Source organism: Streptomyces sp. NPDC003691, from assembly GCF_053981115.1.
On sequence record NZ_JBSFNQ010000035.1, the window covers coordinates 1 to 56,323 of the forward strand.

At 73.7% G+C, this 56,323-nt stretch carries 51 protein-coding genes, 1 pseudogene and 1 riboswitch (1 of these 53 cut by a window edge); of the genes and pseudogenes, 26 read left to right on the plus strand and 26 right to left on the minus strand.

Annotation, left to right across the window (positions count from 1 at the left end; genetic code table 11):
- Positions 1–128: 128 nt before the first annotated feature.
- Complete coding sequence (locus tag ACWDR0_RS18085) at positions 129–401, minus strand: GlsB/YeaQ/YmgE family stress response membrane protein (RefSeq protein WP_456352674.1); 273 nt, start codon at positions 399–401, stop codon at positions 129–131.
- 182 nt (positions 402–583) lie between these two features.
- Here ACWDR0_RS18085 and ACWDR0_RS18090 point away from each other — a divergent pair, with 182 nt between their 5' ends.
- Together ACWDR0_RS18090 and ACWDR0_RS18095 are read left to right on the plus strand one after the other, a co-directional pair.
- Complete coding sequence (locus ACWDR0_RS18090) at positions 584–976, plus strand: DUF3099 domain-containing protein (RefSeq protein WP_456352675.1); 393 nt, start codon at positions 584–586, stop codon at positions 974–976.
- Between the two features lie 138 nt (positions 977–1,114).
- Complete coding sequence (locus tag ACWDR0_RS18095; protein ID WP_456352676.1) at positions 1,115–1,354, plus strand: hypothetical protein; 240 nt, start codon at positions 1,115–1,117, stop codon at positions 1,352–1,354.
- 78 nt (positions 1,355–1,432) lie between these two features.
- Here ACWDR0_RS18095 and moaA read toward each other — a convergent pair whose 3' ends face one another.
- The 3 genes from moaA to ACWDR0_RS18110 form a co-directional block, all read right to left on the minus strand.
- Positions 1,433–2,422, minus strand: coding sequence for a GTP 3',8-cyclase MoaA (gene moaA / locus ACWDR0_RS18100; RefSeq protein WP_456352677.1), 990 nt, complete (start codon positions 2,420–2,422; stop codon positions 1,433–1,435).
- 242 nt (positions 2,423–2,664) lie between these two features.
- The gene (locus ACWDR0_RS18105) at positions 2,665–4,299 is read right to left on the minus strand and encodes a solute symporter family protein (RefSeq protein WP_456352678.1); all 1,635 of its coding nucleotides are present in this window, start codon (positions 4,297–4,299) and stop codon (positions 2,665–2,667) included.
- The gene (locus ACWDR0_RS18110) at positions 4,296–4,664 is read right to left on the minus strand and encodes a DUF485 domain-containing protein (protein WP_456352679.1); all 369 of its coding nucleotides are present in this window, start codon (positions 4,662–4,664) and stop codon (positions 4,296–4,298) included. The genes ACWDR0_RS18105 and ACWDR0_RS18110 overlap by 4 nt, the downstream gene beginning before the upstream one ends.
- Before the next feature lie 299 nt (positions 4,665–4,963).
- Here ACWDR0_RS18110 and ACWDR0_RS18115 point away from each other — a divergent pair, with 299 nt between their 5' ends.
- A complete protein-coding gene (locus ACWDR0_RS18115; RefSeq protein ID WP_456352680.1) occupies positions 4,964–6,502 on the plus strand; it encodes a S8 family peptidase in 1,539 nt (512 codons plus the stop codon).
- A gap of 131 nt (positions 6,503–6,633) precedes the next feature.
- On the opposite strand, the gene ACWDR0_RS18120 is transcribed toward ACWDR0_RS18115, so the two are convergent.
- Together ACWDR0_RS18120 and ACWDR0_RS18125 are read right to left on the minus strand one after the other, a co-directional pair.
- The gene (locus tag ACWDR0_RS18120; RefSeq protein WP_456352681.1) at positions 6,634–7,443 is read right to left on the minus strand and encodes a lysoplasmalogenase; all 810 of its coding nucleotides are present in this window, start codon (positions 7,441–7,443) and stop codon (positions 6,634–6,636) included.
- Positions 7,440–8,477 carry a sterol desaturase family protein gene (locus tag ACWDR0_RS18125; protein ID WP_456352682.1) on the minus strand — a complete coding sequence of 346 codons (1,038 nt, stop codon included), beginning with the start codon at positions 8,475–8,477 and terminating at the stop codon, positions 7,440–7,442. Before ACWDR0_RS18125 ends, ACWDR0_RS18120 begins: the two co-directional genes overlap by 4 nt.
- Before the next feature lie 284 nt (positions 8,478–8,761).
- Between ACWDR0_RS18125 and ACWDR0_RS18130 the strand changes: the two genes are divergently transcribed.
- The 5 genes from ACWDR0_RS18130 to ACWDR0_RS18150 all read left to right on the plus strand — a co-directional run bounded on the left by ACWDR0_RS18130 (position 8,762) and on the right by ACWDR0_RS18150 (position 13,871).
- Positions 8,762–9,814, plus strand: a complete 1,053-nt coding sequence (locus ACWDR0_RS18130) for a DEDDh family exonuclease (protein WP_456352683.1) — start codon at positions 8,762–8,764, stop codon at positions 9,812–9,814.
- Between the two features lie 54 nt (positions 9,815–9,868).
- Entirely contained in the window at positions 9,869–10,102 is a 234-nt protein-coding gene (locus ACWDR0_RS18135; RefSeq protein ID WP_146479429.1) for a hypothetical protein, read from the plus strand.
- A 160-nt stretch (positions 10,103–10,262) separates the two neighbouring features.
- Positions 10,263–11,195, plus strand: a complete 933-nt coding sequence (locus ACWDR0_RS18140) for an SURF1 family cytochrome oxidase biogenesis protein (RefSeq protein ID WP_456352684.1) — start codon at positions 10,263–10,265, stop codon at positions 11,193–11,195.
- Positions 11,196–11,323: 128 nt separating this feature from the next.
- Positions 11,324–13,111, plus strand: coding sequence for a glycoside hydrolase family 15 protein (locus ACWDR0_RS18145; protein ID WP_456352685.1), 1,788 nt, complete (start codon positions 11,324–11,326; stop codon positions 13,109–13,111).
- 4 nt (positions 13,112–13,115) lie between these two features.
- Positions 13,116–13,871 carry an SDR family oxidoreductase gene (locus tag ACWDR0_RS18150; RefSeq protein WP_456352686.1) on the plus strand — a complete coding sequence of 252 codons (756 nt, stop codon included), beginning with the start codon at positions 13,116–13,118 and terminating at the stop codon, positions 13,869–13,871.
- A 248-nt stretch (positions 13,872–14,119) separates the two neighbouring features.
- Here the strand turns inward: ACWDR0_RS18150 and ACWDR0_RS18155 are convergent, their stop codons facing one another.
- The 5 genes from ACWDR0_RS18155 to ACWDR0_RS18175 all read right to left on the minus strand — a co-directional run bounded on the left by ACWDR0_RS18155 (position 14,120) and on the right by ACWDR0_RS18175 (position 16,557).
- The gene (locus ACWDR0_RS18155) at positions 14,120–14,707 is read right to left on the minus strand and encodes an alkaline shock response membrane anchor protein AmaP (RefSeq protein WP_456352687.1); all 588 of its coding nucleotides are present in this window, start codon (positions 14,705–14,707) and stop codon (positions 14,120–14,122) included.
- Between the two features lie 7 nt (positions 14,708–14,714).
- Positions 14,715–15,356: a DUF6286 domain-containing protein gene (locus tag ACWDR0_RS18160; protein WP_456352688.1), complete on the minus strand. Its 642-nt coding sequence runs from the start codon at positions 15,354–15,356 to the stop codon at positions 14,715–14,717.
- Positions 15,353–15,706, minus strand: a complete 354-nt coding sequence (locus ACWDR0_RS18165; protein ID WP_456352736.1) for an Asp23/Gls24 family envelope stress response protein — start codon at positions 15,704–15,706, stop codon at positions 15,353–15,355. The genes ACWDR0_RS18160 and ACWDR0_RS18165 overlap by 4 nt, the downstream gene beginning before the upstream one ends.
- A gap of 131 nt (positions 15,707–15,837) precedes the next feature.
- Positions 15,838–16,029, minus strand: a complete 192-nt coding sequence (locus ACWDR0_RS18170; RefSeq protein ID WP_456352737.1) for a hypothetical protein — start codon at positions 16,027–16,029, stop codon at positions 15,838–15,840.
- A gap of 57 nt (positions 16,030–16,086) precedes the next feature.
- A complete protein-coding gene (locus ACWDR0_RS18175) occupies positions 16,087–16,557 on the minus strand; it encodes an Asp23/Gls24 family envelope stress response protein (protein ID WP_456352689.1) in 471 nt (156 codons plus the stop codon).
- Between the two features lie 165 nt (positions 16,558–16,722).
- Here ACWDR0_RS18175 and ACWDR0_RS18180 point away from each other — a divergent pair, with 165 nt between their 5' ends.
- Positions 16,723–17,454 carry a hypothetical protein gene (locus tag ACWDR0_RS18180; RefSeq protein ID WP_456352690.1) on the plus strand — a complete coding sequence of 244 codons (732 nt, stop codon included), beginning with the start codon at positions 16,723–16,725 and terminating at the stop codon, positions 17,452–17,454.
- Between the two features lie 216 nt (positions 17,455–17,670).
- Here ACWDR0_RS18180 and ACWDR0_RS18185 read toward each other — a convergent pair whose 3' ends face one another.
- The 6 genes from ACWDR0_RS18185 to ACWDR0_RS18210 all read right to left on the minus strand — a co-directional run bounded on the left by ACWDR0_RS18185 (position 17,671) and on the right by ACWDR0_RS18210 (position 24,977).
- Positions 17,671–18,486: an enoyl-CoA hydratase/isomerase family protein gene (locus ACWDR0_RS18185; protein WP_456352691.1), complete on the minus strand. Its 816-nt coding sequence runs from the start codon at positions 18,484–18,486 to the stop codon at positions 17,671–17,673.
- A gap of 242 nt (positions 18,487–18,728) precedes the next feature.
- Positions 18,729–18,950, minus strand: coding sequence for a helix-turn-helix domain-containing protein (locus tag ACWDR0_RS18190; protein WP_006123601.1), 222 nt, complete (start codon positions 18,948–18,950; stop codon positions 18,729–18,731).
- A gap of 390 nt (positions 18,951–19,340) precedes the next feature.
- Positions 19,341–20,939 carry an ABC-F family ATP-binding cassette domain-containing protein gene (locus tag ACWDR0_RS18195; RefSeq protein WP_456352692.1) on the minus strand — a complete coding sequence of 533 codons (1,599 nt, stop codon included), beginning with the start codon at positions 20,937–20,939 and terminating at the stop codon, positions 19,341–19,343.
- Between the two features lie 263 nt (positions 20,940–21,202).
- Positions 21,203–22,810 (minus strand): hypothetical protein, encoded by a 1,608-nt coding sequence (locus ACWDR0_RS18200; RefSeq protein WP_456352693.1) that lies wholly within the window; start codon positions 22,808–22,810, stop codon positions 21,203–21,205.
- Positions 22,811–22,958: 148 nt separating this feature from the next.
- Complete coding sequence (locus tag ACWDR0_RS18205; RefSeq protein WP_456352694.1) at positions 22,959–24,083, minus strand: alpha/beta hydrolase; 1,125 nt, start codon at positions 24,081–24,083, stop codon at positions 22,959–22,961.
- A gap of 222 nt (positions 24,084–24,305) precedes the next feature.
- Positions 24,306–24,977 carry a class II aldolase/adducin family protein gene (locus tag ACWDR0_RS18210; RefSeq protein WP_456352695.1) on the minus strand — a complete coding sequence of 224 codons (672 nt, stop codon included), beginning with the start codon at positions 24,975–24,977 and terminating at the stop codon, positions 24,306–24,308.
- Between the two features lie 258 nt (positions 24,978–25,235).
- On the opposite strand from ACWDR0_RS18210, the gene ACWDR0_RS18215 reads away from it, so the two are divergent.
- From ACWDR0_RS18215 to ACWDR0_RS18245, 7 genes are all read left to right on the plus strand, one after another.
- Positions 25,236–26,507: an inorganic phosphate transporter gene (locus ACWDR0_RS18215; RefSeq protein ID WP_456352696.1), complete on the plus strand. Its 1,272-nt coding sequence runs from the start codon at positions 25,236–25,238 to the stop codon at positions 26,505–26,507.
- 12 nt (positions 26,508–26,519) lie between these two features.
- Complete coding sequence (locus tag ACWDR0_RS18220) at positions 26,520–26,741, plus strand: hypothetical protein (RefSeq protein ID WP_456352697.1); 222 nt, start codon at positions 26,520–26,522, stop codon at positions 26,739–26,741.
- Between the two features lie 304 nt (positions 26,742–27,045).
- Positions 27,046–27,164, plus strand: a riboswitch (cobalamin riboswitch).
- Positions 27,165–27,197: 33 nt separating this feature from the next.
- Entirely contained in the window at positions 27,198–28,232 is a 1,035-nt protein-coding gene (locus ACWDR0_RS18225) for a cobalamin biosynthesis protein (RefSeq protein ID WP_456352698.1), read from the plus strand.
- A 235-nt stretch (positions 28,233–28,467) separates the two neighbouring features.
- Entirely contained in the window at positions 28,468–30,189 is a 1,722-nt protein-coding gene (locus tag ACWDR0_RS18230; protein WP_456352738.1) for a cobyric acid synthase, read from the plus strand.
- Positions 30,186–32,294, plus strand: coding sequence for a putative cobaltochelatase (locus ACWDR0_RS18235; RefSeq protein WP_456352699.1), 2,109 nt, complete (start codon positions 30,186–30,188; stop codon positions 32,292–32,294). Before ACWDR0_RS18230 ends, ACWDR0_RS18235 begins: the two co-directional genes overlap by 4 nt.
- A 4-nt stretch (positions 32,295–32,298) precedes the next feature.
- Positions 32,299–32,898, plus strand: coding sequence for a cob(I)yrinic acid a,c-diamide adenosyltransferase (cobO, locus tag ACWDR0_RS18240; protein ID WP_456352739.1), 600 nt, complete (start codon positions 32,299–32,301; stop codon positions 32,896–32,898).
- Positions 32,892–34,442, plus strand: coding sequence for a cobyrinate a,c-diamide synthase (locus tag ACWDR0_RS18245; RefSeq protein WP_456352700.1), 1,551 nt, complete (start codon positions 32,892–32,894; stop codon positions 34,440–34,442). Before cobO ends, ACWDR0_RS18245 begins: the two co-directional genes overlap by 7 nt.
- Positions 34,443–34,702: 260 nt before the next feature.
- Here the strand turns inward: ACWDR0_RS18245 and ACWDR0_RS18250 are convergent, their stop codons facing one another.
- On the minus strand, positions 34,703–35,467 hold the full coding sequence (locus ACWDR0_RS18250; protein WP_456352701.1) for a ZIP family metal transporter: 765 nt from the start codon (positions 35,465–35,467) through the stop codon (positions 34,703–34,705).
- A 264-nt stretch (positions 35,468–35,731) separates the two neighbouring features.
- Between ACWDR0_RS18250 and ACWDR0_RS18255 the strand changes: the two are divergent.
- The 4 genes and pseudogenes from ACWDR0_RS18255 to ACWDR0_RS18270 all read left to right on the plus strand — a co-directional run.
- Positions 35,732–36,211: pseudogene (locus tag ACWDR0_RS18255) on the plus strand (cobalamin biosynthesis protein); the annotation flags it as partial.
- A gap of 1,610 nt (positions 36,212–37,821) precedes the next feature.
- The gene (cobC, locus tag ACWDR0_RS18260; RefSeq protein WP_456352702.1) at positions 37,822–38,892 is read left to right on the plus strand and encodes an Rv2231c family pyridoxal phosphate-dependent protein CobC; all 1,071 of its coding nucleotides are present in this window, start codon (positions 37,822–37,824) and stop codon (positions 38,890–38,892) included.
- Between the two features lie 162 nt (positions 38,893–39,054).
- On the plus strand, positions 39,055–39,342 hold the full coding sequence (locus tag ACWDR0_RS18265; RefSeq protein ID WP_456352703.1) for a hypothetical protein: 288 nt from the start codon (positions 39,055–39,057) through the stop codon (positions 39,340–39,342).
- A 426-nt stretch (positions 39,343–39,768) separates the two neighbouring features.
- Positions 39,769–40,683: an aminoglycoside phosphotransferase family protein gene (locus ACWDR0_RS18270; RefSeq protein ID WP_456352704.1), complete on the plus strand. Its 915-nt coding sequence runs from the start codon at positions 39,769–39,771 to the stop codon at positions 40,681–40,683.
- Positions 40,684–40,748: 65 nt separating this feature from the next.
- Here the strand turns inward: ACWDR0_RS18270 and ACWDR0_RS18275 are convergent, their stop codons facing one another.
- The gene (locus ACWDR0_RS18275; protein WP_456352705.1) at positions 40,749–41,837 is read right to left on the minus strand and encodes a TolB family protein; all 1,089 of its coding nucleotides are present in this window, start codon (positions 41,835–41,837) and stop codon (positions 40,749–40,751) included.
- 434 nt (positions 41,838–42,271) lie between these two features.
- Between ACWDR0_RS18275 and ACWDR0_RS18280 the strand changes: the two genes are divergently transcribed.
- Positions 42,272–43,408: a hypothetical protein gene (locus tag ACWDR0_RS18280; RefSeq protein ID WP_456352706.1), complete on the plus strand. Its 1,137-nt coding sequence runs from the start codon at positions 42,272–42,274 to the stop codon at positions 43,406–43,408.
- Here ACWDR0_RS18280 and ACWDR0_RS18285 read toward each other — a convergent pair.
- Together ACWDR0_RS18285 and ACWDR0_RS18290 are read right to left on the minus strand one after the other, a co-directional pair.
- Positions 43,359–44,153, minus strand: a complete 795-nt coding sequence (locus tag ACWDR0_RS18285) for a GNAT family N-acetyltransferase (protein ID WP_456352707.1) — start codon at positions 44,151–44,153, stop codon at positions 43,359–43,361. The genes ACWDR0_RS18280 and ACWDR0_RS18285 overlap by 50 nt on opposite strands.
- Positions 44,150–45,022 (minus strand): class I SAM-dependent methyltransferase, encoded by an 873-nt coding sequence (locus tag ACWDR0_RS18290; RefSeq protein ID WP_456352708.1) that lies wholly within the window; start codon positions 45,020–45,022, stop codon positions 44,150–44,152. The genes ACWDR0_RS18285 and ACWDR0_RS18290 overlap by 4 nt, the downstream gene beginning before the upstream one ends.
- A gap of 281 nt (positions 45,023–45,303) precedes the next feature.
- On the opposite strand from ACWDR0_RS18290, the gene ACWDR0_RS18295 reads away from it, so the two are divergent.
- Positions 45,304–46,794 (plus strand): N,N-dimethylformamidase beta subunit family domain-containing protein, encoded by a 1,491-nt coding sequence (locus tag ACWDR0_RS18295; RefSeq protein ID WP_456352709.1) that lies wholly within the window; start codon positions 45,304–45,306, stop codon positions 46,792–46,794.
- Between the two features lie 45 nt (positions 46,795–46,839).
- Here ACWDR0_RS18295 and ACWDR0_RS18300 read toward each other — a convergent pair whose 3' ends face one another.
- Complete coding sequence (locus ACWDR0_RS18300; protein ID WP_456352710.1) at positions 46,840–47,547, minus strand: HAD family hydrolase; 708 nt, start codon at positions 47,545–47,547, stop codon at positions 46,840–46,842.
- A gap of 193 nt (positions 47,548–47,740) precedes the next feature.
- Positions 47,741–48,904: a serine/threonine protein kinase gene (locus ACWDR0_RS18305; RefSeq protein ID WP_456352711.1), complete on the minus strand. Its 1,164-nt coding sequence runs from the start codon at positions 48,902–48,904 to the stop codon at positions 47,741–47,743.
- Between the two features lie 379 nt (positions 48,905–49,283).
- Between ACWDR0_RS18305 and ACWDR0_RS18310 the strand changes: the two genes are divergently transcribed.
- The 4 genes from ACWDR0_RS18310 to ACWDR0_RS18325 all read left to right on the plus strand — a co-directional run bounded on the left by ACWDR0_RS18310 (position 49,284) and on the right by ACWDR0_RS18325 (position 54,207).
- Positions 49,284–50,585 carry an extracellular solute-binding protein gene (locus tag ACWDR0_RS18310; RefSeq protein ID WP_456352712.1) on the plus strand — a complete coding sequence of 434 codons (1,302 nt, stop codon included), beginning with the start codon at positions 49,284–49,286 and terminating at the stop codon, positions 50,583–50,585.
- 301 nt (positions 50,586–50,886) lie between these two features.
- On the plus strand, positions 50,887–51,882 hold the full coding sequence (locus tag ACWDR0_RS18315) for a carbohydrate ABC transporter permease (RefSeq protein ID WP_456352713.1): 996 nt from the start codon (positions 50,887–50,889) through the stop codon (positions 51,880–51,882).
- Complete coding sequence (locus tag ACWDR0_RS18320) at positions 51,879–52,811, plus strand: carbohydrate ABC transporter permease (RefSeq protein WP_456352714.1); 933 nt, start codon at positions 51,879–51,881, stop codon at positions 52,809–52,811. The genes ACWDR0_RS18315 and ACWDR0_RS18320 overlap by 4 nt, the downstream gene beginning before the upstream one ends.
- Before the next feature lie 298 nt (positions 52,812–53,109).
- Positions 53,110–54,207 carry a radical SAM protein gene (locus tag ACWDR0_RS18325; RefSeq protein ID WP_456352715.1) on the plus strand — a complete coding sequence of 366 codons (1,098 nt, stop codon included), beginning with the start codon at positions 53,110–53,112 and terminating at the stop codon, positions 54,205–54,207.
- Here the strand turns inward: ACWDR0_RS18325 and ACWDR0_RS18330 are convergent.
- The 3 genes in view from ACWDR0_RS18330 to ACWDR0_RS18340 are tightly spaced (at most 41 nt apart) and all read right to left on the minus strand, a layout consistent with a single transcriptional unit that may run on beyond the window.
- Entirely contained in the window at positions 54,189–55,202 is a 1,014-nt protein-coding gene (locus tag ACWDR0_RS18330) for a GHMP family kinase ATP-binding protein (protein ID WP_456352716.1), read from the minus strand. The genes ACWDR0_RS18325 and ACWDR0_RS18330 overlap by 19 nt on opposite strands.
- Positions 55,199–55,693, minus strand: a complete 495-nt coding sequence (locus ACWDR0_RS18335; RefSeq protein ID WP_456352717.1) for an NUDIX domain-containing protein — start codon at positions 55,691–55,693, stop codon at positions 55,199–55,201. Before ACWDR0_RS18335 ends, ACWDR0_RS18330 begins: the two co-directional genes overlap by 4 nt.
- A 41-nt stretch (positions 55,694–55,734) precedes the next feature.
- Positions 55,735–56,323, minus strand: the 3' end of a protein-coding gene (locus ACWDR0_RS18340) for an NAD-dependent epimerase/dehydratase family protein (protein WP_456352718.1). 602 nt of this gene lie beyond the right edge of the window; the window shows 589 of its 1,191 coding nt (coding positions 603–1,191); the start codon falls outside the window, past its right edge — the gene reads right to left on this strand; the stop codon is at positions 55,735–55,737.

Below are 56,323 nucleotides of genomic sequence, written 5' to 3' on the forward strand. Positions count from 1 at the left end.
TCCGGATGGCGGCGGCACTGGCGGCGGCCGGGGTGCCGCCGGGCGTGGTCAACGTGGTCACCGGCTCGTCCCCCGGGGTGGGGGAACCCGGTTCCGGCGCGGGCTCCCGGTTCCGGTGGAGCCCTGTGTCAGGCGTGTTGTCTGCCCTTCATCGCCACCCAGGCCCGGTCGCCCAGGAAGACCAGGATGACGGCGGCCACCAGCTGGAACGCATGGCGGCTCCAGTCGATGCCGGCGGTCTCCGCGACTCCGAGTCCGGCCGCGATCCAGTTGCCGATCACGGCGCCACCGATGCCGCAGATGGTGGCGAGCCACAAGGGGAGATGCTGCTTGCCGGGCAGGACCAGCTTCGCCAGCAGGCCCAGCACGAATCCCACGATGATCGCCCACAACCAGCCCATGGCTGCCTCCTCGTCAGGCTCTGCGTGAGCAGGTACGCCGCCATTCTCGGCCTTTGCACCAAATGGCGCATGTCGGGCTATCTCCCGGCTTCCCCCGGTGGTACGTGCCCCGGGGGCCGGGCGTACCGTGGTGGACGGCGGGACCGGGGAGCGTTCCGCGGACGATCGGGCGGTGGCATGTGATGCGGCAGCGGGTGGGTGCGGAGGTCTTCCGGATCACCGGGGCCCGGCAGGGGCTGGCCGAGGACGTCCGGGGGCGGCAGCGCCGCTATGTGATCTCCATGTCGGTCCGGACGGTGTCGTTCGTGGCCGCGGCCGTCCTGTGGAACGTCGAGCGGCCGGTGGCGGTCGTCGCCATCGTGCTCGGGATGCTACTCCCGTACGTGGCCGTGGTGATCGCGAACGCGGGCCGGGAGAGGCCCCCCTCCCTGCCCTCCACCTTTGTGGTGGCAACCGCCCGGCCGATGCTCGGGGCCGGGCCCGTGCAAAACCCGGGGCACCCTGAGAGCGCAGAGAACACCGGGGAGCCGGCGGGCCAAGGCGCGGCAACGGCCGGGAAAACGTCGGATCAATAGTTCAAGTTCCGGTGCCCCGGGGGCCGTTGCCCGTGGCATACTGCCTAGGCGCTCCGCATCCCCCGTCGGGGCGACGGACCGACGCCGGGCAGCTCCCCCCGTGGCTGCTCGGCGTCGCTGTGAGTGGACAATAAACCGGTGCTTATCGACCCGGTGAACGACGAGAACCCCATCTGCTCGGCCAAGGGCTGCCGTACGGCGGCGGTCTGGGTGCTGGCCTGGAACAACCCGAAGCTGCATACGCCCGAGCGCCGCAAGACCTGGCTGGCCTGCGAGGAGCACCGGGAGCATCTGTCGCAGTTCCTGGCGGTCCGCGGCTTCCTGAAGGAGGTCGTGACGCTGGCGGAGTGGCACGCCCGGCCGGGCGCGGAGGACTGACCCCGCGCGGCCCGGGTACGCCGGGGTGGCGTCGGCTCCGTACGCTCCCCGGCCCGGTCGGCCGCCCGGTGCAGCCGGTCAGCCGCCGATGGCCGACATCGGGCGCTCCGGCTGGCGGAACTCCGGATCGTCGAGCCCCGAACCCGCCTTCTTGCCCAGCATCGCCCGCTGCCAGAGCCGGGCCGTCTCCTCGTCGGAGGCGCCCGAGCGCAGCGCGCCGCGCAGATCGGTCTCCTCGCGGGCGAACAGACAGGTGCGCACCTGGCCGTCGGCGGTGAGCCGGGTGCGGTCGCAGGCGGCGCAGAAGGGGCGGGTGACCGAGGCGATCACTCCCACGCGGTGCGGGCCGCCGTCGACGGTCCACCGTTCGGCGGGCGCGGAGCCGCGGTCGCCCCGGTCCTCGGGGGTGAGGTCGAAGCGGGTCCGGAGGGAGGCGAGGATGTCCCCGGCGGTGATCATGCCGTCGCGCTGCCAGCCGTGCTGGGCGTCGAGCGGCATCTGCTCGATGAACCGGAGTTCGTAGCCGTGGTCCATCGCCCAGGCCAGCAGGGCGGGCGCCTCGTCGTCGTTGAGCCCGGGCATCAGGACGGCGTTGACCTTGACCGGGGTGAGCCCGGCGGCCCGGGCGGCTGCCAGCCCGGCCAGGACGTCGTGGTGGCGGTCCCGGCGGGTGAGGGTCCGGAAGACCTCGGGGCGCAGGGTGTCCAGGGAGACGTTGACCCGGTCGAGACCGGCGGCGTGGAGGGCCGCGGCGGTCCGGGCGAGGCCGATGCCGTTCGTCGTGAGGGAGATCCGGGGGCGGGGGGTGAGTTCGGCGCACCGCTCGACGATGCCGGTGAGGCCCGGTCTGAGCAGGGGCTCGCCGCCGGTGAAGCGGACCTCGGTGATTCCGAGCCGGGTGACGGCGATCCGGACCAGCGCGACGATCTCGTCGTCGGTGAGCAGCTCGGGTTTGGGCAGCCACCGCAGCCCCTCCTCGGGCATGCAGTAGGTGCAGCGCAGGTTGCACCGGTCGGTCAGCGAGACCCTGAGGTCCGTGGCCACCCGGCCGTAGGTGTCGGCGAGCACGGTCGGTCTCCTCCCCCGACGAGACGGACATGGGACGTATGCCGGGGCCGCGGGGCCGCCGGTCATGCGTCCGAGCCTACGCCAGGGGTCCGGCGGGACCGGCGGGACCGGTGCTGCGGAGGGGCCGGAGGAGGTGCGGCCGCGCCCCGAGGGCTGCGGCGCGGCCGCGTACGGTCGCCGTCCGGTCACGGTCCGTCTCCGGTGGGGGCTCGCCGGGGCGGTGCGACCGGGGCGCCGGGCGCTCAGTGGGCGCCGACTCCGGTGAGGGACTTGACCTCCAGTTCGGCGTACTTGCCGCGGTCGGGCTTCTCCTTCGTCAGGACCGAGCCCAGCCAGCCGAGGAGGAAGCCGAGCGGGATGGACACCAGGCCCGGGTTCTCCAGCGGGAACCAGTAGAAGTCGGCGTTCTTGAACATCGAGGTGGGCTTGCCGGAGACGACCGGCGAGAAGATCACCAGGACGACGGAGGAGATCAGACCGCCGTAGATGGACCAGAGCGCGCCCTGGGTGGTGAACCGCTTCCAGAACAGGCTGTAGAGGATCGTCGGCAGGTTCGCCGAGGCCGCGACGGCGAAGGCGAGCGCGACGAGTCCGGCGACGTTCAGATCGCGGGCGAGGGCGCCGAGCGCGATGGAGGCGACGCCGATGGCGACGGTGGCCCAGCGGGCCGCCCGTACCTCCTCCTTCTCCGTGGCCTGTCCCTTGCGGATGACATTGGCGTAGATGTCGTGGGCGAAGGAGGACGAGGAGGCGAGGGTCAGGCCGGCGACGACGGCGAGGATGGTCGCGAAGGCGACTGCGGAGATGACGGCGAGCAGGATCGCCCCGCCCGTCGAGTCGGTGCCGCCGAGATGGAGGGCGAGCAGCGGGGCGGCCGTATTGCCCGCCTTGTTGGACTCGGTGATCTCGGTCTGGCCGACGATGGCGGCGGCGCCGAAGCCGAGGGCGATGGTCATCAGATAGAAGCCGCCGATGATGCCGATCGCCCAGAGGACGGACTTGCGGGCGGCCTGTGCGGTGGGAACGGTGTAGAAGCGGATGAGGATGTGCGGCAGTCCTGCGGTGCCGAGGACCAGGGCGATGCCGAGCGAGATGAAGTCGAGTTTGGAGGTGCCGGTGGCGCCGTACTTCAGCCCCGGCTCCAGGAACGCGGCGCCGTGTCCGCTCTTCTCGGCGGCGGTGCCGAGCAGGTCGGAGATGTTGAAGTTGAACTTGAGCAGCACCAGGAAGGTGATCAGCAGGGTTCCGGCGATCAGCAGGACCGCCTTGACCATCTGGACCCAGGTGGTGCCCTTCATACCGCCGATGGTGACGTAGAGGATCATGATGATGCCGACGAGGGCGACGATCAGCACCTTGCCGGTGTCGGTGGTGATGCCCAGCAGCAGCGAGACCAGGACGCCCGCCCCGGCCATCTGGGCGAGCAGATAGAAGATGGACACCACGATGGTGGAGGTGCCCGCGGCGGTGCGGACCGGGCGCTGGCGCATCCGGTAGGCGAGGACGTCGCCCATGGTGAACCGGCCGGAGTTGCGCAGGGGTTCGGCGACCAGCAGCAGGGCGACCAGCCAGGCGACGAGGAAGCCGATGGAGTAGAGGAAGCCGTCGTAGCCGAAGAGGGCGATGGCACCGGCGATACCGAGGAAGGACGCGGCGGACATGTAGTCGCCGGAGATGGCGAGTCCATTCTGGAAGCCGGTGAACTGCCGTCCGCCTGCGTAGAAGTCGGCGGCGCTCTTGGTCTGCCGGCCAGCCCAGACCGTGATGATCAGGGTGGCGACCACGAAGAGACCGAACAGGGTGATGATCAGCGGCCGGTGTTCGGTGGCCGCACCCGCGGCGGCGAGGGTCAGGGACGGGGACGGTGCCGGGCTCATGCGCCGCCCTCCATCCGGGCCTTGATGGCCTCGGCCCGCGGGTCGAGGACGCGGGCGGCGTGCCGCGCGTACCACCAGGCGATGAGGAAGGTCGTCGCGAACTGGGCGACGCCGAGGACGAGGGCGACGTTGATGTTGCCGAAGAGCTTGGTGCCCATGAAGCCGCCCGCGTAGTTCGACAGCAGCACATAGAGCAGGTACCAGGCGACGAAGGCGATCGTCAGCGGGAAGGCGAAGGAGCGGTAGGAGTGCCGCAGCTCGGTGAAGTCCGGGCTCTCCTGGGCCTCGATGAACTGCTCGGTGGTGGGGGGCTGGGCGGGGCGCGGGGAGGTTTTGCTGAGCGGCGGCGGTGCGTCGGTGGTCACGGACTCTCCTGTTGACGCCGGGGTCGTCGAGGGGGACAGGCTGCTCAAAGCGGTCCTTTGTTCCTTGGGTCAGGGGGCGGTTCGATGGTGCTCCACCTCCTGCCAACGGCACGGAGAGCACGCCGGGCGGGTTCAACTTCGGTCGTTTTTGGTCCGCTCCGCGGATTGTCGGTTCGAACACATTGATGACGACCAAGATCAGCGCTAGTTTCACTGGTCATGTACCCGCCTACCGGTACTCCGGGTACCGCGAGGCGGACGGCAGTGCTCCGGCACCTACTCGAAGATGTGGAGAACCCATGGCTCTTCCGGGATCCAGACGGCAGCGTGCGACGGCCCTGACCGCGGGTCTGGCGCTGACCGCCACCCTCGGCTTCCTTCCGGCCGGGTCCGCTTCGGCGGCCGACGCGGGCGGCACGGCGGCCGCGGTTCCGGCGGCGACCGACGGTCCCAAGCTGTCGTACGTGGTGAACGTGAAGGGCGGCTACGGCCACGCCAAGTCGGTCAAGAAGGCGATAGCCGCGGCCGGCGGCACCATCGTCATCGCCTACGACCAGATAGGCGTGATCGTCGTCCACTCGCAGAACCCGGCCTTCGCGGAGACCATCCGCAAGGCCCGCGGTGTCGAGTCGGCCGGTGCCTCCCGTACCGCTCCGATCGCCCCCGCCCTGGACACCGCGATCGACTCGGAGCGGCCGCTGACCGCCGCCGAGGCGAAGGAGGCGGCCGCGGCCGCCGTCGAGGGTGAGGACCCGCTGGAGCCGCTGCAGTGGAGCCTGCCCGCCATCAAGGCGGACCAGGCCCATGAGCGCACCCTGGGCAGCAAGAAGGTCACGGTCGCCGTGATCGACACGGGTGTCGACGACACCCACCCGGACCTGGCGCCGAACTTCGACGTCCGCTCCTCGGCCAACTGTGTCACCGGCAAGCCGGACACCACCCCGGGCTCCTGGCGGCCGGGTCCCACCGAGTCGGACCACGGCACGCATGTCGCGGGCACCGTCGCCGCGGCCAAGAACGGCGTCGGCGTCACCGGTGTCGCCCCCGGCGTGAAGGTCTCCGGCATCAAGGTGTCCAACCCGGACGGCTTCTTCTACACCGAGTCCGTCGTCTGCGGGTTCGTCTGGGCCGCCGAGAACGGCGCCCAGATCACCAACAACAGCTACTACATCGACCCGTGGCTGTTCAACTGCAAGAACGACCCGGACCAGGGCGCCCTGGTCGAGGCCGTCACCCGGGCCACCCGCTACGCCGAGCGCAGGGGCACGGTCAACGTGGCCGCCGCCGGCAACTCCCGGATGGACCTGGCCGCGGACTCCCTGACGGACACCACGAGCCCCAACGACACCACTCCGGGCAGCCGGGTGATCAACCCGAGCGAGTGCCTGGACATCCCCACCCAGCTGCCGGGGGTCGTGACGGTCTCCTCGCTGGGCGCCAAGGGCCTGAAGTCGTCGTTCTCGAACTACGGCAACGGTGTGGTGGACATCTCCGCGCCCGGCGGTGACGGCACCCGCTTCCAGGCGCCCGACGGCCCGGCGGTCGACGGCCGGATCCTGTCGACGCTGCCCGGCGGCAAGTTCGGCTACAAGGCCGGTACGTCGATGGCCTCCCCGCATGTCGCGGGTGTCGCGGCGCTCATCAAGTCCAAGTACCCGTGGGCCCCGCCGGCGCTGGTGAAGGGGCTGCTGTACGGGCAGGCCGACGACCGCGCCTGCACCAACCCGTACGACATCAACAACGACGGTGTCGTGGACGCGGTCTGCGAGGGCGACACCCGGAAGAACGGCTTCTACGGCGAGGGCGTCACCGACGCGCTCGACGCGGTGCGCCGCTGATCCACCGGCCGCGCGGCGGGTGATCCACCCGCCGGGCGGCCGCCGTCCGACGACGGCGAGGAGGGCCGGACGATCCGTCCGGCCCTCCTTCGTGTTTTCCTGCCCGCGCTCCGAGGGGGAGCTCCCGGGCGCTAGCGGCGCGGCGCGGCCGTGTTCGGGGCCGTGTTCGTGGTCGGGGGCTCGGCCGGGGTGGGAGCCGTCTCCGCGTCCCCGGCCGGAGCGGCGGCCGCGTCCGGGGCGGTGATCTCGTCCGGGGCCGTACCGGCCGGCCGGCCCGTCGCCGAGAGCACCCCGAGGGCCAGCAGCAGCTGTCCCGCGCTGTAGAGCAGCATGATCCAGAAGTCGGGCGCGGGAAGCTGCGGCCAGTCGGCGACGCCGGTGGCGATGATCAGGTCGGAGACGAGGAAGAGCGCGCCGCCGACCCCGGCGAGCGGGCCGAGCGCGGCCGACCGCCAGGCCATCGTGGTGAGCAGCGCCGCGTATCCGGCGACGGGCACCCGCAGTTCGGCCGGGAGGCCGGGCCAGAGCAGCACCACGAGGACCACCAGGGCGGTGCCGTAGACCGGTCCGGTCCAGCGCGCCGGCGCGGCGCCGCCGCGGACCGCGGCGAAGAGCGCCAGATAGCAGAGGTGCCCCACGGCGAAGGAGCCCATTCCGGTCAGGAAGGCCCACTCCGCGCCGGAGAGCAGGAACACGTCCCCGCCCCAGCCGAAGAGCAGCGCCACCACCAGCAGCCGGGGGCCGCCCCGTACCAGCACCAGGGCCGCGATCAGCGGCATCAGCAGGGGCTTGGCGATCCGGTGCCCGGCCTCGGCACCGGCGAGGAGGGAGCCGAGGTCGGCCAGGAGCGCCAGGGCGAAGGCGGCGGTGAGGACCCGGGCGGCGAGTACGGCGCGGGAGGTCGGCGGAAGGGTCGCCGTACGGAGCTGATCGGTGGTCACGCGGCACGTCCTGCGGGGGTTTCGGGGGCGGTGGGGGCGGGCGGGCGAGCATGTCCGGCGGGGGCGGCCGGTTCCGGGCGGGGCGGTACGGCCCCGGGCGCGGGCACGGCGGCCCCCGGCGGTACGGCCCCGGGCGCGGCGGCCCTGGAGGGTTCGGCGTCCGGCACCGCGGTCCCGGGCCGTGCGGCCGCCGGTTCAGGCCGGGGCGCGGGCTGCCAGCCCGGGCCGCGCAGCAGCCTCCCCGCCCGCTCGCGCCAGGAGGACGCCGCCCTCAGGTCGCGGGCGATGGCCGCGTACTCGTGTGTGGCGACCCGCAGCGGGTTGCAGGTGTCGATGTTCTTGGTGAGCCCGTAGACGGGCCGCTCGGTCTCGGCCGCGAAGGAGCCGAAGAGCCGGTCCCAGACGATGAGGATGCCGCCGAAGTTCCGGTCCAGATAGCTCCCCTGGGACGCATGGTGCACCCGGTGGTGCGAGGGGGTGTTCAGGAGGTACTCGAAGGGCCGGGGCAGCCGCCCGATCCGCTCCGTATGCACCCAGAACTGGTAGACGAGATTGACCGACGAGCAGAAGGCCACCGCCGCCGGGTGCACCCCGAGGGCGACCATCGGGAGATAGAACGGCCACACCGTCCAGGTGGTCCACGGCTGGCGCAGGGCGGTGGTCAGGTTGAACTTCCGGCTGGAGTGGTGGACCACATGGCAGGCCCAGAGGATCCGCACCACATGGTGGCCCCGGTGGGACCAGTAGTAGAGGAAGTCCTGGGCGAGCAGCATCAGCGGCAGCGTCCACCAGAGCACCGGGGTGCGCGCCGGGGTGAGTTCGTACACCGCCGTGTAGACCGTGACGACCGGGATCTTCCAGAGGAAGTCGAAGGCGATGCTGCCGAGGCCCATGCTCACGCTGGTGACGGCGTCCCGGGTCTCGTAGCCGGCCGCCCGGTCGTCGGGACGGAGCCGGACGGCGACCAGCTCCACCGCCGTGAGCAGCACGAAGGCCGGTATCGACCACAGCACGACATCGGGCAGGTTCGGCATGGGTGCACCGTAGATGCGGTCCGCGGGGCGGGGCTAGACGGTGTTACCGACAAGTATGCGAGACGGATTGTCAGCAAGCTTTGGCGGGTTCCGCCAACCGGACCGCCAACCGGACCGCCCGCCGACCACCCGTCGACCGCCCGCCGGTGCCGCGGCACGGCCCCGCGCCGCGGCACCGGCGGGCCTGAGGGGGCGTAAGGGGCGCGCGGGGCAGGCGGATCGGGGCGGGGGCGGGGGCATCCGAGGAGTGGCGCGGGGACTGTCGGTGGCGGGCCGTATTCTCTGTGACCATGCTCGACGACAGCGCGGCGACAGCGGAGACCTGGCCCACCGCATACCCCGAGGGGTATGCGGTGGTCGATGTGGAGACCACCGGACTCGCCCGCGACGACCGGATAGTCTCCGCCGCCGTCTACCGGCTGGACGCCCGGGGCGAGGTGGAGGACCACTGGTACACCCTGGTCAATCCGGAGCGGGACCCGGGCCCGGTCTGGATCCACGGGCTGACCAGCGAGGTGCTGGCGGACGCCCCGCTCTTCACCGAGATCGCGGGGGCCTTCTCGGAGCGGCTCGCGGACCGGGTGCTCGTCGCCCACAACGCCCTCTTCGACTGGTCCATGATCGCCCGGGAGTACGCCCGGGCGGGGCTCACCGCCCCGGTGCGCCGGAGACTCTGCACCATCGCGCTCGCCAAGGAGCTGGCGCTGCCGCTGCCCAATCACAAACTGGAGTCGCTGGCGGCGCACTTCGGCGTGGTCCAGCAGCGCGCCCACCACGCGCTGGACGACGCCCGGGTGCTGGCGGAGGCCTTCCGGCCCAGTCTGCGCGCGGCCGCGCGGGACGGGATGCGGCTGCCGCTCCTCGAGTGCCGTCCGCTCACCGAGTGGGCGGACTCCCCGGCGAGCCCGCGCATCGGCCACCAGCCGTCGTACGGGCACCGGCCGCCGGGCTCCGCCTCGTACGGCTCGTACGGCAGCTGGCGCCCGTCCCGGAAGCGGCCCGCCTGCCCCTATCCGAACCCCGGGCGGTATGTGGCGGGGCAGCCGCTGAAGCAGGGGATGCGGGTGGCGTTCTCCGGTGACACCTCCGTCGACCGCGAGCTGCTGGAGGACCGGGCGTTCGACGCCGGTCTGCATATCGCGGGCAGTGTCTCCCGGCTGACCAGTCTGCTGGTGACCAACGACCCGGATTCGGTCACCTCCAAGGCGGCCAGGGCAAAGGCGTACGACACCCCCGTCCTCGACGAGGCCGCGTTCACCCAGTTGCTGCGGGACGTCGCCCCGGCGGACGGCCCGGCGGCTTCGGGCCCGGAGCGGCCCGGGGGCGCAGTCGGGTGACGGCCGGGCGTGCCGCACCGCGATCGGCGGCCCCTGCCCCGCACGCTGTGCCCCATGGCACGTTGCGAGGTCTGCGGTAACGAGTACGGGATGTCGTTCGAGGTGCATGCGCAGGGCGCGGTGCACGTCTTCGACTGCTTCGCCTGCGCGATCCACCGGATGGCGCCGATCTGCGAACACTGCCGGGTGCAGGTCATCGGGCAGGGCGTCGAGGCGGACGGCCACTGGTACTGCGGCGCGCACTGCGCCCGCGCGGAGGGCCGGGTCGGCATCGTCGACCGGGTCTGAGCGGCAGGGAGGCCCGGGGGTACGACGGGGGCGGGCCGGTCCCGGCACCCCCGCACGCACCGCCACCACCGTTCTCCCCCTCCTGGCCGCTGCCCCCGCCCGCCGCCCCGAGAGGGGACCCACCGCCGGGCGCGGCGGGGGCGGCAGGTACCGTCGATCCGTGTACCGCTTCCTGTTCACCCGGCAGTGGGTGAGCCTCACCCTCATCGGCCTCGTCCTCATCCCCGTGATGATCGAGCTGGGCTTCTGGCAGTTCCACCGCCATGAACGCCGGGTCGAGCAGAACGCGCTGATCGCCCGGAACCTGGAGGCCGCACCGGTCCCGGTCACCGAGCTGACCTCCCCCGGCCACCGGGTCCCCCGTGCGGACTACTGGCGCCGGATCACCGCCACGGGGACCTTCGACACCTCGGGCGAGGTCGTCGTCCGCCTCCGTACCGACGCCGACGAGCGGGTCGGGTACCACGTACTGACCCCGCTGGTCCTCCGGGACGGCCGGGTCGTCATGGTCAACCGCGGCTGGGTGCCGTCGCCCGGCGACCCCAAGGCCTTCCCCGAGGTCCCCGCCCCGCCCCGGGGCACGGTGACCGTCACCGGCCGGCTCAAGGCCGACGAGACCACGAAGGCGAGCGGTATCAAGGACCTGGCCGGTCTGCCGCCCCGCCAGGTGATGCTGATCAACAGCGAGCAGCAGGCGGAGCTGCTGGGCAAGCAGGTACTCGGCGGCTATCTGGAGCTGACCGGCCCCGAGCCCGCGGGCGGCAGCCCCAAGCCGGTCCACTCCCCCGACCACGATTCCATCGGCGCTCATATGGCGTACGCCGTCCAGTGGTGGCTGTTCACCGCGGCCGTGCCGGTCGGATGGGTGATCCTGGTCCGCCGCGAGCTGCGCGACCGGCGCGAGGCGGCGGCCAAGGCGGCGGAAGCGGGCACGGCCGGGGAATCCGAGGGGGCCGGGGAGGCCGCGGAAGCGGGGAAGTCCGACGGCCCCGGAGTGTCCCCGGCGGCCGGGGAGAGCGCCGGTCCGGGGACCGGTACCGGGGCCGGAGCGCCCGAGGGCGCGGAAGAGCCCAGCGCGTCCGCGAACGCCTGAGCCCCGTTCCTGCCCGTCCGGCCTTCCGGTCCGGCGTCCGGCCTGCCGCCTGCCTCATGCCTCATGCGCCGCGTGTGCCCCTCGCGCCCGCCTGATTGACCGTCGTACGCAACGGGAACACGCGTCACGTGACCCTACGCATCGAGGACTACGCCCTCATCGGCGATCTCCAGACCGCGGCGCTCGTCGGCACCGACGGCTCCGTCGACTGGCTCTGTCTGCCGCGCTTCGACTCCGGTGCCTGCTTCGCCGCACTCCTCGGCGACAAGGAGAACGGTCACTGGCGCATCGCCCCCAAGGGCTCCGAACGGTGCACCTCACGCCGCTACCTCGGGGACTCGCTGGTCCTCGAAACCCGCTGGGAGACCCGCACCGGCACGGTGACGGTGACCGACTTCATGCCGCAGCGGGACATCACACCCGATGTGATGCGGATCGTGGAGGGCGTCAGCGGGACCGTCGAGCTGGAGTCCGTACTGCGGCTCCGCTTCGACCACGGTTCGATCGTGCCCTGGATGCGCCGCTCGGACGATCACCGGGTGGCGGTCGCGGGCCCCGATTCGGTCTGGCTGCGCAGCGAACCCCCGGTCCGTACCTGGGGGCAGCAGTTCAGCACGGTGTCGTCGTTCGCCGTCGGCGAGGGCGAACGGGTGGCGTTCGTCCTGAGCTGGCATCCCTCCCACGAGCAGCGGCCCGATCTCATCGACCCCTACGAGGCGCTGCGGTGCAGCCTCTCGGACTGGGCCCGCTGGTCGGACTCCTGCCGGGCCGCGGGCCGCTACCGGGACGCGGTGGTCCGTTCACTGATCACCCTGAAGGCCCTCACCTACGCCCCCACCGGCGGTATCGTCGCCGCGCCCACCACCTCCCTGCCGGAGGAGCTCGGCGGCGTAAGGAACTGGGACTACCGCTACTGCTGGCTGCGGGACTCCACCCTCACGCTCGAAGCCCTGCTCGCCGCGGGGTACAAGGAGGAGGCGGCGGCCTGGCGGGACTGGCTGCTGCGGGCGGTGGCGGGCGATCCGGCGGACCTCCAGATCATGTACGGGCTCGGCGGGGAGCGCCGGCTGCCCGAGACGGAGCTGGGCTGGCTCGGCGGCTATGCCGGCTCCACCCCCGTACGGACCGGGAACGCGGCCGTCGACCAGCTCCAGCTCGATGTCTACGGCGAGGTGATGGACTCCCTCTACCTCGCCGCACAGCAGGGCATTCCGGGCGAACGGCATACCTGGTTCATCCAGCTCAGCCTGCTGGGATTCCTGGAGTCCAAGTGGCGGGAGCCGGACGAGGGGCTGTGGGAGGTACGGGGGCCCCGGCAGCACTTCGTCCACTCCAAGGTCATGGCCTGGGTGGCGGCGGACCGGGCCGTCCGGACCCTGGAGGCCGACCCTTCGCTCCGCGGCGACGTCGCCCGGTGGCGGACCATGCGGGACGAGGTGCACCGGGAGGTCTGCGAGAAGGGGTACGACCCGGTGCGCAACACCTTCACCCAGTACTACGGCTCCCGGGAGCTGGACGCGGCGACCCTGCTGATCCCCCGGGTCGGCTTTCTGCCCCCGGACGACCCCCGGGTCGTGGGCACCGTCGACGCGGTCCGCGCCGAGCTGGGCGCGCACGGCGGCCTGGTCCGCCGCTACAGCACCGAGGGGGCTTCGGTCGACGGGCTCCCCGGAGCCGAGGGCGCCTTTCTGGCCTGCTCGTTCTGGCTGGCCGACGCCCTGCGGATGACGGGCCGGACCGCCGAGGCACGGGAGCTGTTCGAGCACCTTCTGACGCTCCGCAACGACGTGGGGCTGCTCGCCGAGGAGTACGACCCGGTGGCGGGCCGCCAGTTGGGCAACTTCCCGCAGGCCTTCAGCCATATCGCCCTGGTGACCACCGCCCTCGCGCTGGCGGACGAGGACACGGGAGGATAGGGGCATGGATCTTGGACTGAAGGACCGTGTGTACGTCGTCACCGGCGGCTCCCGGGGGCTCGGCAACGCCTCCGCCCGGGCGCTGGTGGCGGAGGGCGCGAAGGTGGTGGTCTCCGGGCGGGACGAGAAGACCGTGCTGGACGCGGCCGCCGAGCTGGGGCCGGACGCGGTGGGCGTCGCCGTCGACAACGCCGACCCGGACGGCGCGGAGCGGCTGCTGGCGGCGGCCCGGGCGCACTTCGGGCGGGTCGACGGGGTGCTGATCAGCGTCGGCGGTCCGCCGCCGGGTTCGGCCGCGGACAATACGGACGAGCAGTGGCGTACCGCGTTCGAGACGGTGTTCCTCGGCGCGGTCAGGCTCGCCCGGGCGTCCGTCGGGGTCCTCGGTGACGGCGGTGTCGTCGGCTTCGTCCTCTCCGGTTCCGTCCATGAGCCGATCCCGGGTCTGACCGTCTCCAACGGACTGCGCCCCGGGCTCGCGGGCTTCGCCAAGTCCCTGGCGGACGAGGTCGGCCCGCGGGGCATCCGGGTCGTCGGCCTGCTGCCCTCGCGCATCGACACCGACCGGGTCCGGGAGCTGGACTCGCTGACGGGCGACGCGGACACGGCACGGGCGGGCAACGAGTCGCGCATCCCGCTGCGGCGGTACGGCACCCCGGAGGAGTTCGGCCGGGTCGCGGCGTTCGTCCTCTCCCCGGCCGCCTCCTATCTCACGGGCGTGATGCTCCCGGTGGACGGCGGCGCGCGGCGGGGTTTCTAGCCGCTGCGGGCACGGCGGCCGGGGCGGGCGGCCCGAGGGGCCGGCACGGGCGGGTCCGGCACCTCGGGGGTGGCGCACGCGTCCCTCGCAGGTCCGGGCATCCGGGCACCTGCGTGGACGTACACCGAGGAGCTGATCGCCCTCGGCATCACCCACGACGCGGCCGCCCGCGCCCGGCCCGGTGCCGTACGGCGCCTACGGCACCCGCGTACACGGCTTGTACGGTGCGGACGGTGTACGCCGCCGGGTCAGGAGACCCGGCGCGGGCCGTGCTTCGCCGCGCGGAGGCGGCACTCCGTGCGCAGCTCCGGGAGACCCGTCGAGGTCCGGGCATGGGCCACGGCCTCCGAGGTCAGGGTCCGCAGGGTGCGGACCGGGGACGCGTGCGGTTCCAGCAGGAGCCCGACCCGGGCCTCGGGAGCGCCGCCCCGGCGCCGGCGCAGTCTGACACTGGCCCGCCGTACGCCCTCCAGCGATTCCGCTTCCCCCTCCATCACCCCTTCCAGCGCCCGTCCCCGCAGCCGGGCGGCCTCGCCGTCGCCGTCGGTTCCCGCGGCCACGGCGAGTTCGCCGATACGGGCCCGCCGCAGCTGGGCGAGGAGCAGCCAGAGCGCTGCGACGGCCAGGACGGCGAGGACCGCGATGGTGGCGGGCCACCAGCCGTCCGCCCGCCACCGCTCCCGGTCGGCCGTGCTCAGCAGTACGTCGCCGGGGCCGTACCACGGCCACCAGGACGGTACGGAGAGCCCGGCGCCCGCCGCGAGAGCCGCGCCCCCGGCCGCCAGCAGCACCAGTCCGGCCAGGCCCAGCGCCACCCGGTTCACCGTCCGCAGCATGCCGGTCTCATCTCTTCTTCCGGGGCGGCCGCACCACCCGTACCGACGGCACCGGCGGTTTCGCCAGGCCGAGTTCGCCGACGGCGTCCGCCAGGGCGGTCTCCACATCGGCCCGGACGTCGTCGAGGTCGCGGAAGTGGGCGCCCACCCGTACCGATGCCTTGCGGCGCCCCACCCGGACCCGGGCCGACCGCACCCCGGCCACCTCCAGTACCCGGTCCCGGAGCACCAGGGCGGCCGCGTCCCGGGTCAGCCCGGCCCGGACCGGGCCGGGCGCGCCGGGGTCGGCGTCGCGGCGCATGGGCAGCAGTGAGCGCAGCCCGGGGGCGAGGGCCATCAGCAGCAGCCAGAGTCCGACGGCGGCCGCGACCGCGGCACCGGCCATGGCCCAGGTGGAGTCGAGCCGGGTCGTCGCGAGCCAGTCCGCGGCCTCCCGCCGCCAGGCCATGGCCGGGCGTCCGGCGCGTACCGCCGCGACGTCGTAGAGGAGCAGCCCCGCGGCGCCGAGGACCACCAGGGCCAGCAGACCCGCCGGAAGGCGTCGTACGGACCAGAAGCGGCGGGCACCGGCGGCGGGCGCGCCGGGCGGGGGCGGGGCGCCGGGGCCGTCGGCCGGGACCGGTCCGGGGCCGGAGGCGTGCGCGCTCACCGGACCCCACGCTCCGCCGCGCCGCGCGGATGTGCCGGAAGCAGTCTCTCCACGGATACGTCCACCTCGGGAACGTCCATTCCGGTCAGCGAGTTGACCCGTGCGACGACATGGCGGCGTACCGCACCGCACTGCCGTCCGATGTCGGAGGGGTAGCCGAGGTCGAGACTGATGCGGACCCGGGCGGCGTCCCGGTGCACCACGACTCCCGCGTGCGGCGCGGAACCGCCCTCGGGTACGCGGCCGATCGCCTCCCGCGCGGCCTGTGCGGCGATCTTGGCGACCACCCGCTCGGCGATGACGGTGGCACCCCGGTCGCCCGCGGGAACCCGCCCCGGGGCCCCCGGCACACCGGCGGCCCCGCGGGCGTCGTCGTCCGGACCGCCGTCGCGGCCGCGGGGCGGTACGGGGCCGCGCGGGCCGGTACCACCCGGAGCCACGGGACCGCCGGGGCCGCCCCGGTCGTCACCGGCCACCCGCGTCACCGGGTCCGGTCGCCGCGCTCACGGCCCCGGAAGAAGTCGCCGGGTTCCAGATCGCCGTCCAGGAAGCGGCCCGCCACAAAACCCACCGCGCCGAGCGCGGCGATCAGCAGGAACGCCCCGAAGCCACCGAAGTACCCGGCGAAGCCGAGTGCCATGCCGGCCAGCAGGCCGACCGCGGACATCCTCATCATCAGCTCCTTCGTCTCCGACCCGCCGCCACCGGGGTCAGGCCCCGGAGCGGGCGGCTACTGGAGCCGCGATTCCGGCTCCTCTTCCTCCTCCTCGGGGAGCTTCACATCGCTGACGGCGATATTGACCTCGACGACTTCGAGGCCCGTCATCCGCTCCACCGCGGAGATCACGTTCTCCCGCACCGCGCGGGCGACATCGGAGATCGACACGCCGTAGTCGACCACGATCTCCAGGTCGAGGGCCGTCTGCACCTCCCCGACCTCGGCGTTCACCCCCCGGGTCACACTGGCCCGGCCACCGCCCGGCACCCGGTCGCGAACCGCGCCGAAGGTACGGGAGAGACCGCTGCCCATCGCGTGGACGCCGACCACATCACGGGCCGCGAGCCCCGCGATCTTCTCGACGACACCGTCCGAGATGGTGGTACGGCCCCGGGAACCGGGGTCGCCGCCGCCGCGCTTGGTGACGGACGTCCTCCGCGGCTCGCCGCCCGAGCCCGTTCCACTGGTTGCGGTGTCACTCATGCCGGTGTCCTCTCCAGGCCCCTGCCTACGGTGCCGGGCGCGGCGGTCGAAGGACCGGTGTGCCGTTCCGCACGGCACGGCCGCACCCATTCCGGAATGCACCCTTTCGATCCACACTAAGGGCGAATGCCCGGTTATGCGCCGGGGGTACGGCAGGCTGGGCCCATGACCACTGCCGACGCGGTACGGGGGCGGCTCGCCCTGGGCCGGATCCTCCCGCTGGGACCCGCCGGGGACGGGGCCTGGCTGACGGAGCAGGCCGCCCGGGCGGCGCTGGAGCGGGCGGCGGACCGGATCTCCGGGGTACGGCTGATCGGGTCCCGCCGGGGCGCGCCGGGGCTGCGGCTCGCCCTCGACGACCCCTCGTCGGCGGTCGGCGCCCCGGTGCCGGCGCCGCCCGGAGCGCTGCCGCACGGGCCGCTGCGGATCGACGGGGAGGTCGCGGTGGCGCGGACGGCGCTGGAGCGCGCGCCGCTGCCCGAACTGGCCGCCGCCCTGCGCGACGCCCTGCTCACGGCGGCGGAGGCGCTGGACCTGGAGGTCGCCGCGGCCGATCTGCGGATGGCGAGCCTGCTCGACCCGGCGGAGGAGGAAACGGAAGCGGAAGCCCGGTCCGGGCGGAGCGGGACGGCCCCGCCGGTCACGGTGCCTCCCGGGGATCCGGCGGAGGAAGCGGTCGCGGCGGTGGCGGGGGTGGCCGGACTGACCGGGGTGCTGGGCCGTCCGGTGCGCCGGACGGCCCGCGGGCAGTCGGTGGAGTTCGCGGTGGCCGCCGGTCACCGGCCCCTGACGGTCGTCCGCGCGGTCCGCGCGGCCCTGTCCGCCGGGGCGGCGGACCTCCCGGTGTCCGTCCTGATCACGGCGGTGCACCCGCCGTCCGCGGCAGCCGGGAACTGAGGCCCGGCACCTCGCCCGGGGGCGCCGGCCCCGCCGGTTCCGCCCCGGGGAACGTCACCGGCCCCGGGGCCCCGGCAGCGGGATCACTAGGCCCGTCGCCGCACGGCGGACAGGCGCACCACCGGCCGGTGAGGATGTGCGCTGGTTACGGCCGTACGGCAGGCGGCACCCGCCCGGCCCGCGCCGCCGCTGCCCGTCGGCCCGGCCCGACGGCCCTCAGTCGCCGAGGCCCGCCAGATCGCGCAGCCGGCGGGCCTGGGCGGCCCGCTCGGCGGTGCGCTGGTCCTCGTACGAGCGGGTGGCCGCGCCCTGGAGCAGGGCCTTCGTCTCCACGACGGCGTCCCGCGGCGCGGCCAGCAGCGCGGTCGTCAGATCGGCGACCGCCGAGTCCAGTTCGGTTCCGGGTACGACGAGATTGGCCAGGCCGGTGCGCTCGGCCTCCTCGGCGTGGACGAAGCGGCCGGTGGCACAGATCTCCAGGGCCCGGGCATAGCCGACCAGGGACACCAGGGGATGGGTGCCGGTCAGATCGGGCACCAGCCCGAGGCTGGTCTCGCGCATCGCGAACTGCACGTCCTCGGCCACGATCCGCAGATCGCAGGCGAGGGCGAGCTGGAAGCCCGCACCGATGGCATGGCCCTGCACCGCGGCGACGGAGACCAGGTCGGCCCGCCGCCACCAGGTGAACGCCTCCTGGTACTCCGCGATCGCCGCGTCCAGCGCGGCATCGTCACTGCGCGCCAGGTCCAGGAAGGACGGTTCGCCCTCGAAGCCCTCGGGGGTGAACGCCTGCCGGTCGAGCCCCGCGGAGAAGGAACGGCCCTCGGCGCGCAGCACCACGACCCGGACCGCGCCCGGCAGGGAGCGTCCGGCCAGCGCCAGCGCCCGCCACATGGCGGGTGACTGGGCGTTCCGCTTCTCCGGGCGGACCAGCGCCACCGTCGCGACCGCGCCGTCGATCCGGAGCCGGACTCCGTCCTGCTCCAGCACGGTGTCGGCGGCGGGCCGACGCACAGTCTCCGGCGTAGTCATGGGGCGCCTCCGGTACGGGTGGGACACGGTGCGGACCACGCTAGACTAAGCGACCGCACAGTAACCACCCGGCCGACCAGGGAATCCGGCCGGGTGCACACCCTGCCGACCGGGGTACCGACCCCGACCGGCTCCGGCACGCCCGCTCTCGACGGGCCCGTCACCACCGCGCGTACGGCGCGAAGACGGGCCGGGCCGTGAGGGCCGTAAAGGCGCTTTCCACGGACGAGCGCCGCGGAGCGTCAGGCCGATGCGGCCTTTTTGCCCCGGGTCGCCCCGCCGCGTCCGCGCAACGTGACTCCGGACTCACTCAGCATCCGGTGGACGAATCCATAGGAGCGGCCGGTTTCTTCGGCCAGCGCCCGGATACTCGCACCGGAGTCGTACTTCTTCTTCAGGTCTGCCGCGAGCTTGTCGCGCGCGGCGCCGGTAACCCGGCTGCCCTTCTTCAGAGTCTCGGCCACCCGTGCCTCCTCATGGGAAGTGCGCTCTGGACTTCTCATGATCACCCCTTGCAGGCTTCCTGGCCACCCATTCGGCAAGGTCCATGGGACGACCTTTGCCGTGCAAAGCCGCGTCCAGTCGCCCGGAATCCCGGATCCGAGACCCTCCGGAGCCCGGCCCGGAAGCCGGATTCCGGAAGAGTTGGCAGGTCAGAACGGGTGCACAGGGAGACGTAAGACCCCCGGCGGGGGGCGGGTGCAAAAACCACTCCCCCACCAGCAACCACACCGGGGTACCAGAGCGTCTCACTCAGATGACGGATCACCCGTGGGCCGAATGATCCATACGGAAGTGATCACCGCCGACGCCCCCGAGCGGGCGCGGTCCACGCCCGGCGGGCCCGCCGGTGCTCAGGCGAGAGCCACCAGGTCCGCGTAGTCGGCACCCCACAGGTCCTCGACACCGTCCGGCAGCAGAATGATCCGCTCCGGTTCCAGTGCTTCCACCGCGCCCTCGTCGTGGGTGACCAGGATGACCGCGCCCTTGTAGGTGCGCAGGGCGCCCAGGATCTCCGCGCGGCTCGCCGGGTCGAGGTTGTTGGTGGGCTCGTCGAGCAGCAGCACATTGGCCGCGGAGACCACCAGGGTCGCCAGGGCCAGCCGGGTCTTCTCGCCGCCGGAGAGCACCCCGGCGGGCTTGTCGACGTCGTCACCGGAGAAGAGGAACGAGCCCAGGGTCTTGCGGACCTCGACCAGGTCGAGGTCGGGCGCGGAGGAGCGCATGTTCTCCAGGACCGTGCGCTCGGGGTCGAGGGTCTCGTGCTCCTGGGCGTAGTAGCCGAGCTTCAGACCGTGACCGGGGGTGACCTCGCCGGTGTCGGGCTTCTCCACCCCGGCGAGCAGCCGCAGCAGGGTGGTCTTGCCGGCGCCGTTCAGACCGAGGATGACGACCCGGGAGCCCTTGTCGATCGCAAGGTCGACATCGGTGAAGATCTCCAGGGAGCCGTACGACTTGGAGAGGCCCTCGGCCCGCAGCGGGGTCTTTCCGCAGGGCGCGGGCTCGGGGAAGCGGAGCTTGGCGACCTTGTCGGCCATCCGGGCGTCCTCCAGCCCCGCCAGCAGCCGCTCGGCCCGCCGGGCCATGTTCTGCGCGGCGACCGTCTTGGTGGCCTTGGCACGCATCTTGTCGGCCTGGGCGTTCAGCGCGGCGGCCTTCTTCTCGGCGTTCTGGCGCTCCCGCTTGCGGCGCTTCTCGTCGGCCTCGCGCTGCTGCTGGTAGAGCTTCCAGCCCATGTTGTAGACGTCGATGGTGGCGCGGTTGGCGTCGAGGTAGAAGACCTTGTTGACGACCGTCTCGACCAGGTCGACATCGTGGGAGATGACGATGAAACCGCCGCGGTAGGTCTTCAGGTACTCGCGGAGCCAGACGATGGAGTCGGCGTCGAGGTGGTTGGTCGGCTCGTCGAGGAGGAGGGTGTCGGCGTCCGAGAAGAGGATCCGGGCCAGCTCCACCCGGCGGCGCTGGCCGCCGGAGAGGGTGTGCAGCGGCTGGCCGAGCACCCGGTCGGGCAGGCCCAGCGCGGAGGCGATGGTCGCGGCCTCGGCCTCGGCGGCGTACCCGCCCTTGGTGAGGAACTCGGTCTCCAGGCGCTCGTACTTCTTCATCGCCTTCTCGCGGGTGGCGCCCTTGCCGTTCGCCATCCGCTCCTCGTTCTCCCGCATCCGCCGGAGCACGGTGTCCAGCTCACGGGCGGAGAGGATGCGGTCACGGGCGAGGATGTCGAGATCGCCGGTGCGGGGGTCCTGCGGGAGGTAGCCGACCTCGCCGGACCGGGCGATGGTGCCGCCGGCCGGGACGCCCTCGCCCGCGAGGCATTTGGTGAGGGTGGTCTTCCCGGCGCCGTTGCGGCCGACGAGACCGATGCGGTCGCCCTTGGCGACACGGAAGCTGGCGGACTCGATGAGGATGCGGGCGCCGGCGCGCAACTCGATGCCGGAAGCGGTGATCACGGACAGACTCCAGAAACGGCGGTATGGACGGCGGGAGGGTGGGCGTCTGGTGCTGCTACGCCGTCTATTGCGCGAGGAGAATGGCCATGGGGCCAGTTTAACGGGGTGTGCAAGTGCTTTTGCCGCCCCGGGCGGGCGGGGCCGGGCAGGCGGCGGGAGCGGGGGCGGGCCCCGGCCGGGGCGGCACCCGCCGGGCGGCAGGCCCCGCGCGGGCCGGGGCCGGGTGCCCGTGCGGGGCACCCGGCGGGAACGTCGCGGAACGTTCAGGCACCGCCGGTGTGGACCTGGAAGGCCGCGCGGCGCAGCGCCTTCGCCAGGGCCGGATCGGGATGGGCGGCGGCAAGGGCGACCAGTACCTGGACCGTCCGGGGATGGCCGCCGGAGCGGACCTCCTCCAGCAGGGCGGGCACGGTGCCCTGGACCGCCGCGTCGAGATGGCGCAGCAGCAGCTGGGGCTCCCCGTGGTCGGCGACGGCCGCGGCGGTGTCCACCCAGAGCCAGGTGGCTTCGGCGCGGGTGAGGACGTCGTGGGCGTCCTCGGGGTCGACGCCGTCGTACTCGGCGAGCCAGAGCAGGGCGTACGGCCGCAGGGACGGTTCGGCGGCGGCGGACCGGACCTCGGACTCGGCGGGGGCGCCGACCACCCGGAGCGCCTCGAAGGCCAGTCCGCGCAGCAGGGCGTCCTCGCCGCGGGCGACGGCGAGCAGCTCCGCGACGGCGCCGGAGACGGTGCGGGCGGCCAGCCAGGCGCGGTACTCGGCGCGGGCGGGCCCGGGGGTGAGCCGGGCGCAGCCGCGGAGCATGTCCTCGGCGGGCTGCTCGATGTTCCCGGCGGGGCTCTGGGCGGCGACGCAGATCTGCTCCAGCTTGACCCAGACCGCCCAGTTGCCGAGCGGGGTGAGGGTGGCGGAGCGGCCCCGGTCCAGGGTGAGCGCGCCGACGGCGGCGAGCCCGTCGAGGGCCCAGTCGAGCAGGAGCGCGACGGGGGCGGGGGCGAGCGCGGGGACGGGTTCGGCGGCGCCCGGTCCGGTGCGGACGTCCGGCCCCGTGACGGCATCCGGTACGACGTCCGGTCCCGTGTCCGGTACGACGTCCGGTCCGGCGGGGGCGCCGGGTCCCGCGGTGCCGCCGGGCCCGGCCTGGGCGTCCGCGCGGGCTCCGGTCCCCGGTTCAGCAGGAGTGTCCCGTTCCGCGGGAGTCTCCCGTTCCGCGAGGGTGTCCGGGGCGGTCGCACCGGGGGCGCAGGCCACCTCGCAGCGTTCCTCGCGCAGTTCGGCGACCCGCTGTTCCAGCAGGTCGAGGAGTGCGGGCACCGGCACCGGTCCGGCGGAGAGCTGGAGGAGGGAGAGCAGTTGCGGGACCGCCTCCACCACCTCGGCGACGGCCGTGGGCGGTACGTCGCCGGGGGCGGGGTGCACCAGCGACCAGGCGTCGAAGAGGGCGACCCAGCCGCGCAGGACGGCCATGTCGTCGCGGTCCCAGGCGCGCAGCCGCCAGCCGGGGCGGGCGGTGCCTCCGTGGAGTTCGACGAGACCGGCCAGCCGGGCCCGGTCCCAGCCCGCGCGGACCTGGTCGAGGCTGAGCGCGAGGGCGGCGGCGGCGCGTTCCTCGGTACCGCCGGTCAGCGGGACCGTACCGGCGGCGTCACCGTCGACGGCCGCTGCCCAGCGGGCGATACGGACCGCCTCGGACAGCACTCCGCGGGCCTGGCGGGCCAGTTCGGACGGGGGTGGGGTGCCCTCGGGGGGCCTCGGCGCGGGCCGGGTGCGCCGGGTGGTCACGGCCTTGCGTGCGCTGGTCAGCGGTCGCGGGCGGACAAGACGGAGTCTGGGGTTGCGCGCCAATTGCTCATCAGGCTTTCGGGACGTCACGGGGAGCAGTCTTCCCGTTGACGGGCCGAAAGCCCAAACGGAACCGGGCGGACCGGGCCGGGAAGGTGGTCGGGGCGGGTACGGCGGTCCGTGCGGAAGCCCGGTGCGACGGCGTGTGCCGGGGCGCGCCGCGGGGCGTGCGGCGAGGTCACATCAGGGGGGTGAGGAAGCGGCGCAGGGCCTCCTCGTAGGCGCCGGGCCCGGCGTTCCACATGGCCGCGTGCGGGGCGTCGAGCACGGCCCGCAGGGTGATCAGTTCGGGGCGGGCGGCGGCGAGTTCCCGGGACGGCCCCCAGGGGGCGACGGTGTCGCCGGGCCCGTGGAAGATCAGGGTCGGTACCCGGACGGACCGGGCGTCGGCGGCGACCGGGACCCGGTCCCGGTAGAGCCCCGCCCGGCCGCGGGCGGCGCGGACCAGCAGCGGGACCAGGGGGGACGGGGTGTGCCGGGCGCGGGCCAGGGCTCGCAGGGCCGCCTCCTGGTCGAGTACCGGGGAGTCGAGCACCAGCCCGGTGATCCGCTCGCGGAGGGCGGAGTTCGCCGCGGTGTGCAGGGCCATCGTGGCGCCGGTGGACCAGCCGAGGAGCACGATGCGGCGGGCGCCCCGGCCGGCGGCGTACCGCAGGGCCGCGTCCAGATCGCGCCACTCGGTGTCGCCGAGGTGCCCCAGACCGTCGGGCGACGGGGGCGCGCCGGGGTCGCCCCGGTAGCTGACGGCGAGTACGGGGAGTCCGCGGCGGTGCAGGAACGGCAGCAGGTTGAGGGTGTGCTCGCGGGTGGCGCCGAGGCCGTGGACCGCGATCACCCAGGTCTCCCGGGCGCCGGGCACGAACCAGGCGGGGAGCGGACCCAGCTCGCCGGGGACGGTGACCTCCTCGTAGGCGATACCGAAGGCGGCGGCGGGGTCGCCGGTGTGGAGGCGGGGGGTCATCCGGACCTTGCTGCCGCGCGCCGGGGGGTGCGGGGCGGCGGATTCGAGGCGGCGGACGACGGTGTCGGGGGACGGGGAGAGCCCCTCCAGGACGGGTCCGGCGACGGCATGGACGCCGGGGCCGGACAGCCCGTAGCGGCCGGGGCGGAGGGAGGCCAGGCTGCGGGTGAGCGTGATCCGGCCGGGCTCGGCGGCATGGACGGTGAGCCGTCCGCCGCCGGGCAGGGCCCGGTCGGGCGCGGGGCGGAGCACGGCGTCGACGGCGTGCCGGGCGGCGGCGACGGCGGTGCCGATGCCTGCGAGCGTGGTGACGGCGGCGGCCGTCGCGGTTACCGGGCGCACCGTTCCAGTGTGGTGACCCCGGCGCGCCTCTGCCAGTGGGGCGCCGCCCGGCGGGGCACGGGCCGACCGGCCGGGCGGGCCGGGGGCGGGCCCGGGGTGGTGCCGCACCGGGGCTGCCCGGGGCGGAGGGCGTACGTCCCCGGGGCCGCCGGCCCCGGGGCGTCCGTGCAGGCCGGGGTGGAGGGCGTACTCCCCGCCGCCGGCCCCGGGTCGTCCGGGGCGTCAGCCCCCCTGGCCGTACCCCCGCAGCTTCCCGCCCGCCTCCGCCAGCTCCTCGGGGCCGAGGAGTCGTGGGGCGAGCCCGGGGACGGATGAGGCGAGCAGCCAGACGCGGCACATCCACTCCAGCTGTGCCGTACGGTCGTACGCCTGGTCCAGCGTCCCGCCCACCGCGACCGTCCCGTGGTTCCCCAGCAGACAGGCCCGGCGGCCGTCCAGCGCCCCGAGCATCTTGGCGGCGAGTTCCTCGGAGCCGTAGAGCGCGTAGGGCGCCACCCGCACCGGTCCGCCGAGGTCGGCCGCCATGTAGTGGACCGGCGGCAGCTCGGTGACGAGGGTGGAGACCGCGGTGGCGTGCGCCGCGTGGGTATGGACGACCGCTCCCACGTCCCGGGAGCGGTGGACCGCCAGATGGAGGGGCAGCTCGCTGGTGGGTTCGAGGGTCCCCAGGACCCGGCGTCCTTCGAGGTCGACGGCGGTGATGTCACCGTCCGTGAGCCGGTCGTAGGGGACTCCGCTGGGGGTGACCAGGATCAGCGGTCCGACCCGGGCGGACACATTGCCCGAGGTGCCCACCACGAGCCCCTCCGCCGCCGTTCTGCGGGCCGTGGCGACCAGATGCCGCCAGGTCTGTTCGATAGCGCCGTCGGACGCGTGTGCGGTCGCTTGGGTCATGGGGGGATCCTGTCAGCCGGCGGATGCGCGGGGCAGGGCTCCCGTGATGCATATCACCGCAAGATCGGATGAACGGCACTTTCCGCCCCCCGAGGCGCCGCGGCGCCCGGCATCCAGGCCCCCGAAAGGGCCCCCGAAGCCGAAACGGAATGATGAGAACCGCTTGGGGTCACCCCCAGTCCGGCCCCAGTTCACCTTCCGTTCACCCAGGTTACCTACCTTCGGCGAGCCACTGACCTCCAAAGATTGCCTGGGTAAATGGAACACATCACGCTGCTGCTCGCGATTGTGATCGTGACGGCTCTCGTGTTCGATTTCACGAACGGTTTCCACGACACCGCCAACGCGATGGCCACCACCATCTCGACCGGCGCCATGAAGCCCAAGAGCGCGGTTGCGATGTCCGCCGTGCTCAACCTCGTCGGCGCGTTCCTGTCGGTGGAGGTCGCCAAGACGATCTCCAGCGGCATCGTCGACGAGGCAGGCATCACCCCAGAAGTCATCTTCGCGGCGCTCGTCGGCGCCATCCTCTGGAATCTGCTGACGTGGCTGGTCGGACTGCCGTCCAGCTCCTCGCACGCCCTGATGGGCGGTCTGATCGGTGCGACCGTCGCCTCCGTCGGTTTCAGCTCCGTCAACGGCGGCACGGTGATCACCAAGGTGCTGATCCCGGCCATCGCGGCGCCGCTGGTCGCCGGTATAGCCGGTTACATCGGCACCCGGCTGACCTACCGCATCGGCCGGAACACCGACCTGAAGAGCACCGACAAGGGGTACAAGGCGGGTCAGATCGCCTCCGCGGGCCTGGTCTCCCTGGCTCACGGCACCAACGACGCCCAGAAGACGATGGGTGTCATCACCCTGGCCCTGGTCGCCGGCGACATCCTCGCTCCCGGCTCCAACCCTCCGATGTGGGTCATCGTCTCCGCCGGTGTCGCCATCGCCCTGGGTACGTACCTCGGTGGCTGGCGCATCATCCGCACCATGGGCAAGGGCTTGACCGACCTCCAGCCGCAGCAGGGCTTCGCCGCCCAGACCAGCGCCGCGACGGTCATCCTCGCCTCGTCGAACCTCGGTTTCTCCCTCTCCACCACGCACTCCTGCTCCGGTGCCGTGATGGGCTCGGGCCTCGGCCGCAAGGGCGGTGTGGTCCGCTGGTCCACCGCCACCCGGATGTTCGTGGCCTGGGGTCTGACCCTGCCCGCCGCCGGTCTGGTCGCCGCCGCCTCCGAGTTCGTGACCAAGCAGGGCGACTGGGGCGTCGCCGCCGTGGCGGTCTTCCTGGTGGCCTCCTCCGCCGCGATCTGGGTGATCTCGCGCCGTCAGGTCGTGGACCACACCAACGTCAACGATGTGGACGAGCCGGCCGGTGACGAGTCCCCCGGCGTCGTCACCACGGCCATCGCCGCCGTCACCCCGCCGCCGCCCGCCGGTGCCGAGGCCGACAGCCTGAAGGCCACCATCCACTCCACCCCCTCCGCCGCGCCGTCGGCCCCCGAGACCGGCCCGGCCAGCCCGGCCGCGGTGTAAGGACAGATCAGCATGAAAATCGACTGGGTAGCCCTGGGCTCCGTCTTCGGTGTCAGCCTCATCGCCACCGTCGGTCTGGTGGGCCTGTTCGCCCTCGGAGTCATCGCTCTGACCAAGCAGGAGGCGGCCGCCGCCAAGGGTGGTTCGACGATCCTGCCCCGGACCGGTGCCTACGCCTGCTTCGCGGCGTGCGCGGTCGCCGTGTCGTACGGCATCTACCTCATCGTCACCTGATCCGCGCCGCCGCCGGTGCCGCCCCGCGCGGCGGCAGCGACGGCAGGAAACGGCCGGGCCCGGCACCCCTGTGGTGCCGGGCCCGGCCGTTTCCGTGTCCTGGCCCGGCTGTTTCCGTGTCCTGGGCCCGCTGTTTCCGTGTCCTGGGCCCGGCTGTTCTCGTTGTGCCGGCCCGCTGTTTTCGTGTACCGGCCCGGCCGTTCCTCGTACGGACCCTGCCGCCGACGGCCGTATGTGTCCCTGCGCACACTGCTCCGCCGCAGGTCAAGGGCGAGTTGACGGCCGTTCTCACCCCGTGGTGGACTGCCGGGGCCATTACGGAGGCAGCAGAGGAAGCCGGTGCGAATCCGGCGCGGTCCCGCCACTGTCACCGGGGAGCAGTCCCCGGAAGCCAGGAACTCTCGCCTCCGTTCACGTCGAACCAGGGCGCGGACACCCTGAGTGAGGACATTCGCCATGCGTGGCAACGGCTCAGCCCCGCCCGGCCGTCCCGGAGCCGACCGGATCTTCGCGTACGGCGCGACGGCCGGGCTCATCGGGGACCTGTTGCTCGGCGACCCCCGCCGGGGCCATCCGGTCGCGCTGTTCGGGCGGGCCGCGGGCGCCGCGGAGCGGTTGCTGTGGCGTGATCACCGCGGCTGGGGCGCGCTGTACGCCGCCGGGTGCGCGGGCGGTGCCGTCGCCGTCGCGGCGGGCGCCGTACGCGCGGTGCGCCACGCTCCCCTCGCCTCCGCCGCGCTGACGGCCGCCGCGACCTGGGCCGTGGTCGGGGGTACGTCCCTGGCCCGGGAGGCACGGGCCGTCGGAGACGCGCTGGCCGCCGGGGATCTCGAAGCGGCCCGGGCGAGGCTGCCCCATCTGTGCGGCCGGGACCCGCAGGCGCTGGACGGGCCGGAGATGGCCCGGGCGGTGGTGGAGTCCGTCGCCGAGAACACGTCGGACGCCGTGGTGGGCGCCCTGGTGTGGGGGGCCGTGGCCGGGGTGCCGGGGCTCGTCGGTTTCCGTGCCGTCAACACGCTGGACGCCATGGTGGGGCACCGTTCGCCGCGCCACCGCCGGTTCGGCTGGGCGGCCGCGCGTCTGGACGATGCCGCGGGCTGGCCGGGAGCACGGCTGACGGCGGCGCTGGCCGTGGTCGCGGGCGGTGACCCGCGGGGTGCCGTACGGGCCTGGCGGGCGGACGCGGGCCGGCATCCCAGCCCCAACGCGGGACCGGTCGAGGCGTCGTTCGCGGGCGCGCTGGGGGTACGGCTCGGCGGCACGCTGGCGTACGGCGGCCGGGTGGAGCACCGGGCCGTCCTGAACGGCGGCGCGCGACCGGTCGCGGTCCCGGACATCGAGCGCGCGGTACGCCTCTCGCGGCGGGTGGGCGTACTGGCGCTGGGGGTGTGTGTGGCCGGACGGTGGGCGCTGGGGCGGCTGGGGTCTTCGGGGCCTCGGGGGCTGTCGGGGCGGCAGAGGGTGACGGATTTTTCCCGGAGCGGACGGTAGTCCACAGGCTCCGGCGGAGTGCCGGCGCGAGGTCCAGCATGGGATCCGATCCGGTTCGCCGCGGCCGCCGTGCGAGGGCTCCGGCCGGTCCGGTTCGTACGCGCGGCGGAGGCCGGGCGGGCGGGACACACGGCACACGCGGAACGTGCACGACACGCAAGGCATGCAGGACACGCAGGACACGCAGGACACGCACGGCATATCAGGGGTACGGGACGGAGAGGGGGCGGTGAGGATGGCGGAGCGCCGGCCGGGCGGCGGGCTGCTGGTCGCCGGGACGACCTCGGACGCGGGCAAGAGCGTGGTCACCGCGGGCATCTGCCGCTGGCTGGCCCGCCAGGGGGTCAAGGTCGCGCCGTTCAAGGGGCAGAACATGTCCCTGAACTCGTTCGTGACACGGGACGGCGCCGAGATCGGGCGGGCCCAGGCGATGCAGGCACGGGCGGCGAACACGGAGCCGTCCGCCCTGATGAACCCGGTGCTGCTGAAGCCGGGCGGCGACCGCACCAGCCAGGTGGTACTGCTGGGCAGACCGGTCGGCGAGATGAGCGCCCGGGGGTACTTCGGCCGAGCCGGGCGGCGCGAGGAGCTGCTGACCACGGTTCTGGGCTGCCTGGAGGAACTCCGCAGCACGCACGACGCCGTGATCTGCGAGGGCGCCGGCAGCCCGGCGGAGATCAACCTGCGCCGTACGGACCTGGTGAACATGGGCGTCGCCCGCGCGGCGCGGCTTCCCGTGCTGGTCGTCGGGGACATCGACCGCGGTGGTGTCTTCGCCTCCTTCTTCGGGACGACGGCCCTGCTCGACGCGGCGGACCAGAGCCTGATCGCGGGCTATCTGGTGAACAAGTTCCGGGGGGACGTGGAGCTGCTGCGGCCGGGGCTCTCCATGCTGACCTCCGTGACGGGACGGCCGTTCTTCGGAGTGCTGCCGTACGCCCACGGTCTCGGCATCGACGAGGAGGACGGGCTGCGGGTGTCGCTGCGCGGGGCGGTGCGCGAATCGCTGGTGGCGCCGCCGGTCGGCGCGGAGATCCTGCGGGTCGCGGTCTGCGCGGTACCGCTGATGTCGAACTTCACCGATGTCGACGCGCTCGCGGCCGAACCGGGTGTGGTGGTGCGGTTCGTGGACCGGCCCGAGGAGCTGGTGGACGCCGATCTGGTGATCGTGCCCGGCACCCGGGGCACGGTGCGCGCGCTGGACTGGCTGCGCCGTCGCGGTCTGGCGGACGCCCTGGTGCGCCGGGCCGCCGAAGGCCGTCCGGTGCTGGGGATCTGCGGGGGCTTCCAGCTCCTCGGCGACCGTATCGACGACGAGGTGGAGTCCCGGGCGGGCTCCGTCGAGGGGCTGGGACTGCTGCCGGTACGGGTGCGGTTCGCGGCGGCCAAGACGCTGGCGCGGCCGTCCGGTTCGGCGCTGGGCGAGCCCGTCGAGGGGTACGAGATCCATCACGGCGTCGCCGAGGTCCTCGGCGGGGAGCCGTTCCTCGACGGCTGCCGGGTCGGAGAGGTGTGGGGCACCCACTGGCACGGCTCGCTGGAGAGCGACGGCTTCCGGCGGGCGTTCCTGCGCCGGGTCGCCGAGGCGGCGGGGCGGCGCTTCGTGCCCGCTCCGGACACCTCGTTCGAGGCGCTCCGCGAGGAGCAGCTCGACCGGCTCGGCGATCTGATCGGGGAGCACGCGGACACCGGCGCGCTGTGGCGGCTGATCGAGGAGGGTCCGCCCGCCGGGCTGCCGTTCGTGCCGCCGGGCGCCCCGCCACCGGTCGCCGCACCGGCCGCCGCCGGATCGCCGGTGGACCCGGATACGGACCCCGCGGCAAGCCCTGCGGCGGACACGGCGGCAGCCGGGGTCCCCGTGGCGGACACGGCGGTGGGCGGGGCGCCGGCCCCGGTACCGGCGGCGCTTCCGGACAGCGGTCCGGAGGGACTGAAAGGACTGGAAGGAGACGCATGAGCAGGACGACCTATCCGTTCACGGCCCTGGTCGGCCAGGACGATCTGCGGCTCGCGCTGCTGCTGAACGCGGTGTCGCCGCGGGTCGGCGGGGTGCTGGTGCGCGGTGAGAAGGGGACCGCGAAGTCGACCGCGGTCCGGGCGCTGGCGGCGCTGCTGCCGACGGTCGCCGTGGTGCCCGGCTGCCGGTTCTCCTGCGACCCCCGCGAGCCGGACGGCGACTGTCCGGACGGTCCGCACGAGGCGGGCGAGGGCGGCCGGCGGGCGGCGCGGATGGTGGAACTGCCGGTCGGGGCCTCCGAGGACCGCCTGGTAGGCGCCCTCGACATGGAGCGGGCGCTGGCGGAGGGCGTGAAGTCCTTCGAGCCGGGGCTGCTCGCCGACGCACACCGCGGCATCCTCTACGTCGACGAGGTCAATCTCCTCCACGACCATCTGGTGGACGTCCTGCTGGACGCGGCCGCGATGGGCGCGTCGTACGTGGAGCGCGAGGGCGTATCCGTACGGCACGCCGCCCGGTTCCTCCTGGTGGGCACGATGAACCCGGAGGAGGGCGAGCTGCGGCCGCAGTTGCTGGACCGGTTCGGGCTGACCGTCGAGGTCTCGGCGTCCCGGGAGCCGGAGCAGCGGGTGGAGGTCGTCCGGCGCCGGCTGGCCTTCGACGACGACCCGGTGGCCTTTGCGGCGCGCTGGGCGGGCGAGGAGGACGCGCTGCGGGAGCGGGTCACGGCGGCCAGGGCGCTGCTGCCCCGGGTACGGCTCGGGGACGGCGCGCTGCGGCGGATAGCGGCGACCTGCGCCGAGTTCGAGGTCGACGGGATGCGGGCGGACATCGTGATGGCCCGTACGGCGACGGCGCTGGCCGCGTGGGCGGGCCGGGAGGACGTACTGGCCGAGGACGTCCGGCAGGCGGCGCTGCTGGCGCTGCCGCACCGGCGGCGGCGCAATCCGTTCGACGCTCCGGGGCTCGACCAGGAGCGGCTCGACGAGACGCTGGAGCGGTTCGCCGATCAGGACGACCGGGACGGCGGGGGCGGCGCGCCGGAGCCGGAGCCAGGTCCCGGCGGGGCGCCGGAGGGCGGCCCGGAGGGGGATCCCGATCCGGATCCCGACGGGGACGGTCCGGGCCCCGGTGGCCCGGACGGGGGCGGCGGGCTGCCGCCGCAGGACGGGCCGGACGGTCCGGACGTGCCGTCGGGGGGCGATGCGTCCGCGGCGCCGGAGGCCGGGGACGGCGGACCGCCGCCCGGAGGCGGTGGGGAGCAGCGGGCGGTGGCGGCCGGTGAGCCGTTCCGGACCAAACCGCTGACCGTGCCGGGGACGGGCGACGGGGCCGCCGGGCGGCGGTCGAGGGCGCGGGCGGAGCACGGCCGGACGACCGGGGCGCGGCGGCCCCGGGGTGCGCTCGGTCCGCTCCATCTGGCGGCGACGATCCGGGCCGCCGCGCCCCATCAGCGGGTGCGCGGGCGGCGCGGACCCGGGCTGGTGGTGCGCCGGGACGATCTGCGGCAGTCGGTCCGGGAGGGCCGGGAGTCCAATCTGGTGCTGTTCGTGGTGGACGCGTCCGGTTCGATGGCGGCCCGGCGGCGGATGGGCGCGGTCAAGGGGGCGGTGCTGTCGCTGCTGCTCGATGCCTATCAGCGCCGTGACAAGGTCGGGCTGGTCACCTTCCGGGGCCGCGAGGCGGAGCTGGTGCTGCCGCCGACGTCGTCGGTGGACACGGCCGCGGCCCGGCTCGAACTGCTGCCGACCGGGGGCCGGACCCCGCTGGCGGCGGGGCTGTTGAAGGCCCATGACGTGCTGCGGGTGGAGCGGATGCGCGATCCGTCGCGGCGTGCGCTGCTGGTCGTGGTCACGGACGGCCGGGCGACCGGCGGGCCCGATCCGGTGGCGCTGGCGGGCCGGGCCGCCGGGCTGCATGCCGCCGAGGGCACGGCCTCGGTGGTGGTGGACTGCGAGTCGGGCCCGGTGCGGCTCGGGCTCGCGAACCGGCTGGCCGGCGATCTGGGGGCCGCCGTGGTGACTCTCGACGGTCTCCGGGCCGAGGCGATAGCCGGTCTGGTGAAGGACGTACGTACCGCTGGTGACAGCAGAAGGGCCGCGTGACCATATGCCGCAGGGACAGCCGTCCGTCGTTCCCGACGACGGGCTCACCACTCGCCAGCGCCGCAACCGGCCCCTGGTCCTCGTCCACACGGGGCCGGGCAAGGGCAAGTCGACGGCCGCGTTCGGGCTCGCGCTGCGCGCCTGGAACCAGGGCTGGCCGATCGGGGTGTTCCAGTTCGTCAAGTCGGCGAAGTGGAAGGTCGGCGAGGAGCGGGCGCTGCGGGTCCTCGGGGATTCCGGGGAGGGCGGCACCGTCGACTGGCACAAGATGGGTGTGGGCTGGTCGTGGGTGCAGCGCGACCGGCAGCTCAGCAACGAGGAGGCGGCCCGGGAGGGCTGGGAGCAGGTCAAGCGGGACCTGGCCCGGGAGACGTACCGGCTCTATGTGCTGGACGAGTTCGCCTACCCGATGCACTGGGGGTGGGTGGATCCCGCGGAGGTGGTCGAGGTGCTGCGGGACCGGCCGGGCAACCAGCATGTGGTGATCACCGGCCGCAACGCCCCCGGGCCGCTGCTCGACTTCGCGGATCTGGTCACCGAGATGGGCAAGGTCAAGCACCCGATGGACGCGGGGCAGAAGGGGCAGAAGGGCATCGAGTGGTAGCACGTCTCGTTGTCGCGGCGCCCTCGTCGGGCAGCGGCAAGACCACGGTGGCGACGGGGCTGATGGCCGCCTTCGCCGGAACCGGGCTCGCGGTGTCGCCGCACAAGGTGGGCCCCGATTACATCGACCCCGGGTACCACGCGCTGGCCACGGGCCGGCCGGGCCGCAACCTGGACGCGTATCTCTGCGGTCCGGAGCTGGTGGAGCCGCTGTTCCGGCACGGCGCCGAGGGCTGCGATCTGGCGGTCGTGGAGGGCGTGATGGGCCTGTACGACGGGGCGTCGGGGCTCGGTGAGCTGGCGTCCACGGCCCAGGTCGCCAAGTTGCTGCGGGCGCCGGTGGTGCTGGTCGTGGACGCGTCGTCGCAGTCGCGGTCGGTGGCCGCGCTGGCCCACGGGTTCATCTCCTTCGACCCGGAGGTGCGGATCGGCGGGATCATCCTGAACAAGGTCGGCTCGCCGCGCCACGAGGAGCTGCTGCGGGACGCCCTGGAGGCGGTGGGGGTCCCGGTGCTGGGGTCGCTGCCGCGGGGCGCCGCCGTGGCGACGCCCTCGCGCCATCTCGGCCTGGTACCGACGGCGGAGCGCGCCGCGGAGGCGGTGGACGCGGTGGCGGCGATGGCGGCTCTGGTGCGGGAGCACTGCGACCTTCCGGGGCTGCTGGCGCTGGCGCGTTCGGCTCCGGCGCTGAGCGCGCCCGTGTGGAGTCCCGTTCCGGAGGAGCGGGCGGAGGGGCGGCCGGGGATGCTTCCCGGGCTCGTTCCCGGTGCCGCGGCGGCGCCGGTCGCCCGGACGTCCTCCCCGGCCCCCGTTCCGGTCTCCGCCGGAGCCGGGGCGCCGGGTGCGGCGGTGAACGGCTCCGGTGCGGCGGGGGGCGCCTCCGCCGGGGGGCCGGGCGGGCTGTTGTCCGGTTCCGCCCGGAGGCCGCGGAGCGGGACCGGGAGCGGTCCCGTGGTGGCGGTCGCGGGAGGTGCGGCGTTCACCTTCGGGTATACGGAGCACACCGAGCTGCTGCGGGCGTACGGCGCCGAGGTGGTGACCTTCGATCCGGTACGGGACACGGCGCTGCCCGAGGGCACCGCGGGCATCGTCATCGGCGGCGGGTTCCCCGAGGTCTACGCGGAGGAGCTGTCCGCGAACGAGCCGATGCGCCGGGCCGTAGCGGGGTTCGCCCGGGACGGCGGGCCGGTCGCCGCCGAGTGCGCCGGGCTGCTCTATCTGACGCGCTCGCTGGACGGGCTGCCGATGTGCGGTGTGCTGGCGGCGGACGCCCGGATGACCGGCAGGCTGACGCTGGGCTACCGCGAGGCGGTCGCCGTCGGGGACAGCGTGCTCGCCGCCGCGGGGACCCGGATCCGGGGGCACGAGTTCCACCGGACCGTGGTCGAGCCGGGGACGGGCGAGGAGCCCGCCTGGGGGCTGCTGAGGCCCGAACGGCGGACCGAGGGCTTCGTCCGGGACGGGGTGCACGCGAGCTATCTGCACACCCACTGGGCGGCCGTGCCCTCGGTGGCGGGCCGGTTCGTGGAGCGATGCGCCCGCTGAACGGCCGGGGCAGGGCCGGTGCGGGTCGGGACGGGGCCGGCCGGGACCGGGCTGCGGATGCCGCGGCGCCCGGGGCCGCGGGAGTACCGGGCCCCGGACGGCTCAGGCCCGGACCGGAGCTGTCCGAACCCTCCGAAGAATCGATTCTTCAGGTAGTCGTCCGGTGGGCTCGGGTCCCCTCGGCGCCGGTCACCGCAGCGGCGAGCCCGGGGGCGCCGGGTGTACCGAGGGTGCCGGGGGTGCTGCGGGCCGGGGCCCGGTCATTCGGCGAGGCCGACCACCAGCCAGATGAAAGCCACGCCGCCGACGGTGCACAGCAGGGTGGAGCGCGCCGGGTGGGTGTGGTGGGCCTCCGGCAGGATCTCCGCGGCGGCGAGATAGAGCAGCGCGCCGCCGAAGAAGCCGAGGTAGGACCCGAGCGCCTCCACCGGGATGGTGAACAGCAGGGTGGACGCGGCCCCCACGACGGGTGCGCAGGCGTCGGCGAACAGCATGGCGACCGCCTTGCCCCGGGTGTTTCCGTAGGCGCTGGTCAGGGTGTAGGTGTTGAAGCCGTCGGCGAAGTCGTGGGCGATCACCGCGAGCGCGACGGTCAGCCCCATGGCCTCGCCGACCTGGAAGGCGGCGCCGATGGCGATGCCGTCCATCAGGCTGTGCCCCACCATCGCGGCGGCGGCCGTCAGCCCGACCTGCGGCACCCGGGGCCGGGCGGCGGCACCCGCGCCCGGTTCCGCCCCGGTGCCGGAGTCCGGGGCGCCGTGCGCGGCGCTCCGTGCGGCGAGGAGACGTTCCACCAGATGCGCGGTCAGAAAGCCGCCGACGAAGAGCAGCAGGGCCTGCGGGACGCCGAAGACGGGGGTTCCGGCCGCGTCCAGCGCCTCCGGCAGCAGGTCGAGTCCGACGACCCCGAGCATCAGCCCGCCCGCCAGGCCCAGCACGAGGTGGCGCCGGTCGGTGACACGATGGGCCGCCCAGCCGCCGAACAGCGTCATCAGGAACGCGCCGAGCGCGACGAACACCGCCATGCGCCCTTGCTAGCGGATCGGACCCCGTCGTATCCGCTTCACACCCGCGCCGTTCACCCGTTTGCCGGAGCACAGGGCCCGTCGGCCGCCGGAGCGCCGGACCCGGAGCTGTCTCGGACGCCGGAAAGCCCGCCCCCGGGTCGGCCGGGCGCGGAGGGCCATGGGCTGGTGGTGGACCCGTCCGGGAGCGGGCGTCCGGAGGTTCCGGGCGTTGACCGGCCCACCCGGGCCGGTTCGGCGCGGGTGCGGTGGACGGCGGCGGGCCGGGCGCCCTCCCTGGTCGTCGGGGTCGGGGCGGCGCGCGGGACACCCGGCGCCGAGGTGCTCGGACTGATCCGCGCCGCGCTGCGCACGGCAGGGCTCGTACCGGAGGACGTAAGGGAACTGGCGACCGTGGACACGAAGGCCGGAGAGCCGGGCATCGTCTCCGCCGCCCGGGCCCTGGACGTGCCCCTGGTGACATATCCGGCCGAACGCCTCGCGGCGGTCTCCGTACCGAATCCGTCGGGGGCGGCCCTCGCGGCCACCGGCACACCGTCGGTCGCGGAGGCCGCGGCGCTGGCGGAGGGCGGCGAGCTTCTCGTACCGAAGCGCAAGTCGGCGCCGAAGGGGCGCCCGGCCGGGGCCACCTGCGCGGTGGTGCGCCGGGCGCAAAGCACTCGGCCCCCGCCGGACACGCCCGCGCCGGGCCGCGGGCGGCCCCTGCCGCTGCCTGCGGGCCGGGTCCTGTCGGCGCCGCCGGCCGCCCCGGGGAAGCCCGTCCGGCCCGCGCCGGCGGCGGATGAATCCGGCCGCCCACCGGTACCCGGCAGCGTGGATCCGGCGTGCCTGGACATGATGACCGTCGTGACGCTCGGCAACACGGCCACCCGCGCGAGCGCGGGCCGCGCGGCGACCCCGCACGGCAACCGGTGGCAGTCATGACGGCGGACACCCCACCGCCGCGGAGACCCGGCGCCCGTACCACGGGTGCGTACGCCCGCGCTCGAAGCGCCCGGGCGGAGTACGCATGCCCGGACGGAGCCGCGGGGCGCACGGGCCGGGGTCCCGCCGCCCCCGGCGGCCGCCCCGCCCACGCGGGCGCGGTGGACGACCACGCCCCCGCGGGAGTGCCGCCCGTGCCGGGGAGACCGTCCCTCGCCCGCCCCGCCCGCACCGCCCGCACCGTGCCCGCCGCGGCAGCGCCCCGTACCCGGGCGGGTTCCTCCCCCGGCGCCGGAACACCCGGCCCGCGCCGCCCCGGCTCCCGGTACCGCTCCGGCCGCCGCCTCCGGACCGGGTGCCCGGCCGTCGGGGCGCGGCGTGCGCACGGCCGTCCACGCCCCCACCGCGCTCCGCACCCCGTCACCTCACCGTCCCCGCCCGCCCGGTGGCCCGCGGCGCGTCCGTCACCCGTGGGCTCCCGGCAGACCACCCCGGGGCGTGGCGCGTCCGCCCGCCGGGCCGCGGCGCCCGGCCGGGGGCACCGGAGCCCCGCCGTACGGCCCGTGCTCCCGCCCCGCGCCCCCGGCGCCCGGCCGGCGGGAGCGCGGGGAGCCGTGCGGGCCCGGGTACGCCGGAGGGCCGACGGCGGACGGAGGCAATCCGCGCATGACCGTCCACCGTGTGGGTACTCCCCCGGAATCGCCCGTTCAAGGACGAAGTGCCAAGTCGGGTTCCGTTTTTGGGGCCCGGCGTGGGAACGTCGTCTTCCGGCCATACCGCGGCAACCCCGCCCGCCGTGCGTCAACCCTCCGCTGCCACCCTCACCCCGGAGCTGCCCCATGAGCCGTGCCGTTCGTCCCATCGAGCGGGAGCCGCGCCGCGGACCCCGCACCCGGCGCGGCACGGTCCGCCGCCGGGGCGGTGCCGGAAACTCCTCCCCGGCCTCCCCCACCGCCCCCGCCGCCCCGGGCGGTTCCGCCCGGTTCCCGCGCGGCGCGCGGTCCGCACGCCGCGCGGGAACCGGGCCCGGACCCGGTACGGACCGCGCGGACGCCGGGTCCTCCGCAGCCCCGGCCACCCCTCCCGCCCCGGCCGCCGCACCGTACGCCCTCACCCCCGCCCGCTCCGCCGGGTCCGGTGCGACGGCGCACCACCCCAGCACCGCCCACACCGAGGAGAACGCGTGACCACCCCGCCCTCACTGCTGATAGCCGCCCACGGCACCCGGGAACGCACCGGGACCGGGAGCGCCGCCGGGCACCCGGCCCACCCCACGGCAGGCACTCCGCGCATCACACACACCACACACACCACAGGCACGGAACACACGGAACACACGGGACATGCAGGGCAGAGAGCGCGGAGAGCGGGCGGGGAACACCACGGCCCCGGGGGACACGGAAAGCGCCGGCACAGCGACCACGGCAGCCATGTACACGCCCACTGACCCTTTCGACCTGCGCCACCACGGTGACGCGGAGATGCGGGACGCCGCCGCGGGCCTGACCGACCTCGCGGTGAACGTGCGTACCGGCACTCCGCCCCCGTGGCTGCGCGCGCGGATCATGGACTCACTGGTGTCGCTCGCGGCCTATCCGGACGGCCGGGCAGCCCGGGCAGCCGTCGCCGAGCGGCACGGCCTCCCGGCCCGCCGGGTTCTGCTGACGGCCGGTGCCGCGGAGGCGTTCGTCCTGATCGCCCGGGTGGCCCGGGATCTGGGCGTACGGCGTCCTCTGGTCGTCCATCCCCAGTTCACGGAGCCGGAGGCGGCGCTCCGGGACGCCGGTTTCGAGGTGTCCCGGCTGCTGCTCCGCGAGTCGGACGGCTTCGCGCTGGACCCGTCCGCGGTGCCCGAGGACGCGGATCTCGTGGTGATCGGCAATCCGACGAACCCGACATCGGTGCTGCATCCGGCCTCCGCGGTCGCCGCGCTGGCCCGGCCGGGGCGGCTGCTGGTCGTGGACGAGGCGTTCATGGACGCCGTACCGGACGAGGCCGAAACCCTCGCCGACCGTACGGACGTCCCCGGCCTGATCGTGCTGCGCAGTCTCACCAAGACCTGGGGTCTGGCCGGGCTGCGCATCGGATACGTCCTGGCGGAACAGGAGACCGTGGACGCGCTGGAGCGTGCGCAGCCCCTGTGGCCGGTGTCGACGCCCGCACTCGCGGCGGCCGAGGCGTGCATGGATCCGGCGGCGCTGAAGGAGGCCGAGCAGGCGGCCCGGCAGATCGCCGTGGAGCGCGCCCATCTGCTCGCCGGGCTGGCGGAGTTCGACGAGGTGCGGGTGGTGGCCGCGGCGGAGGCGTCGTTCGTCCTGCTGCATGTACGCCATGGCGCGGAGGTACGGGAGCGGCTGCGGCGGCTCGGTTTCGCCACCCGCCGCGGTGATACGTTCCCCGGGCTCGGACCGGACTGGATCCGGATCGCGGTCCGCGACCGGGTCACCACCAACCGGTTCCTCCAGGCCCTGGACCAGGCACTGGCGATGGTCGGCGCCTGACGGCACCGGGCGGGGCCCCCGCGCGGGGGTCCTGCCCGGGCGCCGCGGCGCGCCCCGGCCACCACCGCCCGCACCCTGATATCGCGTCAGCCGGTCACCCGCTGGGTATAGGACGTTCGCCCGGCGGACTCCCCGCCGGACTGTGACCGGAAAGGCGCGGGCGTGAACCGGAACCGACGACGAGTAGTGGCCTCCGCGGCCCTGTTGTTCCTGGCCGCGGAGGCGGCCGCCGTCCAGCTGTTCCTGCCGGCGCGCCAGAGCGTCCGGCTCGGAGTGTGCGGCGGGCTCGGCGGGGCGACCGCGTTATGGCTCTGGGCGATGCTCAGAGTTCGCCCGGCGGCCGACGAGTCCTGTACGGAGCGCCGGCGCCGGTCCGGCGGAGCGCCCCCGTGCGAGGGCGGCCGGGTCACCGCCGCCCGCTCCCACGGCCGCGGCTCCCGGCTGCCCTGACCCCGGAGGTCCCGCCCGCCCGGGCCGCCGGGCGCGGCTGCGCGATCCGCCGGGGGTGTTACGGATCAGGCCGTACCCCGGGGCGTGTCCGGACCGTCCGGGCAGTCGGGCAGTCGGGCAGTCGGGCAGTCGGGCAGTCGGGCAGGTAACGCACCGGGTCGTGGCCGGGGCACGGCGGACCACCGTGGCGGTACGGCTCCCCGGATGCGGTGCCGGAACTCGCCGTCGCCGGGCAGGCCACGACCGAGTCGGCGACGCGGACGCGCCGCCGCAGCACCGGTGGCCGGTGCGACGGGAGGTGAGCGGAACACCGGGGCGCCCCCGGAGCACCCGCGGCCGGGAAATCCGGTCGACAGGCGTCCCGCAACGCACTGGAATGGCCCCGGCCGTCCGCCGCACGGGGCGGGCCGAATCAGGGAGTTGTTCTTGGCGACCGACGGGACCGCAGTCGGGGGAACCGCGGACGTCCGGCCCGCGATCGACGCCGCACTGGCCGCACGCCTGGTCGGTACGCAGTTCCCGCAGTGGGCCGGGCTGCCCCTGGAACGGCTGGACCCGGCCGGCTCGGACCATGTGATCTACCGGCTGGGCGACGAGTTGACCGTCCGGCTGCCCCGTCATACCGGCGCCGCCGGGCAGGCCCGGAAGGAGTTCGCATGGCTGCCCCGGCTCGCCCCGCGACTGCCCCTGGCGGTACCGGTACCGGTGGCGGTCGGAGAGCCCGGCTTCGGCTTCCCGTGGCCGTGGGCGGTGTCCCGCTGGCTGGACGGCGAAGTGGCGACCGCCGGGGAGTTGGCCGATTCCCCGCGGGCCGCCGTTGAACTGGCCGGCTTCCTGAGCGCCCTTCAGCGGTTCGATCCCGGGGAGGTTCCGGCCAGGGGCGCCCGCGAGGGCCTCGCCTTGGAGCCGCTGGCCGCACGCGACCGCACGACCCGGGCCGCCATCGCGGAGGTGGCGGGCACGTTCGACCGGGCGGCCCTGACCGCGCTGTGGGACGCCGCGGTCGGCGCGCCCGGACGGGACGGCCCTCCGGTCTGGTGCCACGGGGACTTCCACACCGGCAACCTCCTGACCACCGACGGCAGGCTCAGCGCGGTCATCGACTTCGGCGGACTCGGCGTCGGGGACCCGGCCTGCGATCTGATGATCGCCTTCACGCTGATGTCGGCGCGGAGCCGGGCCGTCTTCCGCGACGCGCTCGGCGTGGACGACACCACCTGGCTCCGCGGCCGCGGCTGGGCGCTGGCCACCGGCCTCAACGCCTATACGTACTACGCCGCCACCGACCCGCGAGTGGCCGCGCAGACCACCCGTCAGATCACCGAGGCGCTGATCGGCTGAGTCCTGTCCGGGCGGTCGTCGCGGGCCGGCCGGACCGCCCGGGACGGTCAGAAGAAACGGGACGGTCAGAAGAAGCGGCGGACGAAGACGTCGGAGGTGCCGTTGGTGTCGCCGGGGACGATGGCGTCGGCCGTCGACTGGAAGACCACATCGCGTCCGCCCGAGCCGACCGAGTCGGTCCCGGCCGTCGCGGGCTGGTCGGAAACGGTCTCGTCGGTTCCGGCCAGCAGGTCGCGCAGGACGAGCGAGGGGCCGTTCGGGTCGTTCGGGGCGTACAGCAGATGGCGGCCGGTGGGGTCGATGGCCACGCCCTGCACGCCCGCCACGAGTTGGGCGCTGCCCGAGGCGGTGTCGTGGACGTAGGTGTCGGGGCCGGAGAGATAGACGACCTTGCTTCCGCCGTCGGCGAGCTGGACGAGGGAAGCGCTCGCGGACGGGCCTTCGAGGGGGCCGGATGTGGTACCGGTGGTCCGGTCCCACAGATAGACGCCTTCCTTCGGGTACCCGAGGTCCTGGTAGGCGACGTAGCGGCCATCGCCGCTGACGGACGGCCGGGCCGGAGCCGCGCTGCCGAGGGAGGCAATCGTCTGGAAGCCGCCGTTGCGGTCGGCGACCACGACGTCCCGGAGCAGCCCCGGGTAGCGCAGGGCGCCGAAGGCGAGGTAGCGGCCGTCCGCGCTCAGCGACGGCTGGCCGCAGCGGTAGCAGGTAACGGGAAAAGTGCCCAGGTCCAGCGAGCGCTGCTGAATCCGTTCGGGGGTCCGGCGCTGCGCCGGAGCGGTGGCCGCGACCTGTCTCCCGTCGCCGCTGATCGCCGGGGTCCAGCCCTCGGTCAGGGGCTCCGTTCTGGTCTGGCCGGTCTGCCGGTCGTGGACGTACACCTCGTTGCCGTCCTGTCCCGGGCCGTTCTTGAGCGAGGTGAAGACGATGCTGCGGCCGTCGGGGGTGATCGAGGCGGCGCCGTAGCCCTCGTCGGTCGCGACGCTGATCCTCTCGACACCGACACCGGTTCCGGTTCCGGCCCCCGCACCGGCCGCCGCGGTCCCCGGCCCCGCCGTGGCGGCCGCGGGCGCCGCGACCACGCAGACCACGACCGCCGCGCTCAGGACCGCCCGTAAAGCTCCGCCGGTGTTCCGATTCGCGATTCTCCGCATGTTCCCCCCAGACAGGACACGTTTTCCCCTCCGGGTCTCCACCGGAGGACCGGGGAGCATGCAATCGCGGCGGCTCCGCGGAGTCAACGCCTCATCCGGCGCATGCGCGAGTTCCCGTCACTCCCCCGGGCCCTGCCCGCCCCCGGCACCGCCCTCGACCGGCTCCGCGCCGCTCCCGCGCCCGGCCCGCCTGCTCATCCCGTCCCCCACCGGGAAACGTGCGCGTGGAATCGGCCGGAGCGCGGTGGTTTCCGGTCGTCCTGGCGGTTTCGCGCGTATCTCCGCGGGCTCTGGCCATGATCGGCTGGGGCGTGCCGGACCGGCCCCGGCGGCGGCCGGGGCGGGCGCACGGCCGTGCCGGTCGGCGCAGACCGGGCGCCGGTGCGCGGCCGGATCGCCCCGCCGCCCGACCGACCGCATGGAGGAGTGCCCCGATGTCCACCGCTCGTGCACGTGTCAGTTCGGCCGTGATGACCCATCCCGTACGCCGTGAGCAGGCGCAGGAGCTGAGCGACCGGCTCGGGCTCGGCGGGCTGGCCCTGGACCCCGATCCGGGCGGGCCGCCGTCCGCGCTGCGGACGGCGCTGGTGGCGTGGGGGCGCGCCGCGGAGGGGGCCACGCACCATCTGATGATCCAGGACGATGTCGCCGCGCCCGACGACTTCGTCGACCTGGTGGCGCACTGCGCGGACCGTTTCCCGGACGACGCCCTCGCGTACTACACCAACTGGCACGCCCGGAACGGCTCGGCGGCCCGGCTCGCCGCGCTCGCGGGGGCCGGGTGGGTGCGGGCGGTGCCGGAGGAGTTCACCCCGACGCTGGCCATCGTGCTGCCGGTGGCGCTCGCCGCGGACTTCCGGCGGTACGCGGACGGCAGCGCGGAGCGCCACGACGACGAGCTGATGGCCGCGTTCCTCGGGGGCGCGGGCCGGCGGCCCGCGCTGCTCGCGGTGCCGACCGTCACCGAGCACACCGGCACCAGCAGTATCAACGGGCACGCGGCGCAGGGCGTCCGGCTCGCGGTCTGCCCCACGGAGTCCGCGGACGCCCGGCCGCTGCTGCTCGGGGGCTGGGTGCTGGAGGAGCTCGACTGGCTGCCGTACATGCGGTACGGGGAGGGTTTCATCCGGCTGCCGGGCCAGGACGCGACGCCCGCGGCGCGCCACCACTTCACCTGGCGGGAGGCGCTGCCGCGGACGGGTCTCTCGGAGGCGGCGGTCCTCGGCACGCTGGGTTCGCGCGATCCGGCGGAGGAGAAGCAGGCGCACGAGGTGGCGGCGGTGTTCGGCGCGTCCTTCGCCGACGAGCTGTGGATCCACTGTCTGCTGCTGGGTGTCCAGGCGCGGGCCGCCGCCCGCCGGTACGCGCCCGGGGGCGGAGTGCCGGAGGAGAGCGCGGCGGCCGCGCGGTTGCGGGCCGCCGCGGTGTCCACGGTCGGCCCCGCGGGACTGCCGCCGGAGCGGCGCCCGGAGGCCGGCCGGGAGCACACGGAGCTGCTGTCCGGGTACGCCCTGGCGGCCGTCAGCTCCGGGGAGCGGCTTCCGGAGCGGGCCCTCGCAGATCGAAGGTGACCCAGACGGCCGGTTCCCAGTAGACGGCCCGGTCGCGGGCGCGGTCCACGCGCAGGGTGGAGAGCCCCTCGGGGAAGACGTAGTCGCCGTCCCCGGGGAAGGCCATCCCGGTCCAGCTCTCCCACTCGGCGACCGTGCCGCTGATCCTGGAGGAACGTTCCATCGCGGCGGTGACGGTGCCGCCGAGCCGTACCTGGGTCCGGATCCAGGGGTCGAAGGGCTCGCCGTCCTCCCGGGTCCAGGCGGCGTACCGCTCGATGGGCGCCAGGGGGTACCGGTGCTTCCAGATCGGCCGCAGCGGCACGATGAGATGGTCGAGGCCGTCGGCCCTGGCGAGGTCGGAGAGATGGGTCAGCAGGGCCTTGGAGTGGCCCGCCCCCTGGTGCTTGGGGGCGACCTCCACACCCAGGGCGACCAGCGCGGTCGGTTTGCGGCCGGTGTCCCGGGCCCGGAAGGCGGCGCTGATGGAGTCGTCGAGGCCGGTGCCGAGGTCCTGGGGGGTGCCGTCCCAGACCCGGGGCAGCGAGCGCCCGGCGCCCAGGATCTCGTCGTCCTCCTCGTCGTACAGCAGGAACTGGTAGTCGCGGAATTCTTCGAAGAGACGGTTCCAGTGGGTTTCGTTGATGTCGCCGTGCAGATTGTATTCGGGGACGACACCGGCGAAGACCTCCGGAATTCTGTCCCAGAGCTCGGGCCGTTCCGAATGGTGGACGAAGCGCGGTTCCGTACGGTTCTCACTGCTCATGCGGCGGCCCCCTCGGCGGGCTTGACGGCTTCCCAGACGATGACGATCGGAATACCGTCCCAGGCCGCCCTGGCCGCCTCGGAGATGTGTTCCTCATATCCGCCGGGGGCGAGACTGCCGTTGAACAGGGGCTCGTAACAGGCGCGTACGACGAGTCCGGCGTCGGTGAAGGCACGGAAATAGTCGGCGGCCAGATGGACATGGTTGCGGACGAAGGCGAGCGCGTCGTCACCCGCGACGAACAGGCACTGGCCCTGGAGGGTGATGACGAAGGGGTGCATATCGGAGACGATCACCCGGCCGCCGGGCCTGACCACCCGGGCCAGTTCGGCGACCGGTCCGGTGAGATCGGGCAGATGCGTCAGGGCGAGGGTGCTGACCGCGAGGTCCACGGAGGCGTCGTCCAGCGGCAGCTTCTCCAGCCGACCCTCGTGGAACTCGCCGTCCGGCACCTTGCGCCGGGCGTGTTCCAGCATGTCGGGGGACTGGTCCACGCCGATGGTGCGGTATCCGCGGGCCGCCAGGGCGGCGGTGGTGCGGCCGGTGCCGCAGGCCGCGTCGAGGGCGGTGGCGACCGGCCCCCGGTCGAAGAGCCGGTGCATCACGGGCTCCTCGACCTGCAGATACGAGCTGGGCAGGGAGTCGTAGATGCCCGACCAGGCGGCGTATCCGGCGCCCGCGTCCAGCTCGCCGACGGACGCTCCCCCGCCGGGCAGCCCCTCCCCGGCACCGTCCGCGAACTTCCTGATCTCGTCCAGCCGCCGTTCCAGGAACGCCTCGTCCGCATCGATGGCGTTACGCAGCAGCGCCAGCCCCTCGATACCGAGGACGAGTTCCCTCACCCGGAATTCCGATTTCTCCGATGTCATGGACACCCTCTCGACCGGGGTTTCCGTCCCGAAACCCACTGTTTCTCTTCCGGTACCGCAAGATGCTTCCCGGTAGCTTCCGCGCGCACTTCCCCGAACTTCCGGACATGACCTCTGCGCGCTACCCAGGCGCCTCCTTCCGCATTCTTGAAACGTTTCAGTTGGCCGGATTCCACTGGCGAAAGTCCGGTCTACTCCAGGTGTGTTGTTGCAGCGGGCACCTTCTCTTAACATCGGGCGCCGTCGGCCCATGAGGGGCCGGTTCACGAGGGGGAGGCACTGTGATCGAGGGGTACGCGGGGCGGGAGAGCGTGACGGCGGGCGGAACGCTCGCCCTCCATGTGTCGACGGACGCGGCGGCGTTCCGGGTCCGGTTCCACCGGCTGGGCCGGCAGCTGACGCAGGTGGCGGAGACGGGCCCGTACCCGGGGGTACGGACCGATCCGCCGCCGCATCCGGACGGGGTGGCCGGGCATGCCTCGCCCGCGGTGGACTGGGGCTTCCCGGAGTACCGGATCGCGATACCCGGCGACTGGCCGCCGGGTATCTATCTGGCGCATCTGGTCGAGGAGCCGGCGCCGGGCGGCGAAGGGCGGGCGGAGCCGGTACCGCCGCTCGGCGACGGGGACATCGAGGGCTTCGCCCGGGAGTTCTTCGTGGTGCGGCCCCGGCGGCCGGGGAGCCACGGCCGGATCCTGTACAAGAAGTCGACGTTCACCCGGCACGCCTACAACCGCGGGGACCGCGAGGACGCCCAGCGGGCCGGGAGCCTGTACGACAACCCGGTGTACGGCACCGGCGGCGACGGCTACCCGCGGGGTCACCGGCTGAGCATGCGCCGCCCCGGCGGGGTGATCGACCTCGCCTGGTGGGACGCTCCTTTCATCGCCTGGCTGGAGCGGTGCGGCTACGCCGTCGAGTACTGCACGGACCTGGACCTGCACCGGGACCCGGAGCTGCTGGCCCCGTACGACCTGCTGCTGAGCGTCGGGCACGACGAGTACTGGAGCACGGCGATGCGCGAGCACACGGCCGCGCATCTCCGGGCGGGAGGCAATGTCGCCTTCCTCAGCGCCAACACCTGCTGGTGGCGGGTGCACCTGACGGACGACGACACCGGGTTCGTCTCGGACACCGACCACCACGTCGACGGCGTGTTCCCGCATCTGCCCTCGACGGACCTGTGGTGGGCGGCCCCGCCGGACGGGGTCGGCCTGCCGGAGAACACCCTGACCGGGGTCAGTTTCCGCAACGGCGGAATGTGGCCCGGCGAGTGGCCCGGCGACCGGCCCAGAACCGGCTACCGGGTCCAGCACGCCGGGCACTGGGTGTTCGAGGGGACCGGTCTGCGCGACGGTTCGGACGGCGGCCCCGCGGACTTCCTGGGCGCCGGGACCCCGCTGATCGGTTACGAGTGCGACGGCGCCGCCTTCGCGTACGACGAGCGCGGCACCGCCCGGGCGACGGGCGAGGACGGCACCCCCGGCTCGTTCCTGATCCTCGGCCTGTACGAGCTGTCGCCCGTCAACGAGGACGTGACCACCATGAAGTGGGGGCACTGGAACTGCCCGGCGCGGGAGCCGGAGCGGACCGGTCCGCGCGCCGCGACCATGGGCGTGCACACGGTCGACGGCGGCGGAACGGTCTTCACGGCCGGGACCACCGACTGGCCGGTGGTCTGCGGACGGGAGGAGGACCCGGGGGTGGTCCGGGTGACCCGCAACGTCCTGGACCGGCTGTCCCGGCGCGGCGGGGAGACGACCGGCCCCTGACGCGCCGTACGAGCCGGGTGACCCCGCCCGCCCCCGGCCGCCCGGTCAGGGCGGTTCCGTGAGGGCGAGCAGTGTGGCGATCCGGGCCGCGCCCCGCGGGAGCGGTGGCGCGGCGCCCTCCACCGCCCGGTCGGGGCGGTGGAGGTGCGCCGCCCGCATGCCGGCGGCCAGTGGCCCCAGCACATCGGGCTCCCACATGTCCCCGACGAACAGCGTGCGGCCGGGGGTGGTGCCGCAGGCGTCGAGGGCGGCCCGGTAGATCAGAGGGTGCGGTTTGCGCGCCCCCGCCCGGGCCGAGCTGACGGAGACGTCGACCAGTGCGCCGAGGCCGGCTTCGGCCACGGCCCGGTCGAGGTCCCAGAACCAGTTGGAGCAGACCACGATCCGCAGGCCCCGGGCGCGCAGCCGGGCCAGCGCGCCGAGGGAGTCGGGGAACAGCTCCAGGGTCAGGGTCTTGGTCGCCCGGTCCAGTTCGACGGCGACCTCGCCCGCCACATCGGCGGGTACGCCCCGGTCCATGGCCCGGCGGCGCAGCCGGTCCACCTCCCAGGCGCGGTAGGCGGTCTCGGAGACCGAGTGCCGCCGGTGGTCCTCGCCGTCGGCCGGCCCGGCCGACCACATCTCGCCCCACCGGTCGGCCGCGGTGTGCAGACCGCGGCCGCGCAGGACGGAGTCGTGGGTGGGCGGCAGCGGGGGCACCATGCGGACGAGCGTCCCGTAGAAGTCGAGGACGACGGCGTCGACATCGTCCACCGGGGTGCCGTCCACCGGAGTGCCGCCCGGCCCACCCGCCGGTTCCCCGTTCCGGTCCGGACCACCCGGCCCGCCGCCGGAGCCCGGCACGTCCGGCGGCCCGTCCGCCCCGGCGGAACCACCGGCGGAACCTCCTGTGCCGGTAAGGCCCGTGGCACCCGCCGCGCCCGTGCCACCCACCGCGCCCACCGCGTCAGTACTTTCCGTGCCGGCGCGGGAAGTAGTCCTCGCAGCCGCCTTCGCGCTCGATGTCGACGGTGGCGCAGTGCAGTCCGCCGCCGAAGGGGCCGACGGCCCGGAACGGCACCGGGACGATCTCGAAGCCGTACCCCGCGAGCTGCTCCGACAGCTTCACCTCGTTCTCCTCGATGCAGAGCGTGTCGGCGTCGAGGTTGAGCATGTTCCCGGCCAGCCAGGGGCTGCAGAAGGAGAGCTTCGGCGGGTGGTCCCAGCTCGCGGGCTGCACCGCCTCGACGATCTCCCAGTCGTTGAGCCGGAAGAACTCCATCAGCTCGGGGTCGGCGAGCCGTTCGCCGCAGTGGAGCACCAGACCGGGCCGGAGCGGCACCCAGGTGGCGTCGATGTGCAGGGGGTGGGTGTTGGTGGAGGTGACGGCGTGCACCCGGTGGTCCGGGAAGTGCCGCTTCAGCCAGTCGTAGCCGCTGCGGTTGGTCACGAACGACAGCTGGACGAAGAGGTCCTTGCCGAAGCGGGCCACATCGGCCGCGTCGAAGAGGGGCTCCTCCTCGGTGAGCACCAGGTCGTAGTCGCGGACCTTCGCCAGCTGCACCTCGGTGGGCAGCGAGTTGTAGGTGTCCCAGAACTCCGTGTGGTAGCTGGCGTCGGTCAGCCGCGGCTTGGGCGCCGCCTCCCAGCGCATCCGGGGGTCGGCCTTGAAGAGGTCCTGGAGGAGGGGCCGGTAGCAGAGGTACTCGTACCAGCGGCTGCGGTACGACATGGTCGCCTCCAGCACCTCGCTGCCGACGGTCAGCAGCAGGTCGCGGGGCGGCATACAGCCCGACATGGTCTCCTGGGTCCAGTCGGGCGTCGAGACCTGCTGGTTGAAGTCGACGGGCGTGGGCCGGTCCACCCGGATCCCGCGCCGTCGCAGCATGTCGGCGAAGTTGTCGAGCTGTTCATTGGCCTCGGCCGTCATGTCCTCGGGCATCGGGCCGTAGGTGCCGAGGGGGAAGCCGTCCTCGGGGAAGTCGCGCCGTACCGCCGGTTCGGGCGCCTGGACCACCGCCGCGTCGGCCCTGCCGACGATGACATGACGCAACGGGTCCCAGCCGTTCCACGAGTTGACCCGGACGGGACGTCCGCTGGTTCCGCCGTTCGTCGTGCCGTGCTCAGTCACCGGTCCACACCCTTCGATCGGGGACGCAGGAGAGTTCGCCAACAGCGCGGACCGGAGATCCGGTCCGCCGGAGGCCCGTGGAGATCACGGGAGATCACGAGAAAAATGAGCCAGTGGGCACACCTCAGTCAAGGGCACCCGAGCCGGTCATCCCCCTCATTCACGCCAATTCGGCGGCCTTGGGTGATCGAAACGGGCCGAGGAGTAGATGTGCGGGCCCTTACACACAAAGGCCCGGGCCGTGCAGGAACATTTCATAAAGCGCCGTCCGATCCTGGCCAAAAAGAGCTGCCGGGGTAGTTCGGCGCACTTTGCTGGGTAGATAGGAGCCCGGTTCGGCCAGTTCCGGAGAGATCGAATCCTCGAAAGGGGGACAGTCATGCGACGATCCCGTTCTCGCACCGCCGTCCGTACCTCAGGCGCCCTGGTCCTCGCCCTTGCCGCGGCGGCCTGCGGTTCGGGCGGTTCCAACGGCTCCGGCGGTGGTGGCGGCTCGGACGAGCTGACCGTGTGGCTGACCATCGACGCCCGGGAGAGCTGGCCCGGCCTGATCACCGCGACCAACAAGCGCTTCGCCGAGCGATATCCGGGGGTCCGGGTCGATGTGCAGTTCCAGCAGTGGACCAGCAAGAATCAGAAGATTGACGCCGCATTGGCCGGCCGGGACGTACCAGACGTGGTCGAGATGGGCAACAGTGAGACGACCAATTACATCATCAATGGCGCGTTCAGCCCGGTCGACGAGCAGAAATTCGACCATTCCAAGGACTGGCTTCCGGCTCTTGCGGACGCGTGTCGCCTGAACGGGAAGACTTACTGTGTGCCCTACTACGCGGGGGCCCGTGTGGGCATCTACCGGACGGATCTCCTCCGCGAGGTCGGTGTCGCAAAAGCGCCCACCACCTATCCCGAACTGCTCTCGGTTCTGGACAAACTGAAGGCCCGTTTCGGCCGTACCGACAAGAACTTCTCGGCCTTCCATATGCCCGGCCGCTACTGGAACGCCGCGATGGCCTATGTGAAGGACGCCGGGGGCGAGATGGCCGTCCAGGAGAACGGGCGCTGGCGGGGCGCGCTCGCCGACCCCGCGTCGCTCAAGGGCCTCACCGAGTGGAAGAAGCTGCTCGACACCTACTACACGGGCGACCGCTCCAAGGACAACAGCGACGAGCCCGCGATCGTCGGCCAGGGCAAGACCGGCATGTTCTACGGCAACACCTGGGAGGCCAACGCCGCGGCCGATCCCAAGGCCGGCGGCAACCCGGCGGTGAAGGGCAAGTTCGCCACCTTCCCGTTCCCGGGCCCCTCGGGCGGGCTGCTGCCGCCGTTCCTCGGCGGCTCCACCCTCGCCGTACCCGTGAAGTCCCGGAACCAGGAGAAGGCCCTGGAGTGGATACGGCTCTTCACCGACCGGCAGTCGCAGCGCACGCTCATCAAGGCCGAGACGCTGCCCAACAACACCGTGCAGCTGAAGGATGTGCCCGCCGACGGCATCAACGGCGCCGCCGCGGTCTCCGCCACCAAGGGCTGGGTCACCCCGCTCGCTCCCGGCTGGGTCGCGGTGGAGAAGTCCAATGTGCTGCCCGAGATGCTCCAGTCGATCGCGACCGGAAAGAAGTCGGTCGAGCAGGCGGCCCGGGACGCCGACCGTGCCATCGACGCGGTGATCAACGACAACTGAACCGGCGACAACCGAACGTGCCGCCGGACGGCCGGTGACGACCGGCAGCCCCGCCCGCCTCCCCTTCCGCCCCTTCCGCCCCTTCCGACCCTTCCGCCCACCTCCCACCCCCGGCTTCCCCCTTCCCCCGCCCCCATTCCCCCGTCCGCCGCCCCGCGGGGGCCGGGTGCCCACGCGCCCGTGCCCCGCTCCGCGCTCCAGTGCCCGCCGGGCGATACCGGCGGGCCGGGTCCGGCTGTGCGCGCCCCCGGCCCGGGGCGCCCCCACCGCCGCGATCCGACGAACCGAGGAGACCCCCCGCATGGCGACCGCAGATCCACCCCATCCAGCCGCCCCCAATCCCCCGTCCCGGGCGCCGGTGCGCCCCTCACCGGGCCGGGACCGTCCCGCCCGCTCCTGGCGGACGCTGCGCCGCCGGGCGGTGCCGTACGTCCTGATCGCGCCGACCGTCCTGGCGCTCGCCGCGGTGCTCGGCTACCCCCTGATCGAACTGGTGCTGCTCTCCTTCCAGGACATGACCCGGCGGGAGCTGTTCGCCGGCACCGAACCGCCCTGGGCCGGGCTCGACCAGTACCGCACGGTCCTCTCCGACGACTTCTTCTGGGTGGTCGTCGGCCGCACCGCCCTGTTCACCCTGGTCTGCACGGTCGCCACCATGGGCACGGCGATGCTGGTCGCCCTGCTGCTGCGGCATGTCTCGCCCTGGGTACGGCTGGCGACGGGCGGTGTCCTGGTCGCGGTCTGGGCGATGCCGGTGATGGTCGCGGCGGCGGTGTTCCGCTGGCTCGTGGACCCCGAGTTCGGGGTCGCCAACTGGCTCCTCGGATGGCTGCCCGGGGTCTCCCTCGACCGGCACAACTGGTTCGAGAACCCCTGGCAGGGGTTTGCGGTGATCGCCGCCGTGGTGATCTGGGGCTCCCTGCCGTTCGCCACCATCACCCTCCAGGCGGCGCTCACCCAGGTGCCGCCGGAGCTGGAGGAGGCGGCCCGGGTCGACGGCGCCGAAGGCCCCAAGGTCTTCCGCCATGTCGTCTTCCCCGTGATCCGGCCCGCGTTCGTCATGGTGACGTCGCTGACCGCGATCTGGACCTTCGGCGTCTTCAACCAGATCTGGCTGATGCGCTCGGGCACCCCGGAGAAGGAGTACTACCTCCTGGGCGTCCACTCCTTCATCGAGTCGTTCGCCGTCAACCGCTACAGCACCGGGGCGGCGATCGCCGTGATCACCGTACTGCTGCTGCTCGCCGGTGCGGTGGTCTACGTACGCCAGCTGGTCAGAATGGGAGAGGCCGAGTGAGCACCGACGGCAGCATCGACACCGCCCCCGGTCCCCGGCGCACCGCGCCCGGCCCGGCCCCGGCGGCCCGGCCGCCCTTACCCCCCGTACGGAGAAGGAAGGGGCGGCGGCGCGGGCGTACCCGGCTCGCCAACACCGTTGCCCTGCTGTTCTGCGCCGTGATGGCGTTCCCGGTCTACTGGATGCTGCTGACCGCGCTGCGCCCGGCCTGGGAGATCCGCCGGAACCCGCCCAGGCTCTGGCCGAGCGGGCTCACCCTGGAGAACTTCCGCCGGGCCATGGAGTCGGAGACCTTCTGGTCCAGCGTCCGGGCCAGCGCCCTGGTGGGCGTCGGGACCGTGCTGATCTCCCTGGTGATCGGGGTGCTCGCGGCCTATGCGGTGGCCCGGTACGCCTTCCTGGGGCGCCGGGTCTTCGTCCTGGCCATCCTCTCCATCCAGATGATCCCCCTCGCCGGTCTGATCATCCCGCTCTATCTGCTGCTCAGCGACGCCGGTCTGACGGACAGCCTCACCGGGGTGGTCCTCACCTATCTGGTCTTCATGCTGCCGTTCACGGTCTGGCTGCTGCGCGGCTTCGTGGTCGCCGTCCCGGCCGAGCTGGAGGAGGCGGCCATGGTCGACGGGTGTACCAGGGCCGGGGCGTTCCGCCGGGTGCTGCTGCCGCTGCTGGCCCCCGGACTCGTGGCGACCTCGGTCTACTCCCTGGTCCAGGCGTGGAACGAGTACGTCCTCGCCTATGTGCTGCTCTCCAGCGACGAGAAGCAGACCGTCTCCATCTGGCTGGTGTCCTTCCAGACCACCTTCGGTACCGACTACGGCGGTCTGATGGCGGGCGCCACCCTCACGGCCCTGCCCGTGGTGGTCTTCTTCCTGATCGTGCAGCGGCGGGTGGCGAGCGGACTGGCGGCGGGCGCCGTCAAGGGATGACCACCCGAGCTCCGCCCCCGTACCGCCTCCGCCCGGCCCGGGCCCCACCCCCGGGCCGGGCCCGCCCCGCACCCCCGGCCCGTCCCGGCCGTACCGCGTCCGGGAACGTCCCCGCCGGGGCGCACCGACCGGACGGCCGCCCGCCGCTTCCCCGCCCCGCGGCCGTCCCGCCCGCCGCAGATGCGCGCGCCGCCGATGCCGTCGGCGCTCCCCCGCATTGCTTCCCCCCCATACCTCAGCCGGTCGCGGACGCCCGCCGACGGGCCCCGCGGCCTGCTTCCGAACAGCAGGAGATCCCGTGACGTCCGACCGTCTTGACCTGGTATCCAAGCTCTACCAGCCGTCCAACTGGCCCCGGGTGCTGGAAGTCGCCTCCGGGCAGCGCTCCACCGCCCCGCTGGTGGTGGACCTGGACCCGACCACCTTCTGCGATCTGGCCTGCCCCGAGTGCATCAGCGGCAAGCTGCTGAACCAGGGCCGTTTCACCCCCGAGCGGCTCGCCGAACTGGCCCGTGAGCTGGTGGAGATGTCCGTCCGCGGCGTGGTCCTGATCGGCGGCGGCGAGCCGCTGGCCCACCGCGGCACCCGGCAGGTGCTGCGCACCCTCGGCGAGGCCGGTATCGCCATCGGAGTGGTCACCAACGGCACCATGATCCAGCAGAATCTCGACGAACTGGCCCGGTACACCTCCTGGGTGCGGGTGTCGATGGACTCCGGCAGCGCCGACACATACGGCGTGTTCCGTCCCGACCGCAAGGGGCGCAGCGTGTTCGACAAGGTCGTCGCCAATATGCGGCTGCTGGCCGCGGAGAAGCGGGGTGCACTGGGCTATTCGTTCCTGATCATGAGCCGCCGGCAGCCGGACGGCACGATCGTCAGCAACCACCACGAGGTGCTCCAGGCGGCCCGGCTCGCCAAGGACATCGGCTGCGACTACTTCGAGTCCAAGGCGATGTTCGACGACGGGCACCATGTCATCCAGATGCCCGAGGAGATGCTCGCCTCCGTCGTCGACCAGCTGCACGAGGCGGAGAAACTGGCGGACGACGGCTTCGAGATCATCGACTCCTCGACCCTGACGACCCTGCGCAACCGGGTCGGCCCGGTGCAGCCGAAGGAGTACCACAGCTGCCCGGTGGCGGAGCTGCGGACGCTGATCACCCCGTCCGGGGTGTACGTCTGCTCCTACCACCGGGGCAATCCGCTGGCGAAGATCGGTGACGCGGTGACCGAGAAGCTGCCCGACATCTGGGCGGCGGCGGACCGCGGGATCGTCGACCCCAGCCGGGACTGCCGCTTCCACTGCGCCCGCCACCGCTCCAACCTCGAACTCCACAAGATCGGGGCCGGAGCGGCGACGGCGGAACCGGTCGAGGACTACGACCCGTTCATCTGATCCGGTACGGCCCGGGGGCGGGTGTCGCCCGCCCCCGGGCCCGGTCCGGCCGACGCCCGGGTGGGTATCACCCGGGCGTCGGGGTGTGCGGTGCGCAGGGCCGCGCGCAGCGCGGCGGCGGTCTCTTCGGCGTCGGCCGCGCGGCAGACGCCCACCAGGGCGCCCCCGCCGCCCGCGCCGCTGAGCTTCAGCGTCAGTCCGGTGGTCCGCAGCGCCAGCGCGCGCAGCGACTCCAGCAGCGGTGTCGACATCCGCTGGTGGTCCCGCATGGTGGTGTGGGCCCGGTCCATGGCCTGGGCCAGGGCGCCGAGTTCACCGGCCCGGATCGCGGCCCAGGCCTCGCCGGAGGCGGCGTCGGCCTCCTTGAGATAGGCCGCCAGGGCGGGGTCGCCGTCCCTCAGCTGGGCCCGTACGGTCCGGATGTGGTCGGAGGTGTCCTTGCGGGAGGCCGAGTCGAGGACCAGGACCGCCCAGTCGGCGGGGAAGGCGGACCGCTCGGTGACGGCGGGCAGCCCGGTGGGCCGCCCCTCCAGCAGCAGCGCCCCGCCCTCGATGACGGCGAGATGGTCCATGCCGCCGCCGTTGAAGTGCGCGAACTCGAACTCGTAGGCCCAGCGCGCGAGCGTGGCCACCGGGACGCTGTCCGGTGCGGGGACGGCGGCGCCGGTGTAGGCGAGGAACAGGCCGACGATCAGGGCGGTCGAGGAGGAGAGCCCGCTGGCGGCGGGCGCCTCGCTGGTCACGGTGGTGGCGGGCGGGCGCGGGGGCAGTCCGTCGAGCCGGGCCCGGAGGAAGTCCCAGACCTGGTCGGCCCACTCGCCGGTGGCCGCCGGGGGCGGCCCGGGGACGGTGGTGACGACCGTGGGCAGGTCCAGGGCGACGCTGACGCTGCGCCCGCCGAGCCAGTCGAGGTCCTCGCCGGACAGACAGGCCCGGCAGGGCACCGGGGCGCGGACGGCCCCGGCCGGGGCTTCGGTGTGCGTGGGTCCGTTCACCGGGCCTGGAACCTCCCCGTGGCGGTGAATTCGCGGTACATCTCCAGCACCGCGGCGGTGGCCTTGTGCAGCGGGGCGGGCGGGTCGTCGGGATGCCGCCAGACGGCGGTGACCACCTCGCCGGGGTCGGGGGTCAGCTCCCCGGACCAGGTCCGGGCGGTGAAGAGCAGGGCGAAGCAGTGCATCACGTCGCCGTTGGGGTAGGTGAGGGTGTGCAGCCCCGGGTCGGAGAGGGAGCCGAAGGCCACCAGATCCTCCCGGCGCACCACCAGGCCGGTCTCCTCCTCCAGTTCGCGTACGGCCGTACCGGCGAAGTCGCTGTCCTCCTCGCAGGCCCCGGCCGGAATCTCCCAGAGCCCGTTGTCGGCGCGCTGCTGGAACAGCACCCTTCCGTCGGGGGCGGTCAGGAGGACCTGAGCGCCGGGCATCAGCAGCAGCCGGCTGCCCACGGACTGCCGCAGTGTCCAGACGTACGATCCGACGTAACCCATGCGTGCCGTTCCCTTTCGTTCACCGGCCGTGGCCGCCGGTGTCACGCCGGCTCCGTCAGCCAGGCGGGCACCGCGTCCGGCGTGGCGTTGAGCCAGCGCACGTACCGGTCGACACCCTCGCGCACGCTGATGCCCGGGGTCCAGCGGAGCAGTTCGCGCATCCGGTCGGTGGCGGCGTAGCCGCCGAGCGGGTCGTCGGCGGGGCGCGGGGTGGTGAGGAAGCGGGCGCCGGGGTAGTAGGGGGCGATCAGCTCGGCGACATCGCGTACGGAGGTGGCTATTCCGGAGCCGACGTTGACGGTTTCGCCGACCACTCCGTCCTCGACCAGGGCGAGCGCGGTGGCGGCGGCGATGTCGTCGACGTGGACGAGGTCCCGGACCTGGTGGCCGCCGCCGTTGAGCCGCATCGGGAGTCCGGCCCTGGCGTGCATGGCGAGCCAGGCGACCATCCAGGAGTGGCTGCCGGGCTTGGGGGTCTGGGGGTCTCCGTAGACGGAGAAGTAGCGCAGGATCGCATAGTCGGTACCGGTGCCGGCCAGCAGTAACCGGGTCTGGTGCTCGCCCCAGAGCTTGGAGTTGGCGTAGACCGAGAGCGGGTGGGCCGCCTGGTCCTCGGCGAAGCGCTGGGGG

Coding starts and splice junctions, on each gene's coding strand:
- ACWDR0_RS18085 (WP_456352674.1), bottom strand. CDS start 401: ATGGGCTGGTTGTGGGCGATCATCGTGGGATTCGTGCTGGGCCTGCTG.
- ACWDR0_RS18090 (WP_456352675.1), top strand. CDS start 584: ATGCGGCAGCGGGTGGGTGCGGAGGTCTTCCGGATCACCGGGGCCCGG.
- ACWDR0_RS18105 (WP_456352678.1), bottom strand. CDS start 4,299: ATGAGCCCGGCACCGTCCCCGTCCCTGACCCTCGCCGCCGCGGGTGCG.
- ACWDR0_RS18115 (WP_456352680.1), top strand. CDS start 4,964: ATGGCTCTTCCGGGATCCAGACGGCAGCGTGCGACGGCCCTGACCGCG.
- ACWDR0_RS18125 (WP_456352682.1), bottom strand. CDS start 8,477: ATGCCGAACCTGCCCGATGTCGTGCTGTGGTCGATACCGGCCTTCGTG.
- ACWDR0_RS18135 (WP_146479429.1), top strand. CDS start 9,869: ATGGCACGTTGCGAGGTCTGCGGTAACGAGTACGGGATGTCGTTCGAG.
- ACWDR0_RS18150 (WP_456352686.1), top strand. CDS start 13,116: ATGGATCTTGGACTGAAGGACCGTGTGTACGTCGTCACCGGCGGCTCC.
- ACWDR0_RS18155 (WP_456352687.1), bottom strand. CDS start 14,707: ATGCTGCGGACGGTGAACCGGGTGGCGCTGGGCCTGGCCGGACTGGTG.
- ACWDR0_RS18170 (WP_456352737.1), bottom strand. CDS start 16,029: ATGAGGATGTCCGCGGTCGGCCTGCTGGCCGGCATGGCACTCGGCTTC.
- ACWDR0_RS18175 (WP_456352689.1), bottom strand. CDS start 16,557: ATGAGTGACACCGCAACCAGTGGAACGGGCTCGGGCGGCGAGCCGCGG.
- ACWDR0_RS18180 (WP_456352690.1), top strand. CDS start 16,723: ATGACCACTGCCGACGCGGTACGGGGGCGGCTCGCCCTGGGCCGGATC.
- ACWDR0_RS18185 (WP_456352691.1), bottom strand. CDS start 18,486: ATGACTACGCCGGAGACTGTGCGTCGGCCCGCCGCCGACACCGTGCTG.
- ACWDR0_RS18210 (WP_456352695.1), bottom strand. CDS start 24,977: ATGACCCAAGCGACCGCACACGCGTCCGACGGCGCTATCGAACAGACC.
- ACWDR0_RS18215 (WP_456352696.1), top strand. CDS start 25,236: ATGGAACACATCACGCTGCTGCTCGCGATTGTGATCGTGACGGCTCTC.
- ACWDR0_RS18220 (WP_456352697.1), top strand. CDS start 26,520: ATGAAAATCGACTGGGTAGCCCTGGGCTCCGTCTTCGGTGTCAGCCTC.
- ACWDR0_RS18225 (WP_456352698.1), top strand. CDS start 27,198: ATGCGTGGCAACGGCTCAGCCCCGCCCGGCCGTCCCGGAGCCGACCGG.
- ACWDR0_RS18230 (WP_456352738.1), top strand. CDS start 28,468: ATGGCGGAGCGCCGGCCGGGCGGCGGGCTGCTGGTCGCCGGGACGACC.
- ACWDR0_RS18235 (WP_456352699.1), top strand. CDS start 30,186: ATGAGCAGGACGACCTATCCGTTCACGGCCCTGGTCGGCCAGGACGAT.
- cobO (WP_456352739.1), top strand. CDS start 32,299: ATGCCGCAGGGACAGCCGTCCGTCGTTCCCGACGACGGGCTCACCACT.
- ACWDR0_RS18250 (WP_456352701.1), bottom strand. CDS start 35,467: ATGGCGGTGTTCGTCGCGCTCGGCGCGTTCCTGATGACGCTGTTCGGC.
- cobC (WP_456352702.1), top strand. CDS start 37,822: ATGTACACGCCCACTGACCCTTTCGACCTGCGCCACCACGGTGACGCG.
- ACWDR0_RS18275 (WP_456352705.1), bottom strand. CDS start 41,837: ATGCGGAGAATCGCGAATCGGAACACCGGCGGAGCTTTACGGGCGGTC.
- ACWDR0_RS18280 (WP_456352706.1), top strand. CDS start 42,272: ATGTCCACCGCTCGTGCACGTGTCAGTTCGGCCGTGATGACCCATCCC.
- ACWDR0_RS18285 (WP_456352707.1), bottom strand. CDS start 44,153: ATGAGCAGTGAGAACCGTACGGAACCGCGCTTCGTCCACCATTCGGAA.
- ACWDR0_RS18290 (WP_456352708.1), bottom strand. CDS start 45,022: ATGACATCGGAGAAATCGGAATTCCGGGTGAGGGAACTCGTCCTCGGT.
- ACWDR0_RS18310 (WP_456352712.1), top strand. CDS start 49,284: ATGCGACGATCCCGTTCTCGCACCGCCGTCCGTACCTCAGGCGCCCTG.
- ACWDR0_RS18315 (WP_456352713.1), top strand. CDS start 50,887: ATGGCGACCGCAGATCCACCCCATCCAGCCGCCCCCAATCCCCCGTCC.
- ACWDR0_RS18335 (WP_456352717.1), bottom strand. CDS start 55,693: ATGGGTTACGTCGGATCGTACGTCTGGACACTGCGGCAGTCCGTGGGC.